Annotated in this window: 51 protein-coding genes and 2 pseudogenes (1 of these 53 only partly in view); 27 read left to right on the plus strand and 26 right to left on the minus strand. The window is 68.0% G+C overall.

All coding sequences use genetic code 11. The features are described 5' to 3' along the window. From ACFVTE_RS23305 to ACFVTE_RS23320, 4 genes and pseudogenes are all read right to left on the minus strand, one after another. Positions 1 to 188: pseudogene (locus ACFVTE_RS23305) on the minus strand (L-asparagine permease); the annotation flags it as partial. A 45-nt stretch (positions 189 to 233) separates the two neighbouring features. Beyond that, entirely contained in the window at positions 234 to 1664 is a 1431-nt protein-coding gene (locus tag ACFVTE_RS23310) for an aspartate ammonia-lyase (protein WP_387104863.1), read from the minus strand. A gap of 12 nt (positions 1665 to 1676) precedes the next feature. After that, complete coding sequence (locus tag ACFVTE_RS23315; RefSeq protein ID WP_387104864.1) at positions 1677 to 2735, minus strand: asparaginase; 1059 nt, start codon at positions 2733 to 2735, stop codon at positions 1677 to 1679. Between the two features lie 73 nt (positions 2736 to 2808). Further along, positions 2809 to 3537 (minus strand): FadR/GntR family transcriptional regulator, encoded by a 729-nt coding sequence (locus ACFVTE_RS23320; RefSeq protein WP_387104866.1) that lies wholly within the window; start codon positions 3535 to 3537, stop codon positions 2809 to 2811. Between the two features lie 287 nt (positions 3538 to 3824). Here ACFVTE_RS23320 and ACFVTE_RS23325 point away from each other — a divergent pair, with 287 nt between their 5' ends. The 7 genes from ACFVTE_RS23325 to ACFVTE_RS23355 all read left to right on the plus strand — a co-directional run bounded on the left by ACFVTE_RS23325 (position 3825) and on the right by ACFVTE_RS23355 (position 12579). Then, complete coding sequence (locus tag ACFVTE_RS23325; RefSeq protein ID WP_387104867.1) at positions 3825 to 5984, plus strand: Ig-like domain-containing protein; 2160 nt, start codon at positions 3825 to 3827, stop codon at positions 5982 to 5984. Positions 5985 to 6059: 75 nt separating this feature from the next. Further along, positions 6060 to 7151: a hypothetical protein gene (locus ACFVTE_RS23330; protein ID WP_387104868.1), complete on the plus strand. Its 1092-nt coding sequence runs from the start codon at positions 6060 to 6062 to the stop codon at positions 7149 to 7151. Positions 7152 to 7161: 10 nt separating this feature from the next. Next, positions 7162 to 7974 (plus strand): glycosyltransferase family 2 protein, encoded by an 813-nt coding sequence (locus tag ACFVTE_RS23335; protein WP_387104869.1) that lies wholly within the window; start codon positions 7162 to 7164, stop codon positions 7972 to 7974. Continuing rightward, positions 7971 to 9254 (plus strand): polysaccharide biosynthesis protein, encoded by a 1284-nt coding sequence (locus ACFVTE_RS23340; RefSeq protein ID WP_387104871.1) that lies wholly within the window; start codon positions 7971 to 7973, stop codon positions 9252 to 9254. Before ACFVTE_RS23335 ends, ACFVTE_RS23340 begins: the two co-directional genes overlap by 4 nt. Then, positions 9251 to 10888 carry a hypothetical protein gene (locus ACFVTE_RS23345; protein WP_387104872.1) on the plus strand — a complete coding sequence of 546 codons (1638 nt, stop codon included), beginning with the start codon at positions 9251 to 9253 and terminating at the stop codon, positions 10886 to 10888. Before ACFVTE_RS23340 ends, ACFVTE_RS23345 begins: the two co-directional genes overlap by 4 nt. Positions 10889 to 11017: 129 nt before the next feature. After that, positions 11018 to 11308 carry a type II toxin-antitoxin system Y4mF family antitoxin gene (locus ACFVTE_RS23350; RefSeq protein ID WP_387104873.1) on the plus strand — a complete coding sequence of 97 codons (291 nt, stop codon included), beginning with the start codon at positions 11018 to 11020 and terminating at the stop codon, positions 11306 to 11308. Beyond that, on the plus strand, positions 11305 to 12579 hold the full coding sequence (locus tag ACFVTE_RS23355) for a type II toxin-antitoxin system HipA family toxin (RefSeq protein WP_387104876.1): 1275 nt from the start codon (positions 11305 to 11307) through the stop codon (positions 12577 to 12579). Before ACFVTE_RS23350 ends, ACFVTE_RS23355 begins: the two co-directional genes overlap by 4 nt. Here ACFVTE_RS23355 and ACFVTE_RS23360 read toward each other — a convergent pair. The 3 genes from ACFVTE_RS23360 to ACFVTE_RS23370 form a co-directional block, all read right to left on the minus strand. Then, positions 12539 to 13564 (minus strand): hypothetical protein, encoded by a 1026-nt coding sequence (locus ACFVTE_RS23360; protein ID WP_387104878.1) that lies wholly within the window; start codon positions 13562 to 13564, stop codon positions 12539 to 12541. The two genes, ACFVTE_RS23355 and ACFVTE_RS23360, sit on opposite strands and share 41 nt — an antisense overlap. Positions 13565 to 13576: 12 nt before the next feature. Continuing rightward, positions 13577 to 14194 carry a uracil-DNA glycosylase gene (locus ACFVTE_RS23365; protein WP_387104881.1) on the minus strand — a complete coding sequence of 206 codons (618 nt, stop codon included), beginning with the start codon at positions 14192 to 14194 and terminating at the stop codon, positions 13577 to 13579. 107 nt (positions 14195 to 14301) lie between these two features. After that, entirely contained in the window at positions 14302 to 15846 is a 1545-nt protein-coding gene (locus tag ACFVTE_RS23370; protein WP_387104883.1) for an amidohydrolase, read from the minus strand. Positions 15847 to 16111: 265 nt separating this feature from the next. Between ACFVTE_RS23370 and ACFVTE_RS23375 the strand changes: the two genes are divergently transcribed. Genes ACFVTE_RS23375 through ACFVTE_RS23385 form a run of 3 tightly spaced genes read left to right on the plus strand, consistent with a single transcriptional unit; the run spans position 16112 to position 19124 of the window. Beyond that, entirely contained in the window at positions 16112 to 16753 is a 642-nt protein-coding gene (locus tag ACFVTE_RS23375; RefSeq protein WP_387104885.1) for a hypothetical protein, read from the plus strand. Beyond that, a complete protein-coding gene (locus ACFVTE_RS23380; protein ID WP_387104887.1) occupies positions 16750 to 18474 on the plus strand; it encodes a DUF4389 domain-containing protein in 1725 nt (574 codons plus the stop codon). Before ACFVTE_RS23375 ends, ACFVTE_RS23380 begins: the two co-directional genes overlap by 4 nt. After that, positions 18471 to 19124, plus strand: a complete 654-nt coding sequence (locus ACFVTE_RS23385; protein WP_387104889.1) for a dihydrofolate reductase family protein — start codon at positions 18471 to 18473, stop codon at positions 19122 to 19124. The genes ACFVTE_RS23380 and ACFVTE_RS23385 overlap by 4 nt, the downstream gene beginning before the upstream one ends. A gap of 5 nt (positions 19125 to 19129) precedes the next feature. Here ACFVTE_RS23385 and ACFVTE_RS23390 read toward each other — a convergent pair whose 3' ends face one another. From ACFVTE_RS23390 to ACFVTE_RS23415, 6 genes are all read right to left on the minus strand, one after another. Beyond that, positions 19130 to 19513, minus strand: a complete 384-nt coding sequence (locus ACFVTE_RS23390; protein WP_387104891.1) for an RNA-binding S4 domain-containing protein — start codon at positions 19511 to 19513, stop codon at positions 19130 to 19132. 34 nt (positions 19514 to 19547) lie between these two features. Beyond that, a complete protein-coding gene (locus ACFVTE_RS23395; protein ID WP_387104893.1) occupies positions 19548 to 20438 on the minus strand; it encodes a glycosyltransferase family 2 protein in 891 nt (296 codons plus the stop codon). A gap of 90 nt (positions 20439 to 20528) precedes the next feature. Continuing rightward, a complete protein-coding gene (locus tag ACFVTE_RS23400; RefSeq protein WP_387104896.1) occupies positions 20529 to 21182 on the minus strand; it encodes a GntR family transcriptional regulator in 654 nt (217 codons plus the stop codon). Positions 21183 to 21316: 134 nt separating this feature from the next. Next, entirely contained in the window at positions 21317 to 22330 is a 1014-nt protein-coding gene (locus ACFVTE_RS23405; protein WP_387104898.1) for a transketolase family protein, read from the minus strand. Further along, positions 22327 to 23193, minus strand: coding sequence for a transketolase (locus ACFVTE_RS23410; protein WP_387104899.1), 867 nt, complete (start codon positions 23191 to 23193; stop codon positions 22327 to 22329). The genes ACFVTE_RS23405 and ACFVTE_RS23410 overlap by 4 nt, the downstream gene beginning before the upstream one ends. Before the next feature lie 65 nt (positions 23194 to 23258). Beyond that, on the minus strand, positions 23259 to 24596 hold the full coding sequence (locus ACFVTE_RS23415) for an MFS transporter (protein WP_387104901.1): 1338 nt from the start codon (positions 24594 to 24596) through the stop codon (positions 23259 to 23261). A 190-nt stretch (positions 24597 to 24786) separates the two neighbouring features. Here ACFVTE_RS23415 and ACFVTE_RS23420 point away from each other — a divergent pair, with 190 nt between their 5' ends. From ACFVTE_RS23420 to ACFVTE_RS23435, 4 genes and pseudogenes are all read left to right on the plus strand, one after another. Continuing rightward, positions 24787 to 25611, plus strand: coding sequence for a sugar phosphate isomerase/epimerase family protein (locus ACFVTE_RS23420; RefSeq protein ID WP_387104969.1), 825 nt, complete (start codon positions 24787 to 24789; stop codon positions 25609 to 25611). A 31-nt stretch (positions 25612 to 25642) separates the two neighbouring features. Continuing rightward, positions 25643 to 26416, plus strand: coding sequence for an SDR family NAD(P)-dependent oxidoreductase (locus ACFVTE_RS23425; protein WP_387104904.1), 774 nt, complete (start codon positions 25643 to 25645; stop codon positions 26414 to 26416). A 61-nt stretch (positions 26417 to 26477) separates the two neighbouring features. Next, entirely contained in the window at positions 26478 to 28259 is a 1782-nt protein-coding gene (locus tag ACFVTE_RS23430; RefSeq protein ID WP_387104907.1) for a dihydroxyacetone kinase family protein, read from the plus strand. Positions 28260 to 28350: 91 nt separating this feature from the next. After that, positions 28351 to 28446 (plus strand): annotated as a pseudogene (locus ACFVTE_RS23435) (D-erythrulose-4-phosphate isomerase 1); the annotation flags it as partial. A gap of 14 nt (positions 28447 to 28460) precedes the next feature. Here the strand turns inward: ACFVTE_RS23435 and ACFVTE_RS23440 are convergent. From ACFVTE_RS23440 to ACFVTE_RS23455, 4 genes are all read right to left on the minus strand, one after another. Beyond that, positions 28461 to 29585, minus strand: coding sequence for a sulfite oxidase (locus ACFVTE_RS23440; RefSeq protein ID WP_387104908.1), 1125 nt, complete (start codon positions 29583 to 29585; stop codon positions 28461 to 28463). A gap of 124 nt (positions 29586 to 29709) precedes the next feature. Next, positions 29710 to 30561 (minus strand): SDR family oxidoreductase, encoded by an 852-nt coding sequence (locus tag ACFVTE_RS23445; protein ID WP_387104910.1) that lies wholly within the window; start codon positions 30559 to 30561, stop codon positions 29710 to 29712. Between the two features lie 8 nt (positions 30562 to 30569). Continuing rightward, positions 30570 to 31574, minus strand: a complete 1005-nt coding sequence (locus tag ACFVTE_RS23450; RefSeq protein WP_387104912.1) for an aldo/keto reductase family protein — start codon at positions 31572 to 31574, stop codon at positions 30570 to 30572. A gap of 74 nt (positions 31575 to 31648) precedes the next feature. Continuing rightward, positions 31649 to 32467: a hypothetical protein gene (locus ACFVTE_RS23455; RefSeq protein ID WP_387104915.1), complete on the minus strand. Its 819-nt coding sequence runs from the start codon at positions 32465 to 32467 to the stop codon at positions 31649 to 31651. Positions 32468 to 32688: 221 nt separating this feature from the next. Here ACFVTE_RS23455 and ACFVTE_RS23460 point away from each other — a divergent pair, with 221 nt between their 5' ends. Then, complete coding sequence (locus tag ACFVTE_RS23460) at positions 32689 to 33093, plus strand: YchJ family protein (RefSeq protein WP_387104918.1); 405 nt, start codon at positions 32689 to 32691, stop codon at positions 33091 to 33093. Between the two features lie 15 nt (positions 33094 to 33108). Here ACFVTE_RS23460 and ACFVTE_RS23465 read toward each other — a convergent pair whose 3' ends face one another. From ACFVTE_RS23465 to ACFVTE_RS23475, 3 genes are all read right to left on the minus strand, one after another. Beyond that, positions 33109 to 34032, minus strand: a complete 924-nt coding sequence (locus ACFVTE_RS23465; protein WP_387104920.1) for a YrzE family protein — start codon at positions 34030 to 34032, stop codon at positions 33109 to 33111. A gap of 184 nt (positions 34033 to 34216) precedes the next feature. Then, positions 34217 to 36301 carry an acyl-CoA dehydrogenase family protein gene (locus tag ACFVTE_RS23470; RefSeq protein WP_387104923.1) on the minus strand — a complete coding sequence of 695 codons (2085 nt, stop codon included), beginning with the start codon at positions 36299 to 36301 and terminating at the stop codon, positions 34217 to 34219. 64 nt (positions 36302 to 36365) lie between these two features. Beyond that, on the minus strand, positions 36366 to 36668 hold the full coding sequence (locus ACFVTE_RS23475; protein WP_387104925.1) for a hypothetical protein: 303 nt from the start codon (positions 36666 to 36668) through the stop codon (positions 36366 to 36368). A gap of 324 nt (positions 36669 to 36992) precedes the next feature. Between ACFVTE_RS23475 and ACFVTE_RS23480 the strand changes: the two genes are divergently transcribed. From ACFVTE_RS23480 to ACFVTE_RS23495, 4 genes are all read left to right on the plus strand, one after another. Further along, positions 36993 to 38441 carry a DUF3375 family protein gene (locus ACFVTE_RS23480; protein ID WP_387104928.1) on the plus strand — a complete coding sequence of 483 codons (1449 nt, stop codon included), beginning with the start codon at positions 36993 to 36995 and terminating at the stop codon, positions 38439 to 38441. 2 nt (positions 38442 to 38443) lie between these two features. Then, positions 38444 to 39331 carry a DUF4194 domain-containing protein gene (locus ACFVTE_RS23485; protein WP_387104930.1) on the plus strand — a complete coding sequence of 296 codons (888 nt, stop codon included), beginning with the start codon at positions 38444 to 38446 and terminating at the stop codon, positions 39329 to 39331. Then, positions 39328 to 42780: an ATP-binding protein gene (locus ACFVTE_RS23490; RefSeq protein ID WP_387104932.1), complete on the plus strand. Its 3453-nt coding sequence runs from the start codon at positions 39328 to 39330 to the stop codon at positions 42778 to 42780. The genes ACFVTE_RS23485 and ACFVTE_RS23490 overlap by 4 nt, the downstream gene beginning before the upstream one ends. 110 nt (positions 42781 to 42890) lie before the next feature. After that, positions 42891 to 43715: a hypothetical protein gene (locus tag ACFVTE_RS23495; protein WP_387104933.1), complete on the plus strand. Its 825-nt coding sequence runs from the start codon at positions 42891 to 42893 to the stop codon at positions 43713 to 43715. Between the two features lie 204 nt (positions 43716 to 43919). Here the strand turns inward: ACFVTE_RS23495 and ACFVTE_RS23500 are convergent, their stop codons facing one another. Both ACFVTE_RS23500 and ACFVTE_RS23505 read right to left on the minus strand, forming a co-directional pair. After that, positions 43920 to 44468, minus strand: coding sequence for a TetR family transcriptional regulator (locus ACFVTE_RS23500; protein WP_387104935.1), 549 nt, complete (start codon positions 44466 to 44468; stop codon positions 43920 to 43922). Continuing rightward, entirely contained in the window at positions 44465 to 46426 is a 1962-nt protein-coding gene (locus ACFVTE_RS23505; RefSeq protein WP_387104937.1) for an MFS transporter, read from the minus strand. Before ACFVTE_RS23505 ends, ACFVTE_RS23500 begins: the two co-directional genes overlap by 4 nt. A gap of 210 nt (positions 46427 to 46636) precedes the next feature. Between ACFVTE_RS23505 and ACFVTE_RS23510 the strand changes: the two genes are divergently transcribed. From ACFVTE_RS23510 to ACFVTE_RS23535, 6 genes are all read left to right on the plus strand, one after another. Next, positions 46637 to 47758 carry an iron-siderophore ABC transporter substrate-binding protein gene (locus tag ACFVTE_RS23510; protein WP_387104940.1) on the plus strand — a complete coding sequence of 374 codons (1122 nt, stop codon included), beginning with the start codon at positions 46637 to 46639 and terminating at the stop codon, positions 47756 to 47758. A gap of 9 nt (positions 47759 to 47767) precedes the next feature. After that, the gene (locus ACFVTE_RS23515; protein WP_387104943.1) at positions 47768 to 48874 is read left to right on the plus strand and encodes a FecCD family ABC transporter permease; all 1107 of its coding nucleotides are present in this window, start codon (positions 47768 to 47770) and stop codon (positions 48872 to 48874) included. A gap of 62 nt (positions 48875 to 48936) precedes the next feature. Continuing rightward, positions 48937 to 50055 (plus strand): FecCD family ABC transporter permease, encoded by a 1119-nt coding sequence (locus ACFVTE_RS23520; RefSeq protein WP_387104970.1) that lies wholly within the window; start codon positions 48937 to 48939, stop codon positions 50053 to 50055. Beyond that, complete coding sequence (locus ACFVTE_RS23525; protein WP_387104945.1) at positions 50055 to 50882, plus strand: ABC transporter ATP-binding protein; 828 nt, start codon at positions 50055 to 50057, stop codon at positions 50880 to 50882. The genes ACFVTE_RS23520 and ACFVTE_RS23525 overlap by 1 nt, the downstream gene beginning before the upstream one ends. Then, the gene (locus ACFVTE_RS23530; protein ID WP_387104947.1) at positions 50879 to 51952 is read left to right on the plus strand and encodes a siderophore-interacting protein; all 1074 of its coding nucleotides are present in this window, start codon (positions 50879 to 50881) and stop codon (positions 51950 to 51952) included. Before ACFVTE_RS23525 ends, ACFVTE_RS23530 begins: the two co-directional genes overlap by 4 nt. A gap of 264 nt (positions 51953 to 52216) precedes the next feature. Next, positions 52217 to 53047, plus strand: coding sequence for an SGNH/GDSL hydrolase family protein (locus ACFVTE_RS23535; protein WP_387104949.1), 831 nt, complete (start codon positions 52217 to 52219; stop codon positions 53045 to 53047). Here the strand turns inward: ACFVTE_RS23535 and ACFVTE_RS23540 are convergent. After that, positions 53044 to 53328, minus strand: a complete 285-nt coding sequence (locus tag ACFVTE_RS23540; RefSeq protein WP_387104950.1) for a YciI family protein — start codon at positions 53326 to 53328, stop codon at positions 53044 to 53046. The two genes, ACFVTE_RS23535 and ACFVTE_RS23540, sit on opposite strands and share 4 nt — an antisense overlap. 97 nt (positions 53329 to 53425) lie before the next feature. On the opposite strand from ACFVTE_RS23540, the gene ACFVTE_RS23545 reads away from it, so the two are divergent. Both ACFVTE_RS23545 and ACFVTE_RS23550 read left to right on the plus strand, forming a co-directional pair. Next, positions 53426 to 53911, plus strand: coding sequence for a MarR family winged helix-turn-helix transcriptional regulator (locus tag ACFVTE_RS23545; protein ID WP_387104952.1), 486 nt, complete (start codon positions 53426 to 53428; stop codon positions 53909 to 53911). A 64-nt stretch (positions 53912 to 53975) separates the two neighbouring features. Next, positions 53976 to 54737, plus strand: coding sequence for an SGNH/GDSL hydrolase family protein (locus ACFVTE_RS23550; protein ID WP_387104954.1), 762 nt, complete (start codon positions 53976 to 53978; stop codon positions 54735 to 54737). Here ACFVTE_RS23550 and ACFVTE_RS23555 read toward each other — a convergent pair whose 3' ends face one another. The 3 genes in view from ACFVTE_RS23555 to ACFVTE_RS23565 are tightly spaced (each overlapping or abutting the next) and all read right to left on the minus strand, a layout consistent with a single transcriptional unit that may run on beyond the window. Further along, on the minus strand, positions 54738 to 55568 hold the full coding sequence (locus ACFVTE_RS23555) for an FAD:protein FMN transferase (RefSeq protein WP_387104957.1): 831 nt from the start codon (positions 55566 to 55568) through the stop codon (positions 54738 to 54740). It abuts the gene before it with no gap. Beyond that, the gene (locus ACFVTE_RS23560; RefSeq protein ID WP_387104959.1) at positions 55552 to 56043 is read right to left on the minus strand and encodes an FMN-binding protein; all 492 of its coding nucleotides are present in this window, start codon (positions 56041 to 56043) and stop codon (positions 55552 to 55554) included. The genes ACFVTE_RS23555 and ACFVTE_RS23560 overlap by 17 nt, the downstream gene beginning before the upstream one ends. Further along, positions 56040 to 56718, minus strand: partial view of a ferric reductase-like transmembrane domain-containing protein gene (locus tag ACFVTE_RS23565; RefSeq protein WP_387104962.1) — the final stretch only. 788 nt of this gene lie beyond the right edge of the window; the window shows 679 of its 1467 coding nt (coding positions 789–1467); its start codon lies beyond the right edge, outside the window — the gene reads right to left on this strand; its stop codon occupies positions 56040 to 56042. Before ACFVTE_RS23565 ends, ACFVTE_RS23560 begins: the two co-directional genes overlap by 4 nt.

Here is a 56718-nt window from a genome sequence, read left to right on the forward strand (position 1 = left end):
GCGCCGAGGAACAGCCCGGTGCCGATCGCGCCGCCGATGGCGATCATCTGGATCTGCCGCGGCTTCAGGCTCTTGTGGTAGCCCTTGTCCTCGGCGTGGAGAAGGTTTTCGGTGGCATGCGCCTGGGCCGGGACCGTATGGTCGGTGACCGCCGCGTTCGAGGCGGTGCCCTGTGGGGAGTTGGACATCGGGGATCCTTTGGTTTCCGGTTGGGGTCGGACGGAGATAGGACGTTACTTGCTGAGGTTGGCCAGGCGCTCGGGGCTGAGGAGCTCCTGCAGCTGGGTTTCGGTGAGCAGGCCGTGTTCCAGGACCAGTTCCGCCACGCCGCGGCCGGTGGCCAGGGCTTCCTGTGCGATTGCAGTGGCGGTGGCGTAGCCGAGGTGCGGGTTGAGGGCGGTGACCAGGCCGATGGACTGCTCCACGGTGAGGCGCAGCCGTTCGGTGTTGGCGGTGATGCCGCGGACGCAGCGGGCCGTGAGGGTGCGGCAGGCCGCTTCGAGGTGCGAGATGCTCTTGTGCAGGCTGTGCACGATGACCGGTTCGAAGGCGTTGAGCTGGAGCTGCCCGGCTTCGGCGGCCATGGTGATGGTGACGTCGTTGCCGATGACCTCGTAGGCCACCTGGCTGACCACTTCCGGGATCACCGGGTTGATCTTGCCGGGCATGATGGAGGATCCGGACTGGACGGCGGGAAGGTTGATCTCGCCGAGGCCGGCACGCGGTCCGGAGGAGAGCAGGCGGAGGTCGTTGCAGATCTTGGACAGCTTGACGGCCACCCGCTTGAGCACGCCGGACAGGTGGACGAAGGCGCCCACGTCCTGGGTGGCCTCGATGAGGTCGACGGCGGTGACCAGGGGCAGCCCGGTGATCTCGGCCAGGTGCCGGCAGGCGGCCTCGGCGTAGCCGGCGGGGGCGTTCAGGCCGGTGCCGATCGCGGTGGCGCCGAGGTTGATCTCGTGGATGAGCAGGTCCGCCTCGGCCAGCCGCTGCCGGTCCTCGCCGATGGTGACGGCGTAGGTGCCGAACTCCTGGCCCAGGGTCATGGGAACGGCGTCCTGGAGCTGGGTGCGGCCCATCTTCACCACGGTGCGGAACTCCAGTGCCTTCGCCGCGAACGCCTCTTCAAGTTCCGCCAGTGCAGAGAGCAGTTCACGGGCGGCGAAGATGGTGCCGAGCTTCACCGCTGTGGGGTAGACGTCGTTGGTGGACTGGCTGAGATTCACGTGGTCGTTGGGGTGCAGCCGGGCGTAGTCGCCCTTGGGGTGGCCGAGGATTTCCAGGGCCCGGTTGGCGATGACCTCGTTCGCGTTCATGTTCGACGACGTTCCGGCGCCGCCCTGGATCACGTCGACGACGAACTGCTCGCTGAGTTCGCCGTTCATCACGTCGGCGCAGGCCTGTTCGATGGCGTCGGCGCGTTCGGCGTCCAGCAGGCCGAGTTCCAGGTTGGTGCGGGCCGCCGCGAGCTTCACGGCGGCGAGGCCGCGGACCAGGTGCATGTTGCTGGAGAGCGGCTGGCCGGTGATGGGGAAGTTTTCCACGGCGCGGAGCGTATGGACTCCCCAGTAGGCGCCGGCGGGGATGTCGCGGTCGCCAAGCAGATCATGCTCGGACCGGACAGCCAGCGTTTGGGCGTCCGGCAGGGTTTGGGTTTCGGTCATGTGGTGCAGTCCTTAAAGAACGTCGTCGGTCGGGGACAGGGTGGAAAAGTCTGCGGCCTGCAGCAGGCCCACTTGGCGGCCTCCGCCAAGGACCGCACCGGTGGCGATGCCGGCAAGGACGGAGGTGTCGACGCCGAGAACTTCCAGCGCGCGGACGGTGACGGGCATCCTGGCCCGGTCACCGCCGTCGGAAATCTTGACGGCGACGGCGCGTCCGTCCGGCAGCCCAACCAGCTGGATGCCTTCGAAGCCGTCCTTCGCGAGGGCGCCGGGCAGGAGCCGCATGAGGTCCGTGACATCGCGGCCCTCGCCGGCCACCATGTCCGGGTGGCGGCGCATGGAATGTGCGACGGCGGCTTCCGGGCTTTCGGGGGCGGACGCACCGTCGGCCAGTTCGGCCGAGGCGAGGCGGCCGAAGGTGCGTGCCATGCCGGCAAGGGTGAGGGCGAACAGCGGGGTGCCGCAGCCGTCGGTGCTGATGCCGGAGGGTTCTTCGCCGGTCAGGTCGGTGACGGTCTCGGCCACGAGCTTCTGCAGCGGGTGGGACGGGTCCAGGTAGCCCTGCACCGGCCAGCCGTTGATGACACAGGTGGCGGCCATGGCGGCGTGCTTGCCGGAGCAGTTCTGGGCCAGCTGCGTGGGACGGCCGCCGTCGCGCAGGTATTCCTCGCGCTCGGGGACGCCGTAGGGAAGGTCGGAGCTGTTTTCGAGGGCCGCGGGCGTGAGTCCGTGCAGTTCCAGGATGCGGACGGCGCCCTCGAGGTGCCGGGCTGCGCCGGAGTGGCTCGCGGCGGTGAGGGCCAGGAGGTCGGCGGGCAGGTCCAGCCCGGCGCGGACCATGGCCACGGACTGCAGCGGCTTGAGGGAGGACCGGGGGTAGAACGTGGCCTGGGGTTCGCCGGCGGAGAGCAGGGTGCGGCCGCCGGGAGCGGTGGCGATCAGGGAGCCGTAGTGGACGCTTTCCACCAGGCCGTCACGGGTCTGGAAGGCGAGGGGCTCGTGGCGCGGCAGGATCGCTGCGGCGGGTGGCGCGGAAGGGTAATGGCTTGCCGGCATGGCGGGGGAAGGCATGGTGTCCTCTGGGTTGCGTGTTGACTTGAGTTGGGTGCGGCTGGTTGGTTCCGGGTGACCGGATACCGGTCCGCTACGTGTTGAGGATGGAGTCGAGGGCTTCCCCGACGGCGCGCAGGTGTTCGCCCATGGCCGCGCTGGCGTCCGCTGCGGAGCGGGCTTCGATGGCGTCGAGGATGAGGCGGTGTTCGACATCGGAGGCGTGCTGGCGGTCGGCCACCATGTTGAGCGTTTCGGACTGGTGGGCAAGGGCGTCCCGGATGTCAGCCACCACGCTTTCGAACACCTTGTTGCCGCTGGCGCGGGCGATGGCTGCATGGAAGCTGGAATCCAGGGCGACCCAGGCTTCGGGATCGGTTTCCGCGGCCATGGAGGCCATCATGCCGCGGAGGATTTCCAGGTCCTCGGGGGTACGGCGCTCGGCGGCCAGCCCGGCGGCGGGGACTTCAATATGCGGGCGGGCCTCGGTGAGGTCCCGGGCGGAGAACTGGCCCAGGACGAGGTCGTTGGCCACCTGGTCGGCGACGACGAACGTGCCGCGGCCGGTCTTGGTCACCGTCAGGCCCAGTGCGGTGCAGGAGCGCAGGGCCTCCCGGATGACGGAGCGGCTGACGCCGTACTGCGAAGCCAGGGCGGCTTCCGAGCTGAGCTTGGCGCCGACGGCAAGGGCCCCGCTTTGAATATCACCCCGGATAGCGTTGAATACAGCTTCGGCCGCGCTCAGGCGCGCCAGCGGCGAGGTGCTTGCGCCGCTCTGTTGGTCACCGAGCTGTCCGGCTGTCCGGCTGTCTGACAGGTTCACGATTAAGAATATGGCACGGGTCACAGGCAGGTGTCAACCGGAGTGCACTCGCTCCCAGCCTCGGCCGTTTTCGCGCGGAAGGCTTTCGCGGGCCCAAGCCAACAAAAGAGGGGGTGAGGGCGGCCCCTCCCAAGCTTTTTACAAGTTGTCCAGTTGAATATGTTGCGAGGGGGAGTGCAGGCAAGTTGCCAGTAACGCAGCAGCAGGCGCTTCGAACTTCTCGTATCCGGCCGGGAAGGTTGCTCGGGATTGGCATAGGCAAACAACTTCATTGAGTGGTGAGGCTAGTGACCATCCCTGTGCATGCCGACGTTCAAGCTCGGAGCAAACCCCGGAATCCGTGGCTCCATGTACTGCTGGCAGCGCTGCTGCTTGCGACGGGTGTTCTGGTGGTGCCGGTCACGGCGTCGGCTGCTGTTGGTGATGTCGGCGTTGAGGGTCTGTCGCATTCGGGGACGGGGACGCCGACGGGCACGAAGCGGCAGACGAACGCGCTGTGGTTCAACGACGGGCTCTGGTGGGGGAATCTGTGGGATACCGCAAGCCAGGATTTTCATATTTTCCGGTTCAATTCGGCTACGAGCTCGTGGGTCAACACGGGTGTGGCGACGGAGACGCAGTCGAGCACTCATCATGACGTGCTGTGGGACGGGTCGACGTTGTTTGTGGCGAGCTACCGGTTCGTAAATGACGGTCTGCCTGCTGAAGCGAACTTCCCGTCCATGATGCGGCGCTATAGCTACAACTCAAGCACGAAGACTTACTCGCAGCTGAGTTCCACAAGGATCCACAACAACAAAGTTGAGACCATGTCCATCGACAAGGATTCGACTGGTCGGGTGTGGGCCACTTGGCAGCAGGGGAACCGGATCTTTCTGAACGTCACTGGCACGGATGGCGCAACGTGGGGGACGCCCTTCGCGCATCCTTCGTCGTTGGGCACTGTGTCTGTGGACGACAATTCAGCTCTGATCGCGTTCGGACCCGGCAAGATGGGGCTGATGTGGAGCCGGCAGGTCGGCGACGCCACCGACGGCATGTACTGGAGCTCCCACGTCGATGGGGCCTCGAGCACAACCTGGACCACTCCTCTCGCGGCCGTATCGGGGCAGCGCAGCGGTGATGACCATATGAACCTGAAGTGGCTGGACTCCTCGAGCGGTCAGGTTTTCGCCGCGATCAAGTCGTCATTCACCTCGGCGTCCCAGCCGCTGATCCAGCTGTTGGCATTCAATGGCACGGCATGGTCGGCGCACACGATCGCCACTGTGGCGGAGTGCCCGAACCGAGTGGTCGTCATGATCGATGAGAGCGCGCAGAGGCTGCGCACCTTTGCCACCTATCCGAAGCCGAGCGGCACGACGAACGCCGGCGTCTGCACCAGCTCGGGTGGTGCGATTTACGAGAAGTCCGCGCCCCTGAGCGACATCAGCTTCAGCACAGCGAAGACGGCCCGCATCGTGGATGCCGACCAGTACGTCCACAATGTGACGTCGACGAAGCAGAACCTCAACAGCGCTGCGCGGGGCACAGCCAACAGCGGGCTCCTCCTGCTCGCCGATGTGAACGCCACGAGCCGGTACTGGCACTTTTACGACCCAAGCGGCGGCGGTAGCGACACGACGGCCCCGACGGTGACGGGTACGTCCCCGGTTGCCGGTGCGACTGGTGCAGCGGTGACGGCGAATGTGACGGGATCTTTCTCGGAAGCGATGAACGCATCGACGGTCACGTCGGGCACATTCACGTTGCGGGATGGAGCGACGACGGTCCCGGCCGCTGTGACGTACAGCAGCACGAACAGGGTTGCGACGCTGGATCCGGGTGCGTCCCTGGCGGCGGGCAGGACGTACACGGCGACGATCAGAGGCGGCTCGGGCGGGGTGAAGGATCTTGCCGGTAACGCGTTGGCGACGGACAGGACCTGGACCTTCACCACTGCCGCCGCGGGCGGCGGCACGTCGGAGACCGTTACACTTACGGCCACCGCTGACAGCTATGTATCGAGCGGGGCCACGGGGACGAACTTCGGCGCGGGTACCACGCTGGTCGCGGACAACAGCCCGGTGGAGACCACGTACTTGAAGTTCGACCTGTCGGCATATGCGGGCAGAACGCTGCAGAGCGCCACGCTGCAGCTGCGCAGCGCCGGGAATGCGTCGACGGGAAGGCAGGCCGTCAAGCTGGTCGCCAGTGACAGCTGGACCGAGGGCGGCATCACCTACAGCACCCGTCCGGCTCTCGGCGCCACCGCCATCGGCACGCTCGGCCCGACAGCGACCAACACCACCTACAGCATTTCCCTGACTGTCAGCGGCCTGGCCGGTGAGCTTGGCCAACAGCTCTCGCTGGGAGTGGACTCCAGCAGCGCAGACGGCTTAGACCTGAACTCCAGGGAGGGCGGCAGCACCGGCGCACCCAAGCTGGTGCTCACGATGAGCCAGTAGGCGGACACCGTCGACCTGGTCGGCGCCGTACACACCAGCAACACCTTCACCGACACCATGAGACAGGGGACGATCATGCGCACCTCGCAAAGCAAGGCACTGCATTTCGACATACACCGCCGCGTCACGATCCGCGTCGACGCAAATGCGCCGGCGGCGGCCCAGCTCCGGAGCATGTTGGCGTGTTTCGCCAGCGACACCGAGCAACCGGCCGACATCGTCGTCAACGACAGGCCGGAGCCGATGCCGGATGCGGGTTTGGTCGAGCACGAGCTCGCGTACACGGACAACAGCGTGCGGTTCCAAGACGACCGGGTCCAGGTCGTGAGGGACGGAGAGCAGTGGCGCATTCATGGGCCGGGTGAGCTGTTGACCTCCGTGGTTCCTGTTCTCGACGCCGCCATGGTGGGCCGGGGAGCTGCCATGATCCACGCGGCAACGATGGCATACCGGGGTCACGCGATCGCGCTTCCCGCCGCCGGCGGGACCGGTAAGACGAGCACCGTCGCCAAGCTGATGCGGCGCGAAGGGTGGTCGTTCATGGGCGACGACTGGGCCTTTCTTGCCGAGGACGCCACGCTCCTGGGCTACGCGAAGCCGATGTTCATCAAGCCGCACCACCGCACCATCTACCCGCACCTGTTCGAGGGTGTCCGGAAACCCCTCGTCCCCTCGCGGCTCTCGGGGAGCGTCGGCCGTCTCACCACGGTGGTGCACCCCTACGTGATCCGTTATCCGCGCCTCGCGGACTTCTCCCGGCGATGGTCGCCGGAGCACCGCATGGTCGAGCCCGGGACGGCGTTCCCCGGGCGGGAGCTGACCACCTCGGCCCCGCTCGCGGCCGCCGTCTACGTCGAGCGCTTCGAGGGAACCCGGACCAGGCTCGTCGAGCGGACGAGCGAGTGGATGGTCGACCGCATGCTCGGAAACTTCCACATCGAGATGGCGGGTTTCTCGCAGCGGGTCGTGACCGGCTTGGCGGCCACGACCGTCGTCCCGTGGCGCGAGCACTTCGCGGCGAAGGGACTCGTGCTGAGCAAGGCACTGGACGGACGGCCCTGCCACCTGCTCCAGGTGCCCTCCGCATACACGGCGGACGAGGCGTCGGACGACATCGTCCGGTATCTCGAGCAGTTGCTGCCGTCGGTCCTCGACGAGCTGGCCTGAGGGGGACACCGTGGGTCGCAGCCCTGCTGAGGTCACCGCGGTCGTTCCGGCCCGCAACGCGGAGCACCTGCTCCCGCGCTGTCTGGAGGCCCTGCGTCAGCCCGGTGTCGCCGAGATCATTGTGGTGGACGGATGCTCCACCGACCGCACCGTCCCCATCGCCCTCGCGGCAGGTGCCCGCGTGGTCAGTGACGACGGACGCGGCCTGCCATGGGCCCGGACGCTCGGCGTGCGGAGCAGCAACACCCGTTGGGTCCTGCTCGTCGACGCCGACGTCGTGTTCGGGCCCACGGGGGTCGCCGACCTGCTCACAGAGCTGGTGGAGGGCGGCTACGACGCCCTCCAGGCCGGCCTGGAGAGTGTCGCTGGACCGGGCTTCTGGGGGCAGGCGCTGGCAAATCACCATCGCACCGGTCGCAGCCGCCACTGGTTCGGGCTCGTGGCGACCATCGTCGACCGGGACCTGATGCTGGGCGTGGGCTTCGACGACTCTTTCAAGTCCGGTGAGGACATCGAGCTGCGCTGGCGGATGCGGGACTCCGGGCTGCGAACGGCGGTGTCACGCCGGGTCCTGGTCGAACACCGTTTCGCCGCAGACGACTTCGACTTTGCGCTCGACCAGTTCCTCATGGACGGAACGGGACTGGGACGGATGATCCGCAAGCATGGCTGGCGCGGTGCGAGGCTGGCGCTGCTGCCTGCCGCCGCGGCACTCCGGGGCAGCGCCTTGAGCCTGGCTTCAGGCCAGCCCCGGTGGGTGCGATATTACGCAGCCTTCTGCTGGTGGAACTACGTGGGCGTGGCAAGGGGTCTCACGTCGTGAAGGCCAAGCGGGGGACAGCCGTCCCGGACGCCCCGGCCGTCCGGCACTCCGCCCTGCGCAGCTCGCTCGGACTCGTCGTAGCCAAGGCTGCGCAGACGGGCGCGGGTTTCGCCTTCTGGATTGTGGCCGCGCGCGCGACGTCCGACCGTGAGGTCGGGCTCACCACGGCCGCGGTCTCGGCGGTCATGATCTGCACGCAGCTCGCGGTACTGGGGGCCGGCTCGGCCGTGATCGTCTCGGTGGGGCGGGGGGAGCCGCCCGCGCGGGTGCTGGACGCGGCGTTTGGCATCGTTGGGGTCGCCGGCACCGGCCTGGCCCTCGGCTACCTCGTGCTTCAGTCGGCCATAGCGCCGGACACGGCCTCGGCATCTGTTCTTTTCTGGGCCACGTTCCTCGTGGCTGCCGTCACCGGCACCCTGGTCATCGTGCTGGACCAGGCGCTCGTGGCGTTGGGGCGCGGTGCCAGCGCGACCCTGAGGTACGCGCTGGGCGGCGGGGTCGCACTCGGGGCTGCAGCGCTTGTGGCCTGGCGCGCGCACGGCGCGCCCGCCGACGTACTGATGGCCTGCTGGACTCTCGGGACGACCGTAGCGTGTGTCGTTGGTGCGGTCCAGCTGCGACGACTGGTCGGCTACCGGCCGCGGCCGTCCTTGCGACGGGCGCGCGGCGGTCCGCTGCTGGCGCTGGGCATTCCGCACCAGCTCCTTACTCTCACCGAGCGCGCCCCCGGGCTGGTGCTGCCCCTCCTGCTCGCGCACATGGTGGCGCCGGAGGCCGCAGCCTACTGGTATCCCGCATGGATGATGGCCTGGGCCGCCTACACCGCCCCGGTGCTGATGGGCATCGTCCAGTTCTCCGAGGGTGTCCGCGACGCGGACCGCCTCGTGTCGACCACCTGGGCGAGTCTCCGTTGGTCGATCGCCCTGGGAGGCCTGGCCGCCGCCATACTCGTCCTCCTCGCCCACCCGCTGCTCAGCCTGTTGGGGGAACGGTACGCCGACTCGTCCGCCGGTGCTCTGCGGTGGTTGGCGGCCGGACTGGTGCCCTACGCGGTGCTGCAGGCCTACAACGCCGCATGCCGGGCCCGCGGTCGCTACGCGGAGGCGATCGTGATGGGTGTGACGCTCGGAGTCGCCCTCTGCGCCGCAGCACTGTCGGCTGCTGACAGGGGCGCCAGCGCCATGGCCCTTGCGTGGCTCGTAGTGCTCTCCATCGGGGCCGCGGCGGCCGGCTTCAGGCTGGTCACCATCCTCCGGCGCGTCACCCAGGACGCACGATGACCGGCATTCCATGTGCGACCGGCAGCACCGAGGGGCGCTGGAAGACCCTTGACGTGTGGGGCACGCTGGCGGGCGTCGTTTGCCTGGCGCTCGCCGCGGGGGCTGCGTCCTCGGTGCCCGTGAACAGCGGGCTGGGGCCCTTCGCCATGCTGCCCTATTCGTTCTGCGCGGGCGTCCTCATTTTGAACATCGCATTCCTCGTGGCGCTCGAGGCGGATGCCGCCGGCCCGGCGCGCCGCAGGCTAATGATGTGGGCAGCCGTCGTGCTCGTGGTCGTGCTCTTCGGGGCTGCAGCCTTCGTAACGGACGTGCCGCCAGGTGAGGCCGCGTTCCGTCAGCTCGGCGTTGCTGACACGTTTGCGCGTACCCAGTCAGTCGAGCCAAACATCGGCGCGTACCTCAACTGGCCTGGACTCTTCACCCCTCATCGCGCTCACGGCTCGATGCGCCCGGCCAGGCACCGGGTAGCCCACGTGCCGCCGGTCTCTCTGCTGAATGTGGGGCTGCTAAGCCCCGGCGGTCCTGTGGACGCTGTGCTTGCCCCTCTTCCTTCCACGAACACCGGGACTGCCAGCGCGAGCACAGGCCAGGCGGCGCGCTGGTGGCTCCTCAGCGACGTCCACCTGGGCATGTCCGACGACGACCCCCGGCGCCCCGGCAGGGCGCTGTCCGATTTCCTGCGCCGCGAGGTGCTCGCAGCCCCCGGCCCGCAGCAGCATGTCGCCTTCGTCGGTGACACGTTCGAGCTGGTCGGGTTCACCGAGGACGAGAGCCTCGCCCGGCTCGAGGCAATCCTCGCCCGCCACCCGGAGGCGTTCTCTGCGCTGGAGGCGTGTGCGGTGCGCGGTGTGCAGCTGCACTTCGTGTGCGGCAACCACGACGTGGAACTGGCCCGGCCCTCCGTTGCCGCCCGCCTGTCCGCTCTGCTGTCACCCGTCGAGCCGGACCGGGTCCGGGTGTACCCGTGGTTCCTGCACGTGCCCGGAGTCCTCGTGGCGGAGCACGGGCACCAGCACCACGCGCTGCACCGGATGCCCGAACTGCTCCGCGCGGCGGACAGCGGCACCGATGGGCTGGACCTGCCACCGCTCGCCGCCTGGAACGCCGACCCGTCGAGATCGCGACTCAGCCGTGCCGGGGCCGTTGTCCGGGCCTGCCTGGCGTCCGAGCGGGCGGAACGCCGCGTCCGGACACTCGCGTACGAACAGCTGTTGCAGGCCGAGTCACTTCGGCTCGCGCTCGATTGGGCGGCCGTCCGGGACCTGGCGTGCCTGTCCAGGTTCCGGACGTTGTCGGCGCTTCCAGTCGCCGCGACCCGCATGGTTCTCGCGGCCGCAGGGCGCAGAGCCGCCGGCGAGAGGACTCCTGCTGCAGCAGGCCGGGTCGCGAGGACCCTCGAGTCGCATGGCGCCGGCGTGGCCTGGTACGTATCGGGCCACACCCACCGGGCCCTCGAGTCGGCGCTCGGGGTGTGCCCCACCCGGTACGTTAACACCGGAACATGGAGTTCGGACGTCCGCGGTCAGGGACCTGACCAGTCGGACCGAGGGACGTTTCCCTACGCAATGGTCGAGGTCGGCTGCGACGGCACCACGAGCGGCGGCCTGCGGTACTGGGGTTCGGCCGGTGCCTGAGCCGTAACGGCGCAAGCACACCGAAACCGGTACGAGCGTTCCGATACCATCCTGCTCATTCTGGAAAATGAGGGAGTACGATGTGGATGGAACCGAAAACGGCACGATCGTACCGGCACGGGAGCGGATGTGGCCCAAGATTTTGCAGTGGAGCTTGCGGCGGCCGTCCGCGCCCGCCGTGACGCCCTTCGGCTGAGCCAGCAGGACCTCGCGGACATGGCCGGGGTCTCTGAACGCTTGGTCCGGTTCGTGGAGCAGGGAAAACCGACCCTCCGGCTGGACACCCTTCTGGCTGTGCTGGAGACGCTTGGCCTGGAGCTAAATCTTGGAATCCGGGCCCGGAACGCTGCCCAGACATTGGTGACCCAGCCGCCGTCGGCCATCCCCGGCCAGGAACCCGAGCCGGAGCGCCGCCCGTGAGGCACCGCGTCGCTGACATCTATAAGCGGGGTGTGCTGGCAGCCCGGCTGGAACGGCACGACGGAGGCACCAGGTTCAGCTACCTGCCCGCCTACCTGGCGGGCGGCCGCCCCGCCGTCGCGAGTTCGCTGCCGCTCACCGCGGAACCGGTGCTCTCCGGGGCAGGCGCGGCCCCGCCGTACTTTACCGGGCTGCTCCCGGAGGGCCGGCGGTTGAATGCGCTGCGCCGGTCCATCAAGACCAGCGCCGACGACGACCTCTCGCTGCTCATCGCCGCGGGCGGCAATCCGGTGGGCGATGTGCAGATCGTGGGCCACGGGGAGCCGCTTGACCCGGAGGAGCACGCCGTCGAGGTGGACCCGCGCAGGCCCGTGGACTTCGACGAGTTGCTGGGGGACTCGGGCCTGATCGATCCGGTGGCGCTCGCCGGAGTGCAGGACAAGCTGTCCGCCGGGATGATTTCCATGCCCGTCGCCAGCGCGGGGCGCCGCTTCATCCTCAAGCTCAACGCCCCCGAATTTCCGCACGTGGTGGAGAACGAGTTCATCATGTTCCGCTATGCGGCGAAGCTGCGGATTCCGCTCAGCCGGGTGCAGCTCATGCGCGATGTCGCCGGCCGGCCGGGGCTGCTGGTGGAGAGGTTCGACCGCGTGCCGCTGGAAGGTGGGCCAGGCAGTGCGGGTGAGCGGGACACAGTGCAGCGCCTCGCCGTCGAGGACGGTGCCCAGGTGCTGAAGCTGTACCCGGCGGACAAGTACAACGTGGGGTTCGGGACGGTGTGCCATGCGCTCGCCGAATATTGCGCGGCGCCGCTGCCGGCGCTGCGGAACCTGGCGATCCAGGCGGCCTTCGCGCTGCTCAGCGGCAACGGCGACCTGCACGCGAAGAACGTGTCCATGGTGCAGCAGCCGCACGGGGAGTGGTCCATAGCGCCCGTCTATGACATCCCGTCCACAGTGGTCTACGGGGACAAGACGCTCGCCCTCACGCTCGGCGGAAAGCGCAGCGGCATCTCCCGCAAGCACTTCCTGGCCTGGGCCACAGGCCTCGGGCTGCCCGAGCGCACCGCCGCACAGGCGGTGGATCTGGCGCTGAAGGCCGCGGGCCCGCTGCTCGCGGACCTGGAAGCGGGGACGGCCTTTGCGGCCACGGCTGTCGTTTCACCGGCCACCGCTTCTGCGGACGACGGCGGTGCCTCGCCTTTTCCGGACATGGTCACCAGGGCATGGGTCAAGGAGCTGAAGCACCGCCGGCGGCTGCTGGAGGGGTAAAACCGTCGTACCAGTTCAGCACGCGCAGTGCGCGAAGCGTGTTCCAGCGGCTGGGGTGTCCATCGCCGTCCTCCATGGCGAAGTGGATGCGGCCGGGGTGGGTGTTCTCGAGCAGCCAGGTTCCGTCGGGCTGCCGTTTTGAGCGGAGCAGACCGATGGCCTCGGCGAGGCGGGTATCGGGCGGTCCGCCCGCGTCTGGAAAGTACGTGTCATGGAGGGAGGCGTCCTGGAAGTACGCGTCGCGGAAGTAGTCGAGGCCGCGGAGCGCGTCATAAAACCAGCGGGTCGGATAGGAGAACTGCAGCCAGTCCGGGTCCACCAGCTCTCCAGTGCTCTTGCGCCGGAGCAGCGCACGTTCCAGCAGATACTCCTCGCCCCGCTTCCGCGCAGCAACGGACTCCGGAGTGCCGCCGGTGGCCCGCTCGTGTTCCAGCAGCCCTTCCAGCACGTTGATGGTGGTCGCGAACGACGAGCGCACCGACCCCCGCTCTGCCTCGCAGTTCCAGCCGCCGTCGTCCAGCTGCTCTCCGAGGAGCCGCTGGACGATCCCGTCGACGTCCTCACCGAAGTAGGCTCCGAGGGCCACGGCCTTGCCATTGATGCAGGGCTCCACCTCACCGTCGAAGAACCGCTGGCCGCCTTCCTCCCAGCGGCTGTTCTCCCGGACTTTCACCACCGAGGCGCGGGCTTCTTCGCTGCCGGGGTCGAGCCCGAGATCGCGCAGGAGCAGCAGGCTGTAGGCGGTGGCAGTCCACGGCTGGCCCGGCTCCGAACCGTCATACGGGACCGGGAAGAAGGTACCGCCGTCCCACTGGCCGTCGGCGCCCTGCAGGGCGAGCAGGCGCGCGCCCCAGCCCTCGGTGGCTACGCGGGCACGTTCGGAGCGCACGTCTTCGGCCGGAGCCTCCGTCAGGTCGCGCAGGACCTGCCACCGGATCGCGGGATCCGAATCGAGCAACCAGTCGAGCACGCGCTTACCGGGCAAGGAATCCGGAACCTAAAGGTGCTGGATGCCCGCGCGCTGCATGGCGTCCTTGTAGACCTCCACGCTCTTGGTCAGGAGCTCTTCCTGCTTGGCCTCGGAAACAGCAAAGGCCCGCCCGCCGAGCGCGCTGGCCTTATATATTTTGATGCCGTTGTTCTTAAGCGAGGAATGGTACGTCTTCTCGAAAAGGGTCAGGAAGCTGGCGGCGTCGGTCCCGTGGGCGATGATGGCCGAGACGCGCCTGTTGATCTTCATGAACTGCCGGAAGGGCCGCAGGCCGTCCGTCTTTTCCTGGACGCTGAGGGCCGAGGGCATGTCCGGGTCGCGCACCCAGGGGTAGGCGTTCCACGGCATGACGTAGCGCGGGTCCAGTTCGGCGAGCTCGTAGATCTGGGTGGCGCGCCGGGCGGCCTCGTCGTCGTTGAAATGCGATACGAAGCCGGACTCGGTTCCCTTGCCCGGGCTGACCTGGAGGCTGACAATCCGGCATTCGTCCTCGTCATGGACGGGGTCGATATAAGGAACGGTCGATCCCGGCTTCTTCTCCATGAGTTCATCGCACAGTTGCGTCACTGCTGCGATGTTCGGTTCCTGTAGCAGGGCTTTCTTTTCGTCCCAGTCAATCGTCACGATTTCTCCCTTAGCTGCATGGCGTCCAAGAATGAGGCGTCTTAGGCCACTCTACGCTTTTGACGGTAAGGGTGTGTGGGGGAGTTTGTGCCGACCGAACAGGACTCCTAAACCCCGGCGCCCCGGAACGTGAACCGGCCCGCCACGAGCGTTGCGGCGACGGGCATTCCGGCAAACACGGCATCGGGGGCGGTCAGGGGATCCGCATCGAGCACTGCGATATCCGCCACATCCCCGGCCCGGATCCGGCCGCGTCCCCGCGTCGAGGCGAGCAGCGCCTCCTCCCGGGTCAGGGCCTGCTCCGGGTGCCATGGGCCGCGGCCGTCGTTCCGCCCCCGGGCCGTCGCCGCGGACATTGCCAGCCAGGGATCCAGCGGCGCCACCGGTGCATCGGAACCCAGTGCCAGCCGTGCACCGCCGTCCAGCAGTGAGCGCAGCGGGAAGGCGCGGTCGGTGCGGCCGGCCCAGTTCGCCTCAGCGGCGTCGCGGTCGTCGAGCGCGTGGGCTGGCTGGACACTGGCCGTCAGGCCAAGGTCGCCGAACCGGGCGAAGTCCTCCTGCCGCACGAACTGGGCGTGCTCGATCCGGCCGCCGGTCCCGGCTTCGGCGAAAGCATCCAGTGCCACCTGATTGGCGCCGTCTCCAATGGCGTGGACCGCCGGCACAAAGCCCTTCTCCCGTGCACTGCCGAGCAGGGCAACCAGCTCGGCCTCGCTCACGGTCAGGATGCCGTGCCCGCCGTGCGGATAGGGGTCAACGCAGAACGCGGTACGCGTGTTGAGGGAGCCGTCGATGAGCACCTTCAGCGGGCCCACCCGCAAAAGTCCCGCCCCGCCGTCGACCGTTTGCCCAGTCCGCATCCCCTCCGCGGCCGCCCGCTCCAGGTCCTCCGGATATACACCCGCGTCCACTCGCAGAACGTTGAACCCGCCGGCGATCCGGCGCAGCCAGACGTCGCGGTTCCACGTCATCTCAAGGTCTACCACTCCCACAACGCCGCGGGCCGCGGCTTCCCGGCCGGCCGTGTTCACCCAACCGTCCACGACGGCGTCGGGGAGCTTTCCGAGTTCGCGCGTGACGGCGAACGCCGGCTCCTCGCGGAGCAGGCCGTCTGCCGGTAGCTCGACTCCGTAGCGCCGAGCGGCCGCTGAATTCATCCAGACACAGTGCAGGTCGTGGCTGATCAGGGCCGTGGGCACCCCGCGGGTGGCGTCGTCGAGCATTTCCGCGCTGGGGGCGTCGTTCCACACGGCGTCCCGGAACCCCGCGCCCACCACCGCCATGGTCGGTTCCGGTCGGGGGTCTGCCGCAATCCGCTTCCGGACAAGTTCGACGGCGGCACTCGCCGAAGCGGCGCCGGACAGGTCGATCCGGTTGGCGGCCAGCGCCCACTGCGTCATGTGGACGTGCTCGTCCCACAGGCCCGGAATGACGAAACGACCCTCAAGATCCAGCACCTGGGCGTCCGCTGCCATGGAATCTTCGGGGCGTTCCCCGGCGGGGGTGATCGCGTAGACGTGGCCGTTGCGGATATGGACGTCGGAGGAGCCTGTGTCGCCGGGCAGCCGCACGGCGGCCAGCACCATGTCCGCGGGGACCGGATTTTGGGCTGCTGGATGGTCCTGGCTTTGATAGTGGCAGCTGGAAGGCATAGGAACAGGCTAGGCAGGTAATCGGCCACCGCCAATCCGCCCCGCCCCGTTCCGGCGCACCTTCCGCCAGTCCGCGCCGGCAGTCCTTGTCGTCGGGATGCGCAGGACGCCTCTTCCCAGCGCTGGCCGGAGGGTGCATTCTGGACGTGACACGGTTCCGACGATGAAGTCGGGGAGGCGTTCGGCGCATGAACATTAATATCCGGTCCCGTCATATGTTCCGGCCGAGTCGACGTGGGCAGCGGCTGCCCGGGGGGACGTGAGCGTGGACATCACCGCCAGCCATCACCGCCTCAAGGTCGTGGTCCACATTGACGCGAACATGGAGCGCGCCTGCATCGAGGTCCGCGGAACCCTGACGCCGGCAAACATCCGGGCGCTATACGTTGTTGCGCGGCGCGCCAGGACTCTGCTGCCAGGCAAGGAAATCATTCTGGACCTGTCGATGGCCCGTGCCGCCATTGACACCATCACCGCGCTGCATGATCCCGCCCAGCTCATCCAGCTCAGTGGCGAGGGCACGTCCGAGAAGCCTTGCCGGCTGAGCATCCTGGACCCCCGGCCTGGCATTCACCAGCACCCGTCCTTCACTCACGGCCGCGGTGACCCCAAACACGGTGACCCCAAACACGCCGACCATAAACACCCCGACCATAAACACGTTGAGCACAAGCATCCTGACGGCAAGCACAGCGACAAGACCTCGAGAACCCGGGAAACCCAGGAACGCAGCGGCGCACAACCCGGCGGCAAGTCACGCACCGCCCGATCAGGTGAAGTCCAATCACGCACCGCCCAGCCACGCACCGCCCAGCCACGCACCGCCCAGCCACGCACCGCCCAGCCAGGCGATGCCGAACCGCGGGTGGCAGCCCGCCGCAGGGCTCGAGATAAGGAACCGGCATGAAACCTGGCCGCATGGTGATGCTCGTCCTCGGCACAATCGCCGCCCTCCTCGGACTGGGGCTGCTGGCGGGCGCAGCCGGGGTGGGCTGGCTCAACTTCCAGCAGCGCGACGAAGGCTACTTCACCACCCAGTCGCACAGGTTCGACGCAGCATCCTCCGCCATCACGTCTGCAGGGTTGGACGTCATGGTCAGCGGCAGGCTGCCGGACGTCATTCCGTCGGACGCGGCGGGCAGCGTCCTGCTCCGCGGATCGGCAGCCAGCCCTGGCAAGGGGATTTTCATCGGCGTCGCACCGCAGCAGGACGCGGCGCGCTATCTCGACGGGGTCAAGCGCTCGGAAATCCGGGAACTGAATCTGCGGCCCTTCAGGGTGGACTACATCGAAGTGCCCGGTACCCGGACCCCGGCCCGCCCCGGAGCCCAGAACTTCTGGGTCGCATCCGCCGAAGGCACCGGTACGCCGGAACTCAAATGGAACATCGTCCCCGGCAGCTGGACCGTGGTGGTGATGAACGCCGATTCCACTGCCCCGGTGTCCGTGGATCTGCAGGCCGGCGTCCGCTCCGATCTGCTTTGGCCGCTGTTCCTGTGGCTGCTTATTGCCGGGATCGTGCTGCTGGTCATCGGAGTTCCGCTGATCGTCGCGGGTGCCATGGGCCTGGGGCGGCACGGGCCGCCGCCGCACGTTCCCCCGTCCCATTACCCGCCGGGCCAGTACCAACCCGGCCACTATCCGCCCGGTCCTCCGCTCGCAGGTCATGCTCCACCAACGGAAACCCCTACGGCGGGACCTCCCGCCGCTGCCGGCGCCGCCGGTCCCGTCGCCAGCTCTGCCGTGCCCGGGGAGCGTCCGGGCGTCCCGCCCGGCAGCGCAGGTTCTCCGGGTGCTTACCCGGCTGCCGGCTACCCGGCCCCGGGCTATCCGGCGCCCGGCTATCCCGCCCCGGGCGGCGGGGCAGGCGCACCGCCGCCGCCCGCCGTCGTCGACCAATTTGAGAACCCGCGGTACCCGGCCCGCCTGACCGGACACGTGGACCCCGCGCTGTCCCGGTGGATGTGGCTGGTCAAATGGTTCCTGGCCATCCCGCACCTGATCGTCCTGTTCTTCCTCTGGTTCGCACTGATCGTGACCAGCATCGTGGCGTGGTTCGCGATCCTGTTCACCGCCCGCTACCCCCACTCGCTGTTCAACTTCAACGTGGGCGTGCTGCGCTGGAGCTGGCGGGTGTCCTTCTACGCCTTCACGGCGATCGGCACTGACCGCTATCCGCCTTTTACCCTGGCGCGCACCGACTATCCGGCCGACTTTGAGGTGGACTATCCGGAGCATCTGTCGCGCGGCCTGGTGCTGGTGAAGTCCTGGCTGCTCGCCATCCCGCACCTGGTGATTGTGGGCGTGCTCGTGGGGTCCTCCCGCACCTGGGTGGCTTCCTCCGACGACGACTTTGCCGGGGGCGCCGGCGGCTACACGGCAGGCAGCGGGGTTTCCCTGCTCACGCTCCTGGCCTTCATCGCCGGCGTCATCCTCCTGTTCACGGGCAGGTACCTCCGGAGCCTGTTCGACCTGCTCATCGGCCTCAACCGCTGGGTCTACCGCGTCACAGCCTACGTTGCGCTGATGCGGGACGAGTACCCGCCGTTCCGGCTCGACATGGGCCCCGTCGATCCCGCCGAAGCTCCGGCCGTCAGTCCACAAACCATTCCACCAAGAGGGCCATGATGAAACTCACCGTTCACACCTTCGTGAGCCTTGACGGCGTCATGCAGGGCCCGGGCGGGCGGGACGAGGACACCAGCGGCGGCTTCGGGTTCGGCGGCTGGGTGGTGCCGCTCTTTGACGAGGACATGGGCAGAATCGTGAACGGGTGGTTCGCCGAAGCCGACGCCATCCTCCTGGGCCGCACCACCTACCAGATGTTCCAGCCCTACTGGGAACAGGTCACGGACCCCGACGACGCGGTGGCCAAGGCGCTCAACAGCCTGCCCAAGTACGTGGTGTCGTCAACGCTTACCGGGGCCACCTGGCACAACACCACCATCCTCCCGGCGAATTTCCTGGAGGCCGTGGACGACCTCAAATCGGGCCCGGGCCGGGAACTCCAGGTCCACGGCAGCCACCGGCTGGTCCGTGCCCTGCACGACGCCGGCCTGCTGGACGAGTACCGGCTGATCATCTTCCCGGTGGTCCTCGGCCAGGGCAAGCGGCTTTTCGAACCCGGCGTCACGCCGTCGGCCTTCACCCTGGCGGGCAGCAAGGCGACCTCCTCAGGGGCTGTCCACCTGACCCTGCTGCCGGCCGCCTTCGGTGCCGCTGACCTGGAGGTGGGGGAGTTCGAGGTGGTGGAAGGCCGCGAGCAGGTCAAGGACTGAAGCCGTCAGGCCTGCCCGCGCAGGCGCTCCATTTCGCGGCGGTCCTTTTTGGTGGGCCGGCCGGTTCCGCGGTCCCGCTGCGGCAGCCCGAGTGCCGGGGCCGCGGGCCGGGGAGGCGTGTGGTCGGTGAAACAGTGCGACGCTGCCTCCGCACCCACGCGCTTGGCGATGAGCCCGCGCACTTCAAGGATCCGCTCGTAGCCGGGCTGGCGGACGCGCACGGTGTCGCCGGGCACCAGTGACTGCGAGGCCTTGGCCGGGTTCCCGTTGATGCGGACATGCCCGGCGCGGCAGGCGGCGGTGGCGGCTGACCGTGTTTTGTAGGCGCGGATGGCCCACAGCCAGGCGTCGACGCGGACGGTGCTGGGGGCTGACGGAAGGCTGCTCATGGTTGCAGCCGAGTATAGCCGGGCGGCTGTGGAGCTAGACGTCGGCGGATGCGGAATTTGCCGCAGGGCCGTCCGCCAGTACGATCTCGAAAGCCTCCACACGGCGGTCTGTGACCGTGGTGGGGGATTCCAGATGTACGGCACCTGTAGGCAGGATGCCGGCGCCACCAAATTTTTCCATCACCCTCCACTGGGCCACCACGTCCTCGCCGCTGTGTTCGAGCGGCAGCTGGGTCCAGAATTGGAAGCCGCCGACGTCTTCCAGCGCCTGGCGTCGGAACATGGTGCACCCGCCCAGCCAGGCCACCTTGTACGGTATCCACTGTCCGGATTTGAGCCCCAGCTCTGCGCTCAGATGGCTCAGGTTTGCGGCGCTGTGTAACGGCCAGCGCTCAAAACCCTCCTCCCCCGGACGGATGCGCTCCGGGGTTACGGGTCCCCGCCAGGGAGCAAAGGTGCCTGTCTGCTCGGGGCGGCGGTCATTCAAAAAGGAAAGGCCCTGAGGGGCCATGCCCACAAAGCCGCAGCCCAGGGTGTCGAGGGCATGACTCATCCGTGCCAGGGCACCCGGCTCCAGCCAGATGTCGTCATCGAGGAACAGCACTTTCTCCGCCCGCGCCTGTTCGAACGCAAAGTGGCGGTGTTCGGCAAGGCCCCGGCGGGGGAGGTGGCGGTGCAGCTCGACGGCCGTGCCCTGTGCACCGAGGACCCGGAGCAGGCTGGCAGCCGGCGGTTGCTCCCATGCCGGCGGCCCGTCCGACTGGTCACTGATCACAAGTCGAAAGGCAGGGCTGTCCTGGGCTGCGAGCCCCGCAAGCGTGACGGCAAGTTCGGCCGGACGGTTACAGGTGGGGATGAGGACGTCCAGCGCGGCGTCCTCGATTGGTTGGCCTGAAGCCCAGTTGGCAGATGTATGGCGAGTCATGATCTTCGCCCTTCCGAGACGATACGGCCGTTCGGTGCACTGGTTCAGGTACCCCGGGTTCCCGGTCGCTAAACGCGTCGCAGCCTGAACCTACGCGACGAGGACGGCCGCGGCGGAGTCCATGTGCTCGCGGATGGTGTTGCGGGCCAGTGTGGCGTCGCCGGTTTCGATGGCGGCGACGATGTCGTTGTGCCGGTCCACACTCATGTTCCGGACGCCCTTCTCGAGCCCGGCGAACATGATGGACATCCGGATGGACCCTTCCAGGGATTCCCACGAGTGCAGCAGGGTCTCGTTGCCGGTGAGGCGGCACATGGTGCGGTGGAAGTCGAGGTCGGATTCCACCCGCTCCTCCATGGTGCCGTGGGTGGCAGCCTCCATGGCCTGGATAGCGGTGCGGAGCGAGCCGATGACGTGCTGGCGGTCCGGAAGTTCGCAGAGCGTGCGGGCGGCGAGGGATTCCAGGGCGGCACGGACGGAGTAGATGTCGCGGATTTCCTTGGCATCCAGGTGGCGGACCGAGAGCCTGCCGCGGGCGCCCGCGGACACGAGGCCTTCCTGCTGGAGCTGCCGCAGGGCCTCGCGGAGTGTGCCGCGGCTGATCTGCAGCATCTCGGAGAGCTCGGTTTCCACCAGGTGGCGGCCGGGTTCGAGCGCTCCGCTGGTGATGGCGGTGCGCAAGGCGGCTAGCGCCTGCTCGCGGAGGCTTTTCTTTTCCAGTCCCAGAAGGGCTGCTGTGGCCATCGGATTCTCCCCAGGGTCAGAGGTCAACTGTCTACAGTTGCCGTGTTAACAATGATGCCACGGCAGGAGCGCTGGCCAGCTGTTGTGCCTGCGTTCCTGCCGTGGCTGCGTTCTTTCGGGGCCGAAACCCGGTCTTAGCCCAGTTCGGCGAGTACCTTCGCCACGATGCGCTGGACCGACAGGCCATAGCGTTCGTGCAGCGTCGGCAGGGCCCCGGCATCGAGGAACTCGTCGGGCAGCGCCACCGGCACCACCCGCTTGCCCAGGCCTGCGGTCACGACGGCGGATGCAACGGTTTCGAACAGGCCTCCCACCACGGAGTGGTTCTCCAGGGTGACCGCGAGGCGGTCGGTGTTGATCTCGGCCAGGACGGTTTCGGCGTCGAACGGCTTGATGGTGGGGGTGTGCACGACGGCGACATCCACGTTGTGTTCCGCCAGCGCCTTGGCTGCCTGGAGGGCGCGCATGGTCATCAGGCCGCTGGAGACGAAGACGACGTCGTTGCCCCCGCGCAGGACCTTGGCCTTGCCGAGCTCGAAGGTGTAGTCGTACTCGTCCAGGACCGTGGGCACGTTGCCGCGGAGCAGCCGGAGGTAGGTGGGTCCTGCGCTGGCGGCCAGCTGCGGGACGGCCTGCTCGATGTCGATCGAGTCGCAGGGGTCCACGATGGTCAGGTTGGGCATGCCGCGGAAAATTGCCATGTCCTCGGTGGCCTGGTGGCTGGGGCCGTAGCCGGTGGTGAGCCCGGGGAGGCCGCCCACGATGTTGACGTTCAGGTTGGGTTCGGCCGCGTCCAGGCACAGGAAGTCGTAGGCGCGGCGGGCGGCGAACACCGAGTACGTGGAGGCGAACGGCACCAGGCCGGTTTCGGCGAGGCCGGCTGCGGCGCCGAAGAGGAGCTGCTCGGCCATGCCCATCTGGAAGAAGCGCTCGGGGAAGGCCTGGGCGAAGATGTGCATGTCCGTGTACTTGCCCAGGTCCGCGGTGAGGCCGACGATCCTGTCGTTCTCCTGCGCGGCCTTGACCAGGGCGTGCCCGAACGGTGCGGAGGCGGTTTTCTGGCCAGGATCGGCGAAGGACGCGATCATGGCCGAGGTCTTGAGCTTGGGCTTGGCGGGCGCGGCGGCCGCCGTCGTTGTGGTGCTCATGCTGAAGCCTTTCCTTCGTAGCCGGCGGTCAGCTGCTCGCGGCAGGTCTGCCATTCGTGTTCTTCGATGCGCATGAAGTGCGCCTTTTCACGTTCCTCCAGCAGCGGCACGCCGCGGCCCACCTTGGTGTCGCAGAGGATCACCGACGGCCGTCCGCTGGTGGCGGCCTGCGCTGCCGCGCTGTCGAACGCGGCCAGCAGCGCGGCGACATCGTTGCCGTCCACCCGCTGGGTGTACCAGCCGGCGGCTTCCCACTTTTCGGTGATGGGTTCGGTGCGGAGCACGGTGTCGGTTTTGCCGTCGGCCTGCAGGGCGTTGATGTCCACCATGGCGGTCAGGTTGCCGAGCTGGTGGTGGTGGGCGCCCATGGCGGCTTCCCAGGTGGAACCTTCGTCCAGTTCGCCGTCGGAGAGGAAGTTGTAGATCCTGGCGTCCGAGGCCTGGTAGCGCAGGCCCAGGGCCATGCCGACGGCGATGGTCAGTCCGTGGCCCAGGGAACCGCCGGAGATTTCCATGCCCGGGGTGTAGGTGGACATGCCGGACATGGGGAGCCGGGAGTCGTCGGAACCGTAGGTTTCGAGTTCCTCGACCGGGACGATGCCGGCCTCGGCGAGGGCCGCGTAGTGGCCGATGGCGTAGTGGCCGGTGGAGAGCAGGAAGCGGTCGCGTCCCTCCCAGTGCGGGTCCTCGGCGCGGAACCGGAGCTGGTCGGCGTAGACAACGGCGAGCATGTCCGCCGCGCCGAGCGCCTGGCCCACGTAGCCCTGGCCCTGGACCTCGCCCATGTTCAGGGCGTGGTGCCGGATCCGGTAGGCGGCGGCGCTGACCCGGTCGAGTCGTTCGGCTGCAGTTTCCTGGGTCATTGGTTCCTTCTCTGGGAGTGCTTGGGTGCGCAGTTCCTGCGGGATGGCTTCGTTGACGGCGGTCATCAGGCGTTCACCGACTGGGGGGTGCTTTTGGTGATCTCATCAGCCAGCTCGCGCTCGCGCTTGCCCCAGGTTTCCCGGGTGGAGATGGCTGCCCAGAGGCCGATCAGGGCGTAGGTGCCGAACAGCAGGGCCGGGCCGATCCAGCCGAAGCTGACGAACAGCAGGGTGGTGATGAAGGGGGTGAAGCCGGAGACCATGGCGGAGATCTGGTAGGCCAGCGAGGCGCCGGAAGCACGGGTCTTGGCCTGGAAGAGCTCGGGGAACCATGCGCCCTGGGCGCCGGCGAGGGAGTTCTGGCAGACCGCGTAGGAGATCACGATCGTGGCGATGATGAAGACGAACATGCCGGTGTTGACCAGCAGGAACATCGGAATGGCAAATAGCACGGCGAACGCGGTGGACCAGATGTACAGCGGGCGGCGGCCGATCTTGTCGGTGAGGGCTCCCCAGGCCTGGGTGGCGAAAATGCCGATGGCGGACGCGATGCAGAGGGCAATCAGGGTCTGGGACTTGTCGGCCAGGTGCTGGCTGTTGATGTAGGAAATCATGTAGGTGATGGACACGGCGTAGCCGGCGGTCTCGGCGATGCGGAGGCCGATGCCCTTCACGATGTTGCGCCAGTCGGTCTTGATGACCTCCACGATGGGGGACTTGACGATGTCGCCGTGGTCCTTGACCTCGTCAAAGACGGGGGACTCGGGAACCTTGGAGCGGATGATCAGGCCGACAACCACCAGCACAATGCTGGCCAGGAACGGGATGCGCCAGGCGAGTTCGCCGCCCAGCTGGACGCTGAACAGGAAGGTGAGGTTGGCCAGCAACAGGCCTACCGGGAAGCCGGCCTGGACAATGCCGGTGTACTTGCCCTTGGTCTTCCAGGGTGCGTGCTCGTAGCTCATGAGGATCGCTCCGCCCCATTCCGCGCCGAAGGCCAGGCCCTGGACGATGCGGACGAACACGAGCAACGCCGGGGCGAGCAGTCCAACTGCGGCGTAGGTGGGGAGCAGGCCGATGGCGAAGGTGGCCAGGCCCATCAGGATGAGGGAGGCCACCAGAACGGGCTTGCGGCCCACCTTGTCGCCGAGGTGGCCGCCGATGATGCCGCCCAGCGGACGTGCCGCGAAGCCGACGCCGAGGGTGGCAAAGGAGGCCAGCGTCCCGGTGACGGGATCGCTTCCCGGGAAAAAGGCGGTTCCGAAGTACAGGGCGGCAGCGGTACCGAAGCCGATGAAGTCGTAGGTCTCGATCACGGCGCCGACGCCCGAGCCAATGGCAACACGCTTGGCGTCCTTGGTTCCGTGGACCGGACCGCGCATGGTCAGAGCATCTTTGCTCATGGTGGTTCCCTTTCGAAGAGCGGCTGAAGAAGCTCCAGCGCTGTCGACTGTTAACAAGATGCGTCCAGTGTGACCCACGTCATGGCTGACTGTCAACAGTCGCCGTCAGGAGTTGACTGTTAACAGTCGACGCGGTTAGTGTGGTGTCCATCACTACAGCCTGCCGGGCACAACCAGAGGATCAATGACGATGTTCCATTCCCGACTCGGGTGCTCATCAATCAGCTTCCGCCACCAGGATCTGCCAACAGCCCTGCGAACCATCGCAGGGCTGGGTTTCGCCGAGATCGACCTTGGCGCACTCCCCGGCGTCTGCGACCACGTTCCGTATGAACTCGACGCGGACGCCGTCGCCGCCGTGGCCAGCGATGTGGCCGCTTCCGGTCTCCGGGTGCGCTCCGTCAACGGGGATATCGGCGACCTTAATGCAGTGCTCGACGCCGGCCGGCAGGCTGGGCGGGACAGGCACCTTGATGCCCTGCTCACCCTTACCGCCAAGACCGGAGCCAAGGCTCTGGTCCTGCCCTGCGGTGCGCTGAGCCACGAGCCGGTCCGCAGCCTCGAGGAGGACCTGGACACCGTCGCATCGCAGCTCATCCGGGCGGCGGAGCGCGCCGCCGGGTTCGGCGTCGAACTCTGGACCGAATCGCTTCACTTCCTGCGGTTCTGCTGGAACCTGGAACGCGCCGAACTGCTGGCACAGCGGTTGGCGGGCTCCGGCGTCGGAATTGTCATGGACTTCAGCCACATCGTCGCCGCCGGCGAGGACCCGCTGGAGTACCTGGCCCGCCACGAAGGCCTGATAGCGCACGTGCACCTGCGCGATGCCGTGCCCGGGAACATCAACCTCAGCATCGGCAACGGCCAGGCGGATTTCGCGGCCGGGCTGCGCGGGCTGGCCAAACAGGGCTACACCGGGCACTTCAGCCTGGAACTGGAGACCCGCGACATCACCCACGACGAACGCCCGGCGGCCGCCGCCAAGGCAGCCAGCTTCATCACCGACCTCATCTGATCAACCCCAATAAACCCACTTAGGAGCCATCATGACCGCCATCCAGCGCACCGCCGTCCTCACCGGAGCCACCTCGGAACGGGGCATCGGCATCACCACCGCCCGCCGCTACGCCAGCCAGGGCTGGGGCGTGGTGATCCTTGACCTCGACGGCGAGAAGTCCGCGAAGGTCGCCACCGAAATCGGCAACGAATTCAATGTCCCGGCGTTCGGCTACGAGATCGACGTTGCCAACGAGGAGTCCGTCAACGCCGCGTACAAGGCAGTGTCGGCCGAGGTCAGGAACGGCTCCCTTCCCGCCGTCGGTGCCCTGGCCAACATAGCCGGCATCACCTCGCCGGTGCCCTTCCTGGAAACCACCCTCGACCTCTGGAACAAGGTCATGGCCGTGAACTCCACCGGCACCTACCTCGTCACGAAGGCCTTCCTGCCGGACATGATCGACAACGGCTGGGGCCGCATCGTCAACATGTCCTCCGTTTCCGCGCAGCGCGGCGGCGGCGTCTTCGGCAAGGTCCCCTACTCCGCTGCCAAGGCCGCCATCCTGGGCTTTACCAAGGCCCTGGCCCGCGAACTCGGCGACTCCGGCGTGACCGTCAACGCCATCACCCCGGGCGCCGTGGACACCAACATCCGCGTCGGCAGCACCGATGAGCAGGAAGCGGCCATTAACGCCGGCATCCCGCTTGGCCGCAACGCCACCACCGAAGAAGTTGCCGCCGTCATCACCTTCCTGTCCTCCGAGGAATCCGCCTACCTGACCGGCACCACGATCGACATCAACGGCGGAAGCCACATGCACTAGGGCGCCCCACAGCGCCGAACACCCCGCCCAGCAAACCCCGCCGCCGCAGAAAGAGCCAGCCATGACCAGAATCTTCAACAATCCAGCGGAATTCGCCGAGGAAGCGCTTGCCGGCTTCTGCGATCTTCACTCCGGACTGGTCCGCCAGGTTCCCGGCGGTGCCGTGCGCCGCCACCGCCCTGCGGCACCGAAGGTGGCGGTCCTCGCAGGCGGCGGCTCGGGCCACTACCCGGCCTTCGCAGGGCTCATCGGTCCCGGCTTTGCCGACGGCGCGGTGGTGGGAAACATCTTCACGTCACCCTCCGCCCAGCAGGCCTACGCCGTGGCCAAGGCAGCGGACAGCGGCGCCGGTGTGGTGTTCACGTACGGCAACTACGCCGGCGACGTGATGAACTTCGGCATGGCCAGCGAGCGGCTTGCCGCCGAGGGCATCGCCGTCGAAAACGTCCTGGTGACGGACGACGTCGCCAGCGCCCCGCCGTCGGAAGCGTCCAAGCGGCGCGGCATCGCCGGGGACTTCACGGTCTTCAAGGTCATGGGGGCCGCCGCCGAAGCCGGCGCGGACCTGGCCGAAGTTGTCCGACTGGGCCGCAAGGCCAACAGCCTCACCAGGACCATCGGCAGCGCGTTTGCCGGCTGCACCTTCCCGGGTGCCGACGCGCCGCTGTTCTCGCTGGGCGAGGGGCAGATGGGGCTGGGCCTCGGGATTCACGGCGAGCCCGGCCTCTTCGACACCGGCCTGCCGCCGGCCGCGGACCTGGGCCGCGAACTGGTGACCCGTGTGCTGGCCGAAACGCCGGACGGGGCGGGCCAGCGCATTGCGGTCATCCTCAACGGCCTGGGCTCCACCAAGCACGAGGAGCTGTTCGTTCTGTGGGGGACCGTGGCGCCGCTGCTCCGCGACGCCGGCTACACCCTGGTGCTGCCGGAGGTGGGCGAGCTGGTCACCAGCCTCGACATGGCCGGGGTGTCCCTCACCGTCACGTGGCTGGACGATGAACTGGAGCCGCTCTGGGCGGCGCCGGCGGAAACCCCGGCGTACCGCCGCGGCAACACTGCGGCGCAGGCCGGCAGCGACCTCGTCGCCGAGGCGTCCGACGGCGACAGCACCGCAGTTGAGTTCACCGCCACCGCTTCCTCCCGTGAGTACGCGACCGCGTGCGTCGCCGGCCTGGAAGCGGCTCGCGATCTTCTGCACACGGAAGAGCCGCGGCTGGGCGACACGGATGCCCTTGCCGGCGACGGCGACCACGGCCGCGGCATGGTCAGGGGCGTTGATGCAGCCGTGGCCGCCGCAGCCGACGCCCTCGCCCAGGGCGCCGGCGCGGGCGACGTTCTGGCCGCCGCCGGGGATGCCTGGGCGGACCGGGCCGGAGGAACATCGGGCGTCCTCTGGGGAGCGGGCCTGCGGGCCCTCGGCGAGTCGCTCGGAAACAGCCAGGCGCCGGAACCGGCGGATCTCTCGGCCGCCGTGACGGCGTTCGCCAGCCGCATCACGGACCTCGGCAAGGCCGATGTGGGGGATAAAACCATGGTGGACGCGCTCCTGCCGTTCGCCGAGACCCTGGCCCGCCTCACGGAGGAAGGTGCAGCGGCCGGGGAGGCCTGGCAGGAAGCCGCCGCCGCTGCAATGTCCGCCGCTGCAGCCACCGCCGCGCTCCGCCCCCTCAAGGGCCGCGCCCGGCCGCTCGCGGAAAAGAGCCTGGGCACGGCCGATCCGGGTGCCACATCGCTCGCCATGATCTTCACCGTGCTTGGCATCCACCTGGCCGGTCACGCCGTCCCTCCCGCCGCACTGGCCGCCGCAGGACAGGCCCGTGCCGAAGCGGTGGCCACGGTGTGACCGCCGCAGCAGCTGCTCCCGCGCTGCGGATCATCGTGGGCGCCGACGAGGCCGGTGTCGACTACAAGAACCGCGTCCTGGAGGACCTCCGCGCAGGCTCGCGCGGGAATGGGTGGGCTATACCTTCGACCCGGAGTCGGCGTCGGCAGGCAAGCTGAACGTGCTCAGCGACTACGAAGAGTGCTGAGGTACCGCTGACAGCTAATCGACGATGACCCGCACCCGCTGCACCGTGTTGTTGCCCATGCCCTGGTAGTTCCAGTGCTGCTCCAGCGGCTGCACGGCGCCGGTCGCGTCGGTGGCCCGGCACGCCAGTTCGTGGTGGCCGGGGTCCGCCACCCAGGGCAGGCTCCAGCCGCGCCACGCGAAGGCGCCGGACGGCTTGTCCAGCTGCGCCGGAACCCACTTGCCGTCGATGCCGACCTCCACCTTCGTCACGGGGCCCTCACCGGACCACGCCCGGCCCTGCAGCATGACGGGCCCGCGGGGCAGGTACCGGCGGCGGGTGAAAAAGTCCGGGATACCCGGCGGAACCATCAGGGACCGCACCCTGATCCGCGAAACCGGGGTGCCGGCGTCGTCCGCGTTGTGCTGGTAGCGGTAGGCAACCGACTGCTGGAAGCCCTGGAACGGCGTCGCGACCACCTGGATTGACTGCAGCCACTTCACGCTTGCCATGCCGTACCAGCCGGGGACCACCAGGCGCAGCGGATAGCCGTGCTGCGGCGGCAGTTCGCTGCCGTTCATCTTGTAGGCAAGGACGACGTCGGCCCTTGAGGCTTCCGCAATCGGCAGGCTCCGGGCGTACTGCTGCCGGATGCCGCCCTGGATCCCGGCATCAAGGCCGGTGAACACCACCTCGACGGCCTCGGGCTCGACGCCGGCCTGGGCCAGCAGGTACGCCAGCGGAACGCCGGTCCATACTGCCGTCCCCACACCCTCAGTAGTCCAGGGCTGGCTGAGCGGCCGCGGCCGGAGCAGCGACCGCCCGTTGCCGGCACATTCCATGGTCACCTGGACGCTGATGGCCGGATCCCGCTTCAGCGCCGCGAGGCTCAGTTCCACGGCCCGCTCCACGGCGCCGCCAATCCGCAGGTGCCAGGCACCGCTGACCTGCGGAATGTCGAAGTGCGTCAGCACGTAATGCAGCCCGGGCGGAGTCACGTCCTCGCGCAGCGCCTCGAGCGGCATCGAGTGGTTCCGCACGGCGAGCTGCAGCTCTTCCCTCGTGAGGGGGCCGTGCGTGGGTTCACCGGAATGTGCTGTGAGACCGGTGTGGGGTGCGGGGCGGGCGGACGGTCGGCGTCGGTAGATCAGCTTGGACATGGCCTGGCGATTCTGCTCGGTGCTTCGGTTTCTGTGCCGCCGCGGTGCAGCGGCTGATAGGCGTGCTCCTCCTCACAGGTTTACGCCGCGCGCATATGGCCGTCAACCGCCCGGCACCGGGCCCCTACAGCTGCGGCAGCTTCACAAGTTCCTCGAGTGCCATCGGGTCCTGGCCGGTGAGGCCGTGCACGTCCGACGTCGCCCCGGCCAGTTCGCCGGCGGCGATCGCCGTGTAGGTGCTGACCCAGGCCTCGACCTGCCACGCGGGTGCGCCGTAGGAAGCGCGGGAGGCAAACGCCTCCTCCACGGTTTCGTGGTGGTACGTGATGGTCCTGCCCGTGGCGCGTGTGAGCACCTCGGCCGCGTGCGCCAGCGAAATGTCCTCCGGTCCGGTCAGGTCGTAGGTTGCCCCGGCATGGACGGCGGGATCACGAAGCACGGCCACCGCAGAGCGGGCAATGTCCTCCCGCGCGACGGCGGCCATCACGCCGTCGCCGGCCGGACCCCGGATGACACCGTCCTCTCCGGCCAGCATGGGAAGGAAATCCAGGTAGAAGTTGTCCCGCAGGAACGTGAAGCCCATGCCGGACGCCCTGATCCGCTCTTCAGTGGCGTAGTGGTCGCGGCCCAGGGTGAAGGTGCAGTCCGGCGCCGCACCGAAGAAGGACGTGTACACAATGTGCTGCACGCCGGCCTCCGCGGCGGCGTCCACGAAGGCGTAATGCTGCTGCAGCCTGTTCTCCGCCTCCGCCGCAGACACCATGAACAGGACCTTGACCCCTTCCAGGGCCTGGCGGGACAGCACGGGGTCGCCGTAGCTCACCAGTGCCGCCGGGGCGTCCAACAGGCGCGGCGCCCGCCGCGGGTCCCGCACCAGCAGGCGCTGGGAAAACCCGGCGTCGGACAGCTGGCGGGCCACCATCCCGCCCAGGACCCCGGTTGAACCGGTGACCGCAAGGTCTGGAAGATCCGTCACGGCTGCTCCTAGGCCTCGCGGGATGCGGGGGACTTCGTCTGGGCCGGGTCCCGCTCGGCGAGCGAGCCGACGGCGGCGTCGATCTTCTTCAGGACGTCCGGGTCAAGGCGCACACCGGCGGCCGCGGCGCTGTCGGCCACCTGTTCCGGCCGGGAGGCGCCCACGATGGCCGAAGCGACGTTCGGGTTCTGCAGCACCCAGGCCACCGCCAGCTGGGGCATGGTCAGCCCGGCTTCGTCGGCGACCGGGCGCAGCTCCTGCACGGCGGCCAGGACATCGTCCCGCATCCAGCGCTCGATCATCTTCGCGCCGCCCTTGTCGTCGGTGGCGCGGCTGCCCTCCGGCAGCGGCTGGCCCGGCAGGTACTTGCCGCTCAGCACGCCCTGCGCCATGGGGGACCAGACGATCTGGGAGACGCCCAGCTCCTCCGACGCCGGAACCACTTCCTCCTCGATGACCCGCCACAGCATGGAGTACTGCGGCTGGTTGGAGATCAGCTGGAAACCCAGTTCCTTGGCCAGGGCGTGGCCGTTGCGGAGCTGCTCGGCAGTCCACTCGCTGACCCCGATGTACAGGGCCTTGCCCTGCCGGACGACGTCCGCGAACGCCTGCACCGTCTCCTCGAGCGGCGTTTCAAAGTCGTAGCGGTGCGCCTGGTACAGGTCCACGTAGTCCGTCTGCAGCCGGCTGAGGGACCCGTCGATGGATTCCATGATGTGTTTGCGGGACAGCCCGACGTCGTTCTTGCCCTTGGGGCCGGTGGGACCGAAGACCTTCGTGAAGATCTCGATGGACTGCCGGCGTTCGCCCTTGAGTGCTTCGCCCAGGACGCTTTCCGCCGCGGTGTTGGCGTAGACGTCCGCCGTGTCGAATGTGCTGATGCCGGCGTCCAGGGCCGCCCGCACGCACTGGGTGGCGACGTCGTTTTCCACCTGGGACCCGTGCGTGAGCCAGTTGCCGAACGTGATTTCCGAAATCTTGAAGCCGCTGTTTCCGAGGTATCTGAATTCCATGGGCTTCACGCTAGCGGAGATGGTTGCTCAGGGTAAGGGCGGCATCAGGCGCCACGTGCCTGGAACCAGTGCGCTCAGGCGCGCGTACGGGCGTCCGGGTGCTGCGCAAGCGACGTCATGGAACCGGTGTCCAGGACGGTGACATGTCCGGCAACGGCAGGTTTCCGCGCAGGACGTGGCGGCTGGGCGGACAACGCTAAAGCGGACCGGACCGTTTCGCCTTTGCTGGCGGCCCCCTTGCCGGAGGCGCTGGTGCTGGGAGTGCCCGCGCTGGAGGAGCCCGCGCTGGACGGTTCGGCCGGCGCGGTGTCGTTGCGCAGGGCCGACTCCACGAGCGGCGCAACCTCGGTCACGCTGGCCGCGGCAACGTCGGGCGGCGGCAGGTCCCGGACGGTGACCCTGACTTCCGGTGCTGCGGCCCGGGCTCGCGCCACAGCACGGGCATCGGCGGCAGCCACGGCGTCGGCCCAGTCCTTGGCGAGGACGGGCGGTACCGGCCGGGCGGCCGTGACCAGCGGATGATGCACGACGGCGTTGCGGAGCGCGTCCTGGAGGCCGGCGCGGGTCCGCAGCCTCTTCCAGTCGATCGGTGCACGGGGTTCGCGGACCGGCCGGGGCGCCTTGGCGGCCTTTTTCGCCTTGGATTTTGCCGGCACCACATCTGCGTCCGCGGGAAGCGGGCTTCCATCGGCAGCGAGCCGCACGATCTCGATGGTCTCGTTCTTGGGGAGGCGGCCGAACAGTGCCATCACGATCAGCGCCACGAGGCGTCCCAGCCCCGCGATCACCAGCGTGAGCATGACGCTGATGCACAGGCCGATGAACATCAGGAAGGCAACACCCAAAGTGCCAAAAAAGGTCAGGTTCAGTGCAATCGTTGTCGGATCTTCCACTTCACCCTCCTTGCCATCGGCGCCCGGCCCGTCACCCAGCGATCGAGCCCGGTGGTCACGCCGGAAAAACAGCCCCTAACCACCATACGGACTAATTACTGCCGGCATGCCCTCATGACAAGTGCCGGCAACTGTTGTTTCAAAGCTGTTATAGGACCCGGCTTTTTTCACGGCGCCGATAGGCTGGTCGTGCAAGCGGCCACCACGTTCCAAAGGATGCCATGACCGAGCCAAAACCCCTTTCCGGCAACTGCCCGTGCCTGTCCGGGGAGCAGTACGCGGACTGCTGCGGCCGGTTCCATAGCGGAACGGCCGAGGCAGCCACCGCAGAACAGCTGATGCGCTCCCGCTACTCCGCCTTCGTCCTGCTGGATGCCGGATACCTCCTCAAAACGTGGCATTCCAGCACCCGGCCCGCGGAGCTGGAGTTCGATCCCGGCCTGGAATGGCGGCGGCTGGACATTGTCTCCGCCGGGCGCGGCGGCCCGCTCGACACCGAAGGCGTCGTGGAGTTCAAGGCGCACTTCCGCCAGGACGGCGAGCGAGGCGTCCACCACGAAACCAGCCGCTTCCTCAGGGAGGATCGGCGCTGGTTCTACGTGGACGCCGTCGCGCTTTACCGGTAGCGGCAGGTTCCTGGTTCAGTGCTCCTCATAGTCCGCCGTGGGGGTGAATCCGGCGCGGTCCACCTTGCGGTGGAAGTGCATGCCGGCCATGCCGCCAAGGACTGCACCGACCAGCGCCACCAGGGCGACCACTACGGCGGCAATGATGCCCGTGGTGGTGACCTGGCCTTCGTTGACCGGAATCCGCGGGAAGCTGTTCAGCTGCGCCAAGATGTTGAATTGCTCGCCGGCGATCATGCCGAGTACAGCCACGAGCACAGCGGCGATCAGGGCCCAGATCCAGACCATGAACCCCTGCTTCGCGCCATTGAACCGGGCCATCCTGCCGGCGACGTAGCCGCCGCTGTAATAGGAAGCGAAGAGGATGACCAGCAGGATGATGATGCCGGCGATCCCAACAGTCTGGTTAGAGGCGGCGCGGCCCACGGCGGCGTTCACGTCGGTGTTGGTGGCAAGTCCCACGGCAGTCCCGGCCGCAGCGACCAGGGCGGTCAGCAGCACAGCCATGCCCGTGGCGGCCAGCCAGCCAAAGAACGCCGAGCCGATCTTGATGCCGCCGAACGCCTCCCTTTCGCGGGCCGCGGCCATCTCCCGGGTGGCGAAGGCCGGATCGTCGGGCCGTGGCGTGTCCGGGCGGCCGTCAGGTTCATTGTCGGGTGTGTAGTCGCGCTCGGCGTACGGCGCGTCTGCGTCCGCGGTGTGGAGGGCCCGGGTGTGCGTGTCCGTCGAAGCGCCCGTGCCGGTGAGGCCGGAGCGGTCCGAGCGCCGGGTCTGGGTGGCATCGTAGACAGGAGTGGCTTCCGTAGGGGCGTCTGCCGCGCTGTGCTCCGGTCGACGGAGATCCGGCCGATTGAGATCGGGCCTGCTGGTTTCGGACGGAACTGATTCAGAGGAATTGCGCCGGGGGCGTCTGTCCCCGGAGCCGGTTGGGCTGCTCATCAGCGACTCGCTTTCATTGAACGGACCCGGACTCAGGGGCCTAAGCCGGGCAACGCAATGCCGAGGCCAAGGCACTGGCCTCAATTTCTAGCTAACTCCGTTCAATGGGCATTAGCAAGGATGCTTAGTATTTTGGTGTGGCGCGTCTTCCCTTGTCAGAGGCAGTCTGGGAGGTCAAAGAGGATCAGCGGTAGGCGCGGTGCAGGTTCTCCTTGTTCGACTCGCGGGCGGATGCATCGGCGATCCACGGGCCGGTCCCCTCGGACTGGTCCAGCACGCCGGCCTCAAGCCATGTGTAGTCGCCGGCGAGCACTTTGCGCGCGATGTCCCGGTCGCCGTCGTCGGTGTTGCGCCACAGCTGGTCGAAGTATTCGTCCACCCGGACGCGCGCCTGCTCGCAGAAGGCGTCCGCCAGTTCAAAGGCGGTGGCGCCCCGTTCGGGTGCGGTTCGCAGCAGCATCTCGGCGCGGGAGCAGCTGGCCGCCATGGCGAACAGCTCGGCCCCAATGTCCACGATCCGGCCCAGGAATGCCTGCTTGTGCTCAAGGCGGGCCTGCCAGCGGCCCATGCCGTAGAAGGTCTGGCGGGCGAGCCGGCGCGAGGACCGCTCCACGAAGCGGAGGTGCTTGGCCAGCCGGCCGAAATCACTGTAGGAGCGCGGATCCATGCCGGCGCCCGCCACCAGCTTGGGCAGCCACTTTGCGTAGAAACCGGAAGCGCCGACGGCGGCCCGCGCCTTGTCCGAAAGGCTCGCCTCCGCGGAGGCCAGGTCCCCGGCGGCGGCGAGGTGCGCATCCACGGCCTCGCGGGCGATCAGCAAACGCATGATCTCGGACGAACCCTCGAAGATGCGGTTGATCCGCAGGTCACGCAGCTGCTGCTCGGCGGGGACGGCCCGCTCGCCGCGGGCCTCGAGGGACTCGGCTGTCTCGAAGCCGCGGCCGCCGCGGATCTGCACGAGTTCGTCCGCGATCCGGTAGCTGATCTCGGTGGACCACAGTTTGGCCAGTGCCGCCTCAATGCGGACGTCCTTCTGCCCGGCGTCGGCCATCTCCGCGGACAGCTCGAACACGGCGTCAAGGGCGAACGCCGTGGCGGCGATGAACGCGATTTTCTTGCCCACTGCCTCGTGTTTGCCCACCGGTCGGCCCCACTGGGTGCGGGCATTGGACCACTCCCGGGCGATCTTGAGGCTCCAGCGGCCCGTCGCCACGCACAGCGCGGGCAGCGACAGCCGGCCGGTGTTCAGCGTGGTGAGCGCAATCTTCAGGCCCTGGCCTTCGCGGCCCAGCCGGTTGGCGGCCGGCACCCGGACCTGGTGGAACCGGGTCACGCCGTTCTCGATGCCGCGCAGGCCCATGAAGGTGTTGCGGTTCTCCACCGTGATTCCCGGCGAGTCCATCTCCACGACGAACGCTGTAATGCCGCCCTTGTGGACGGCGCCGTCCGCGTCGGTGTGCTGCGGCACCACGGCCATCACCACCACGAGCTCGGCGATCACGCCGTTGGTGGTCCAAAGTTTGACGCCGTCCAGAACGTACGATTCGCCGTCGGCAGTGGGAACGGCGGTGCTTCCCATCCGGGCGGGGTCGCTGCCGACGTCGGGCTCGGTCAGCAGGAATGCGGTGACCGACCCCTCCGCGCAGCGCGGCAGGTACCTGCGTTTCTGCTCGGGGGTGCCGAACACTTTGACCGGTTCCGGCACGCCGATGGACTGGTGGGCGGAAAGCAGGGCGCCCAGGCTCGGGTGCACGGATCCCAGCAGGGCCAGCGCCCGGCCGTAGTACACCAGGGACAGCCCAAGGCCGCCGTACTCCTGCGGGATCTTCATGCCGAACACGCCGAGCCCGGCCAGGCCGCGCAGGTACTCGTCGGGAATTTTGGCGTCGCGTTCGATCGTCCGTCCGGACATGGTGCGGCAGAACTCCGTCAGCCGCGCCATGAAGGCCTCGCCGCGTTCCACGTCATCGGGTTTGGCGGCGGGCCAGGGATGGAAGAGGCCCAGATCAAAGCTGCCGAGATACAGGCCCTTGGCAAAGCTGGGCCTGGCCCACTCGGTTTCGCGTGCTGCCTCGGCGATGGCGCGGGCGTCCTCGGCAGACGCGCCCGCGCCGATCTTCTCGGGAGCAACAGGTGTTTCGGACGCTGGGCTGTCCACAGGCGGAACGGCGCCTATGCCGTCGGCAGCCGTGGCGGTAGCTGTTGTGTCTGTTGACGTGCTGTCAGGTGCCGGGCGTTCTTTCGCCTGGCTGTCAGTGGCGGAGCTCACGGGGCATCTCCTCTAACCGGATGACCGGCTCAAAGCCCTGGGTCCGCCGCGGGTGGAGAACCCTTCAGCTGTCCCTCAATGCTACCCGCGGGTAGGTTCCGGTGCTAGGGGAAGGCTGCCCCTGAAACTCCGCGGGAAACTCGACTGCAGAGGCGTGGTGCACCAGCCTGTCCCAGGCGTGGTTGATCGCGTGGACCGTCCTGAGCAGCGCCGCGGCAACGACCAGCCAGGCCAGCCTTCCCACGCCCACCAGGACCAGCGCGGCAAAGGCCGCCACTGCCACGAACAGGACAAGGGCCAAGGCGAACACCAACGTACCGATGAACACCAGGGTGCCTGTCTCCACTGCACTCAAGTCGAACTGCATGCTTCCCCCTGCGCCGTTGCTGCGGATGGATCAGTAGCTCGAGACTAGGGCCAGGAGTGAAGCTTCCTCCAGCCTCTCGGCCATGCTGTGGCCGCCTTGATACGGGATCGAGACAATACTCTCCCGTAGGTCACGGAGTGATTGCGGAAACCTCATGTGTCACACCCGTAACGTTTCGTGTCAGGCAACCCGTGCCGGCTGCGGTCCGCTCCGGTCTCACGCGGGACCGCCGCGCGGCCGAGCAGCGGCTCTGCGTTAACCTTGTAGTTGCCAGTTTTTGGGTTTCCGCCGCCCAGACCATCCCCAGTTGCTGAAGGAGAGTGTGTGCCCCGGTCCGCCACGTCTTCCGCTGACGCGATCAGCGCCAGGCTCAGGGACCTTGAGCTCCTCACCAAAGGACCGGCGTGGGCCCTCACCCGTTCCGCGCCGTGGGTGATCGCGGTCCTGCAGGCATCCTTCACCCGCACCCGGCCACAGCTTCCGCTGGAGGAATTCCACGCCGACGTCGACTCCTTCCTTGAGCAGCTGCGCCGCCAGGATCCGGCGCTGGGCGGCCATGCCAACGGGAAATCCTTCGGCGACGAGTGGACCCGCAAGCAGTTCCTGACGCGCCGGAACCAGTCGGGGCAGATCGTGTACGAGGTCACCGAGCCCGCTGCCCGCGTGCTGGCCTTCCTGGACAGCCTCTCCAGCGAACGGTCCACGCTCAACGGTTCCCGGCTGGGTACCCTCCTGGGCGACGTGGAGAAGCTCGCCAACGAGACCAACCCGGACCAGAGCGCCCGGCTGGAAGCGCTGGAGGAGGAGATCGGGGAACGGCAGCAGCTGATCGAGGACATCAGCTCCGGCGACTTCGACGGGCTCCTCGACGACGACCAGGCGGTGGAAGCGGCCGGCAACATCCTGGACCTGGCAGCCAGCCTGCCCGCGGATTACAAGAAGATGCGTGACCGGATCGAGGAGCTCGTGGGCGAGCTCCGGAACCAGATCATCGAGGAATCACTGACCAAGGGCGCCACTATGGCCCAGGTTCTTGAGGCGGACAAGCGTCTGCGCCAGAGCCCGGAGGGCAGGACCTTCCGTTCCTTCACGGCTTTCCTCGAGGACCCGCAGCAGCAGCTCCGCTTCCGCTCCGCCATCGGCGAAGTGCTCAGCCGCCAGTTCGCGGACGACCTGTCGCCGGAAGACCGCGAAACCCTGAAAAACCTGGTGGCGGAACTCCGGCAGCAGCACAGCCAGATCCAGCGCATCTACGGCAAGCTCAGCGAGAGCCTCAACACCTACGTCCAAAGTGATGACTTCCGCCAGTCGGTGCGGCTCCGCAAGGTGCTGCGCGAGGCGGAGCAGGCCATCCGGTCCATGCCCTACGAGCGTGAACGGCCGGGCCTGGTCCGCGGTCCGGTGCTGTTCAACGCCGGGTTCGAATCCCTTGCCATGGTCAAGCTCTTCGATCCGGACGAGTTTGCTGCCCCGCCCAAGCTCGCGGACCCCATCGCGTTCAGCGACTCGGACCGGGTCCGCTCGCCACGGACCGCCAAGGCCAGGGCGGAGTCGATCCGCGCCGCGGCAGCCGGGGCGTCCACCCTCGCCGAGGCGTGGGAGCAGCTTCCGCCGGAGGAGCAGCACATCAACTCCATCCGTGCGCTCCTCTCGCACGCACTCCACAACGGCGCCGGCTTTGACCAGCTGGCGTGGGAGGCACTCGACTTCGAACAGATAGACGGCACCACCCGCAAGGCGTACCTGCCGGTGGTAACGCTCAAGAAGGATTAGCGATGACTGAAGAGATTACGACGGCGGACTCCGCGACGCCGCCGGTTGCGCCTGCCGAAACCCCGGCGGCCGAGCGCGCCGAAACCAGCTCGATCAGCGGCGGCGTCACCCCCCGCGAAACGTTTGTGGACGGCGCCGCACTCTTTCCGGGCGATACCGGTGTGCTTCCGATGAAGGTCCGCCAGGCCCTGGTGAAGCTGCTGAAGGGCCCGTATGTCGACGGCGGCCGCGACGAGAAACTCTGGACAACGCTGCTGGACAACCAGCTCATCCTGCGCAGCCGTCTCTCCGAGCTGTTCCTCACCCTGCAGCTGGACCACGAGCGCAAGATCGCGGTGCTGCGTCCCGTCGACCCCGAGGCGATCGGCGGCAGCGCCCGCTCCAGCATCCTGCGCCAGCAGCGCGCCCTCAGCCGGGTGGAAACGATTGTGCTGCTGCGCCTCCGGCTCCTGCTGGACCGCCACGTCACGGCGCAGACCGACCCCACCATCACGAAGGAAGAAATCGCGGAACTCGTGGCCCACTACCAGCCCGCCGGCCAGCAGGATGCCCTGCGCGACTCGGACGTAGTAAACCGCGCGATCACCAAACTCCTCGCCCGCCAGCTCCTGCTCACCACCGGCCTGGACGACGTCTACACCATCTCCAACGCCCTCCCCCTGGCCCTCCCGTTCGACAACATCGGCGACATCCCCGCCCAAATCGAGGCTCTAATAGCCGCCACCGCAGACCCGTCAGGTACAGAACCCCTGATAGAACTCGACGCCGACACTGCGGAAGATAACGACGACGACTCAGGGGACAGCGGCGACACCCAAGGTGAGGGACCCGCAGAGGCGTCGGCTGCGGAGTCAAAGGCAACCACGGCCAAGGAAGAGAGCGCCAAGTGAGTATTGCGAGCATGCTTCCGCTGGGCGAGGTCGTTAACCCGGGCCAGATGCGCCTGGCCCTGGTGCAGGTGGTCAACTGGGGCACGTTCCACGGGGCGCACACGATGCACGTGGACCGCAACGGCACGCTGCTGACCGGCAACTCGGGCGTGGGCAAGTCGACGCTGTTCGACGCCATGCTGCGGGTGTTCGATGCCCGGCCGCGCTCCAACGAGGCCGCCGCACAGCGCTCGGGCGCCGTGGAGGACAAGCGGACCACGTTCACATACATGCGCGGCAAGGTGGGGGACAAGGCCGTCGGGGAGGGTTCGGCCAGTGCGTTCCAGCGTCCCGGTGCCACCTGGTCCGCCGTCGCCCTGACGTTCGACAACGCGGCCGGCACCAAGGTGACGGTGTCGGCACTGTTTGACCTGCCCAAGAACGGCACGGAGTCGAGCGTCGGCCGGTACTACCTGATCGACAACAGGCCGCTGGACCTCACCGCCATCGAGGACATCGCGGAGAAGCGCTTCACCCGGGCCGCGCTGGAGAACATCTTCCCGGACGCCCAGGTCTTTGACGTGCACAAGGCGTTCGCGGAGCGGTTCCGCCGGCTCCTCGGCATCAACTCGGACCAGGCGCTGCCCCTGCTCCGCGTCATCCAGGCCGGAAAGGGCCTCGGCGGCAGCGTGAATACCTTTTTCCGCGACCAGGTGCTGGACGCCCCGGCCACCCTGGCCGCGGCGGACGACGTCGTCGAGGAATTCAGCAACCTCATGTCCATCCGGCAGCGCCTGGAGGACGTCCGGCAGCAGCGCGACCAGCTGGCCCCAGTCCCGGGGCTGAACCGGGAGTACGCCCAGTCGCTGCTGGACGCGAACCGGCTCCGCGAGCTCGCAGGCGAGGAGTTCGAGGCCTACCGGCAGCAGCTTGCGGTGTCCGTGCACGAGAAAACGCTGGCCCGCTTCAAGGCGCTGGCCCAGGCGAAGGCCAAGGAGCTCGCAGCGGAACGCGGCGTGCGGGACGGCCTGGCCAAGGAGCTCCGGCAGCTTGAGGCGGAGTACAACAACCAGGGCGGCAACGCCATCTCCTCGATCGAGCAGTCCCTCGAGAACGCCCGGGTGGGACTGAAGCTCCGCCAGCAGGTGGAGGAGGCAGCCCGGCAGGCGCTGACGGATGCCGGCCTGGACCTGGAATGGACGGCCGAAGGCTGGGAGCAGGCCCACGAACAGGCGGCCACCCGCTCGGCCGAGCTGAAGGACGACTCCGCGGCCCTCCAGGAGCTCCGCTTCGAGGCCTTCGACGCCCACGCCACGAAGAAGCGCGAGCTTGCCGCGGCCGAGCAGGAACTGGTGTCGCTGAAAACGCGCAAGTCCCTGCTGCCGCCGTCGAGCATTGAAAACCGGGCTGCCATTGCGGCCGCCACCGGCATCCCCGAAGAGCAGATGCCGTTCGGCGGCGAGCTGATCGACCTCGCCGAAGGACAGGAGCAGTGGCGCCCCGCCGCGGAACGTGCGCTGCGGAACCTGGCCACCACGCTCCTGGTCCCGGGCGAGCATTTCGCCGCCGTCACCCGCTACCTCAACGACCACACGGTCCGGGGCGCTCTGCGCGCGGTGGACGTGTCCAAGCCGCTCCCCGGAGCGGCGCTCGCGGTAGAGGACGTGGCCGACGGCGACCTGCTGACCAAGCTGGACATCCTCACCACCGGGACAAACGGCGGAGCCGGCATGTGGATCCGTGAGCGGATCGCCCTCGACTTCGCGTATCCGTGCGTGGAAAACCCCGACGAACTGGCGGGGCTGGACAAGGGCCTTAGCCTTGGCGGCGTGGTCAAGCGCAACCGGCACACCGTGGAGAAGGATGACCGGTTCACCAGCCGGCAGGATTACGTCCTCGGGTTCGACAACGCCTCCAAGCTGGCGCTCGTGGCCGGGCAGGCGGAAGACCTGCGCCAGGAACTGGCCAAGGCGGCCCAGCTGGCACAAAGCCGCGAGGAATCGCACCAGGGCATGTCACGGCAGCTCGAGGCCCTGCGCCGGGTGGCCAAGGACCACCGGCCGTGGGAACAGGTCTCGGCAGCGGTCGCCGCGGACGAGCTCGGCCGGATTGAACAGCGGCTCAAGGATGCCCTCGCAGCCCAGGCTGACCTCGAACCGCTGCGTGCCAACATCGAGGCGGCGCGCCAGAAGCACCAGTCCAGCACCGAAGCCGCCGCGGTGCTGCAGAGTGAATACAAGGCGCTGGACCAGCAGCTCACCGCCTCCGATTCACTGCTGGAAGCCGCACGTATCCGCCTGAAGCAGGCGCCGCCGTCGGACTCCACCGCCATGGCGCTGGCGCCGTACTTCGCCGAATTCGGCGACGTCACGGAAATGCACGAGCTGGACAACCTCGCCGGCCGGGTGCGGACCCAGCTGCTCGGCGACCTGCACGCTGCAGAGTCCCGCGCCCAGGGCACGTCTGAGCGGCTCACACGGATCTTCGAAGGCTTCGTCCGCGACTGGGGCACCGCCATTTCGGCCGACCATGGCACGTCCATCGGCGCCGTCGGCGAGTTCGAGGCCCGGTACCACGCCATCATCAACGACGGCCTGCCCGCGCAGGAGGCCGAATTCCGGCAGTTCTTCAACCAGCGCACGCACGAGTCGTTCAGCACCCTGCTCCACCTGCTGGATGAGGAGCGCCGTTCCATCACCAGCAGGATCCTGCCGCTGAACGGGATCCTGTCCGAGGTGAATTTCCACGAGGGCAGCTACCTGGAACTCGATATCAAGCAGACCCTCCCGGCCACGGCCAAGCAGTTCAAGGACGCCATCCAGAACGCGCTGAAGACGCGGCACACCCGGCACGGCAAGGCGGACACTGCCCACGCCGGCCAGAACGACGACACCGAACTGACCGCCCGCTACAAGTCCCTGGAGACGCTGGTGAAGCGGCTGGGGTCGCAGACTCCCGAGGACCGGCGCTGGCGGGCGGAGGTCCTGGACGTGCGCGGCCACCTGTTCATCCAGTGCAAGGAGCACCGCGAGGTGGACGCCCCGGGGAAGAAGGGCGGCAAGCGCACGGAAGTGTTCATGCACGCCGACACCGGCTCCATGTCCGGCGGTGAACGCCAGCGGTTCACCGCGTTCATCATGGCCGCGGCGCTGAGCTACCAGCTGGGCATCGCCGAGCAGGGCTTCACCACGTACGGCACGGTGATGATGGATGAGGCGTTCGTGCTGGCTTCCGAGGAATTCGCCGGCGCGGGCATCAAGGCGCTGCACGAATTCGGCTTCCAGCTGCTCCTGGCGGCACCCGAGAACGTCATCGACCTGTCCCGGCACCTGGGCTCAGTCACCGAGATCCTGCGGGACAGGCGGACCAACCGCTCCGGCGTGCTTACTGCCCCCGTTATCACCCCGACACCGGGGTCGGAAGGGCAGTGGCGGTCGGAGGCCAATCCCGTGGATATCGTCCTGCGGTAGTCCGTAACGCTTCGGCAGGGTTTATAACAAATCGATGGACTTATTGAGCCGGCCCTAGTGAAGTGCCGTTTTGGCGTGCCACTGTTGGAACTCCACCCAGTCTTCGCCAAATGCTCCACAGGGTCATGGACACTCCCAGCGGCGGGCAGAGCAGCCCCTGCGAGCTTGACGGCGTCATTATGAAAGGCACCACCATGCGTCCTGCGTTCCGCGCCCCCGTCGTCTCTGCCGTTGCTGCTGCCGCCGCCCTTTCCCTGGCGGGCTGCGGGGCCATGGTCTCGGCGGCTCCGTCGTCGTCCTCCCCGGCGGCTTCCGCGACTGCAACAGCTTCAGCCAGCCCTTCGGCCTCCGCGAGCCCTTCGGCCTCTTCAGCGGGCGGTGCCGGGGGTGTGGCCTCGCCGGGGACCACACCGTCGTCCGCTCCGGCCCCTGCCGAGCTGAAGGCGTACACGTTCCCGAACGGGCACGTCTCCTTCAAATACCCGGCCGACTGGAAGGTTGAGCTCTTCACCGGTGGCGGCTCGCCGTCGGAGTCGGCTACCGCAACGGTCATCGACGCCAGTGGCACCGAACAGGCCACCGTGTACTCCGGCAAGATTGCCGACGGCGTCTCCCACCCCGTGGACCGCACCGTCTTCGAGTCCGCACCGGTCCCGGGACTCGCGGCGCAGCCCGCGCCGGCAGCCCACTACGCGTTCTACGTGGACCGGATGGACAGCAACGCCACCTACCGCATGCACCTGACGGCGGGCGCTCCCAAGCCGGGACAGGGGGCCGCGCTCGACGGCATCATCCGCGCCGGGGACGGCGTTATCCTCGCGGACGTGAAGTTCATCGAGAAGCCCTTCGCCAACGACGCCGCGGCCAAGTCCTGGCTGACAGGCACCGAGGGGCAGGCGCTCAAGGCCCTGCTGCTAAGCGTCACGTACAAGTAGGCTCCGGACGCTTCCTCAGTTTTGGTCGGCGCTGGCCGGACGCTTCCTCAGTTTTGGTCGGCTCTGGCCGGACGCTTCCTCAGTTCCTGCAGCAAATCCGGCAACGCTCTTGCTTTCCCCTAAAGCAGGAGCGTTTCGGTTTATGCGACCAAAGCTGAGGAAGCGTCTGTGATTAAGTGACGAAAGCTGAGGGAGCGCCGGGAGCTAGGCGTGTGCGGCCGTGCAGGCGTCGATCTGGGCCTGGACGATCCCGCCGTAGTACGCCACCAGCTCGTCAAAGTCCCAGCCGTCGAAGAGGCCCAAAGTCCGCACGGTTTCACCGAACCCGGTCATCAGCGCGGTGACCGTGGACGCATAGCGGCGGTCCGGCGTCGCATCCCCGATCAGCTTTGCGATGCTGCCGAGGTACCGTTCACGCAGTTCGTTCCGTGCCGCCTCCGGATCCGGGGCATCGTGGACGTTGATCGGAATGATCGCCCACGGCTCCTGCATGCCGCGTTCGCGGCGCATCAGCACGCGGAAGACGAGGGCGCCGCCGAGCTCGGACGCCGGAACGGACAGTTCGGTGAGCAGGGACTCGTCCGGCTGTACCGCGGCGAACAGCTTGGCTTTGGAGATGAACAGTTTCATCACCAGGGCCGCCGAAACCCCGGCCTCCGCGGCGATGTCGCGCACCGTCACTGCGCGGTAGCCGCGTTCGCCGAACAGCCGCCCCGCCGCAGTGAGGATGGACTCCTGGCTGGGGCTGCTCATGCCCGCACCGGCTCCCCGCCACTCCGTTTTGCGAAGTGTTCGGCTGTAAGGTCCACGGTCATGGACCGGTTGTCGACGGCGAGCTTCCGCGCCACGGCTTGATGAGTCACGGGATGAAGCATAGTCACTATGTAGCGTCCGGCGGCGGGCAGCGGAATTGTGTACACGCCGTCGTCGTCCGTCCTGGCGGTGTACACATGCTCACCGGTGGCGTGCAGCAGCGTCACCACGCCGCCGGCCACAGGCTCGCCGCCGACGGCCGCCCGGCCGCTGATTTCCAGCCGCTCCTGCAGGAGGAAGTTCTGCTTCAGCGTGCGGCCGTCGAAGTCGAAGACCTCCGCCATCGGCGCCCAGCCGGCCGCGTTGGCCACCACGAGGTACTTCCCGGCTCCCGGCAGCGCCACCGAATAGTTGCCCTCCGTGTCCACCCGGCTCCAGTCCACCGGCTCGCCTTCCGTCTGAAGGACGGTGACGACGGCGGGAGTGAGCGCGCGGTGGTCGGGTGCCAGGACGCGCCCCTGCACCACGAGCTCCGCTGCCGCCGGCGCCGAAGGGCGGTGCGTGGTGACGCGGGGAATGAAGATGGCGGCGAGGACAGAGGCGGCGGACGCCAGGGCCGCCATCCAGAACACATCCCTGAACGCATCGAACGACGGCAGCCGGGCGGCGCCGAGCGGGATGGTGACCGAGGTGAGCACGGCGGCGACGGCGGCGCTGGAGGTGGAAGTGCCGATGGAGCGGACCAGGCTGTTGAGGCCATTGGCGGAGGCGGTTTCCGTGATCGGGACTGCCCCCATGATGAGCGTTGGCATGGCGGCATAGGCAATGGCCGTGCCCACGCTCACCACCGTGGAGCCAATGATCACCGAGGTGATGGAGCCGTAGAAGAACACCCGCCCCACGTAGCCGACGATCATCACGCCCGCGCCGGCCATCAGGGCGGACCTGCCGCCGAAGCGCCGGATGATGCCGCCGGACACGGGGGCGAACACCACCATGGCCAGCCCTGACGGCACCATGCAGAGGCCGGCCGTGATGACATTCAGTTCAAAGCCATAACCTGTGGCCCCGGGGAGCTGAAGCTGCTGGGTGGTGAGGAGCATGTTGGCGAACATCGCGAACCCGATCAGCAGCGACGCGAGGTTGGTCATCAGGACAGGCCGCCGCGCCGTGGTGCGAAGATCCACCATGGGCTGGCCCACCCTGAGCTCGTAGGGAATCCAGACGGCCAGCAGCAGCGCCGCCGCGAGGAACAGCAGGAGCACAGGCTCCGAACCCCAGCCCCAGGCGCCGCCCTTGGAAATGGCCAGCAGCAGCGGGCCCAGCGCGCCGGAGAGCACCAGCGCGCCGGCGTAGTCGAAGCGGCCGGGTGTGCGCACCTTGGATTCGGGAACCACAAGCACGACGGCGAGCAGCAGCAGCGTGCCGGCGGCCGCGGAAACCCAGAAGATGGACGTCCAGCCCAGGCTTTCATACAGGAGACCGGCGAGCGGAAGGCCCATGGCACTGCCGATGCCCAGCGTGGCGCTCATGAGTGCCACCGCGGACCCCATCTTTTCCTGGGGCAGCTCATCGCGCATGATGCTGATGCCCACCGGGATCAGCGATGCGGAGAACCCCTGGAGCGCCCGCCCGACGATCAGCCACAGGAAGGTCCCGCCCAGGGCCGCCATGACCGAACCGGCCACCATGATGGCCAGGCAGATGACCATCATCTTCCGCTTGCCGTACATGTCGGCACTGCGGGACACGATCGGGGTGGCGACGGCGCTGGCGAGGAGCGTGGCGGTCACCAGCCAGGACGCGTCGTCGGGGGTGACCGAGAGGATCCGCGGAAAATCGGGAAGCAACGGCACCACGAGGGTCTGCATGAGTGCCACGAGCGTGCCGCTGAGCGCCAGGACCGTGGTGATGGCGGACGGGCTGCGGGTTGGCTTCGGGGCAGGGGATGCTGTCATGTGCGGCAGGCCTTTGCGGGGGAGTCGTTGCGCGGCGTCGGGGTGAACGGGCGTTTACTTCTTCGAGTGAACCATTGTTCACCCAGGGCTGGCAAGGCGCCGGGGCGTTAGCCTGGCCACTCCGCGGAATTAGGTGACGCAAACCTTTCGTAATGTATTGAAGGATAGGCTAGCCTTACTTAGGTTCGCTTCATTCACCTAAGGAGTTCCGTGACTTCCCCCCTCTTCCCCGGCCGCCAGGCCGTACCCGGCTTTGCTGCCGCCGGCACCACGCGCCGCTCCCTGCTCAAGACCGCCGGCAAGGCCACCGCCGTCCTCGCCGCCGCGGCACTTTCCCTGACCGCCTGCTCCACCGGCCCGGCCTCCACAGCTTCGGAAGCCAGCGCCGCATCATCTGCCAGCGCACAGTTCCCGGTGACCATCAAGAACGTCTTCGGCGAAACCACCATCAAGGAACAGCCCAAGCGCGTTGTCACCATCTCGTGGGTCAATGACGACATTGCCCTCGCGCTCGGGGTGGTTCCCGTCGGCGTCCCGAAGAACGAGTGGGGCAACAACAGCAAGGGCTCCACCCCGTGGAAGGACGCCGCCCTCGAGAAGCTGGGTGCCTCCTTCGGCAGCGACAAGGCCCCGGTCCAGTTCTCCGAGGCCGACGGCATCAACTTCACCGAGATCGCCAAGCTCAACCCGGACGTCATCCTGGCCGCCTACTCCGGCCTCGAAGCCGCCGACTACAAGAAGCTCAACGAAATCGCGCCCGTCGTGGCCCAGCCTGAGCTCGCGTACGGCACTCCATGGCAGGAAGCCACCACCCTGATCGGCAAGGCTCTCGGCAAGACCGCCGAAGCGGAGAAGCTCGTTACCGACACCGAGGCCACGATCAAGGCCGAGGCCGCCAAATACCCACAGATCACGGGCAAGAGCTTCATCTACGGCAACCTGGAGCCGGCCAAGGGCGACGGCGTGAATGTCTACCTCGCCGCCGACAACCGCCCGCGCTTCCTGACCGAGATCGGCATGAAGCCGGCCGCCATTGTGGAGGAGAAGTCCAAGGGCTCGAAGGAGTTCTTCACCGCATGGTCCGCCGAGAAGGCCAATGAGCTGGACTCCGACGTCTTCGTGACCTGGGTTCCGGATGCCAAGACCAAGGACCAGATCGTCAAGGATCCTCTGCTAAGCCAGATCCCGGCCGTCAAGAAGGGCGCCCTGGTTGCCGACTCGGACAACTCCCTGACACTGGCGATCTCGGCGTCGTCCCCGCTGAGCCTGCCGTGGGCCCTGGACAAGTTCCTGCCGCAGCTCGCAGCCGGCGCTGACGCAGCCGCCAAGTAATTACCGGCCATGACACCAAGCACGACGACGGCCTCCTCCGGGGAGCGCGAACGTAGAGTTGAGGCCCCAAAAAGTGCCGAAACAGGGCCCCAACTGTACGTTCGCGCGGGGACCCGTGGAGGAAAAGGCCAGCAGCCCGCCTGGCTGCTGGCCGCCGCCGTCGTGCTCGCTGTCGTCTGCTGCGCCTCACTGGCCGTGGGCGCCCGGGGCCTGCCGCTGGAAACGGTGTGGCAGGCCCTGACCCAGTTCAACCCGGCCGACGGCGACCACGCCGTGGTGCACGCCCGGATCCCGAGGACCGTCCTGGGCCTGCTCGCTGGTGCTGCGCTGGGCCTGGCCGGTGCCGCCATGCAGGGCGTGGCGCGCAACCCGCTGGCGGACCCGGGCATCATCGGCGTCAACGCCGGCGCCGCCCTGGCCGTGGTCACCGGAATCTACGTCTTCGGCATCTCCTCGCTGACCGGCTACATCTGGTTCGCGTTCATCGGCGCGGCGGCTGCCGCCGTCGTCGTCTACCTCATTGCCTCCATGGGCCGGGACGGCGCGACGCCGGTCAAGCTCGCCCTGGCGGGCGCCGCTCTGAGCGCGGGGCTGTTCTCCCTGATGAACGTCATCCTGGTCTCCAGCCAGGACACCCTGGACCGCTTCCGCTTCTGGCAGGTGGGCGGCATTGCCGGGCGCGACTGGTCCGTGGTGCTGCCCGGCCTGCCGTTCCTGGCCGTGGGGGCATTGATCGTCCTCCTGGCCGGACGCGTCCTCAACAGCCTGGCGCTCGGCGACGACGTGGCCCGCGGCCTGGGCCAGAACGTCGGCCTCGCGCGGGCGGTCACCGCGCTGGGCATCGTCCTGCTGTGCGGGTCGGCAACGGCGCTCGCCGGCCCCATTGGGTTCGTGGGCCTCGTTGTCCCGCACGCCGTCCGCTTCCTGACCGGCCCCGACTACCGCTGGATCCTGCCGTTCTCCGCCCTGCTCGCACCCGCGCTGCTGCTCGTGTCCGACGTCGTGGGCCGTGTCATCCTGCTTCCCGGCGAGGTCCCGGCCGGCATCATGACCGCCCTGATCGGCGCGCCGGTCTTCGTCTGGCTGGTCCGCCGCGGCAAGGGGGCGGGGCTGTGACTCCGAACCCCACGCCCGCGACCACAGACGGGCGCGAACGTACACTTGTGGCCCCAATCCCCATGCGCGAACGTGCAGATAATGCCCTCAAGACCCCGGAAACAGGGCATTACCTGCCCGTTCGCGCTTCGAACCGCACCCTGCTGAGCCACACCCTGCTGGACCGGACAGCGGTACTGGCTGCCGGCGTCGTGCTTCTTCTGGCCGCCGGCATCCTGCTGGGCAGCTACACCGTCACCATCCCCGACTTCTTCAGGATCCTCACCGCCCACCTCACCGGCGGCGAGAAGATCCCCGGCGCCAGCTTCATCGTGATGGAGGCCAAGCTGCCGCGGGCTGTCATCGGCACGCTGATCGGCCTGGCCTTCGGGCTCTCCGGCGCGCTGTTCCAGACCATGCTCCGCAACCCGCTCGCCAGCCCGGACGTGATCGGCATCAGCTACGGCGCCAGCGCGGCAGCGGTCCTGGCCATCGTGGTGTTCGGCGCGTCCGGTGCCGCGGTGTCCGGCGCTGCCCTCGGCGGTGCGATGGCGGTGGCCGCGCTGATCTACGGCATCTCCCGCACCGGCTCCCTGGGCCTCGGCGGCGGCAGCCGCGGGAGCGCCGCCGGCAGCCGCCTGATCCTGGCCGGCGTCGGCATCGCCGCCGCGCTGCACGCCATGGTCAGCTTCCTCATGACCCGGGCCGATATCCGCACCGCCGCGGAGGCGCTGATCTGGATCAACGGTTCACTCAACTCCGCCAGCTGGGACCGTGCGGGGGTCCTGGCCCTGACGCTGATGGTCCTGGTACCGGTGGCCGCCCTGCTGGCCGGGCCGCTGCGCATCCTCGAACTGGGGGACGACGCTGCCGCGGGACTCGGCATCCGCGTGGGTGCCACACGGCTGGGCCTGGTGCTCACCGCCGTCGCACTGGCCGCGGTGGCGACGGCGGCTGCCGGCCCGGTAGCTTTCGTCGCCTTCCTGGCCGGCCCCATCGCCCGCCGCTTCACCGGCAAAGCCAGCCTCCCGGCGTCGGCACTGGTGGGCGCCCTGGTCGTCCTGGCGGCGGATTACTTCGCCGCCAATATTGCCCCGCTGCTGCTGGACGGCACCGTCCTGCCGGTCGGCGTCGTCACCGGCGCATTGGGTGCCCCCTTCCTGCTGTGGCTCCTGGTCACGTCCAACCGAAAGGATGCCTGATGGCTGTTCTGCAAGCCCGGGACCTCACGCTGCAGTACGATCAGCGCCGGGTCGTGGAAAACCTCACGGCGGAGATCCCCGAGGGCAGGGTGACCATGATCGTGGGCGCCAACGCCTGCGGAAAATCCACGCTGCTGCGCGGCCTGTCCCGGCTCCTGAAGCCCGCCGGCGGCACCGTCACCCTCGACGGCAAGGACATCCACTCCCGCCCGGCGCGCGAGCTGGCCCGCACCCTCGGCCTGCTGCCGCAGCACCCGACGGCGCCTGACGGCATCACCGTCCGTGACCTGGTGGGCCGCGGGCGGTACCCGCACCAGGGCTTCTTCCGCAGCTGGTCGGAGAAGGACGACGCCGCGGTGCAGCGTGCGCTGGAAGCGACCGAAACGCTGGAGCTCGCCGGGCGGAACGTCGACGAACTCTCCGGCGGGCAGCGCCAGCGGGTGTGGATCGCCATGGCGCTAGCGCAGGAGACGGACGTGCTGCTGCTCGACGAGCCCACCACCTACCTGGACCTGGCGCACCAGGTTGAGGTGCTGGACCTGGTCACCGACCTCAACCGGCAGCGCGGCACCACGGTGGCGATCGTGCTGCACGACCTCAACCTTGCCGCCCGGTACGCGGACCATGTCATCGCCCTCAAGGCCGGGCAGATCGTGGCCGAGGGCGCATCGTCCAGCGTGATTACCGAGGAGCTGGTCCGGAACGTCTTCGGGCTGGAATCCCGGGTGGTGCCGGATCCGGTGTCCGGCACGCCGCTGATCATTCCGCTCGGCAGGCACCACGCCGACCCAAAAGTTCCCACAACGACCCTGGAGATGGCCTCATGAGCGCAGTACAGAACACTTCCGCCCGCACCTCCGTCGCCGACCGTTCCGGCCTCGCCACCGAGCCGATGACGCTGGCGTTTGATGTCACGGTATCGGCAGTGCAGGAGCTCAGCCCGAACTTCCGGCGCGTGACGTTCGGCGGCTACTCGCTGCTCGACTTCGGCGTCCACGGCGACAGCCTGGACCTGCGCATCAAGCTCATGATCCCGTCGCTGGCGCCGGACGGCAGCCGGCTTCCGCTGCCGAAGTTCCGGATGGAGGAGAGCGGGTGGTACCAGGAGTGGCTGGCCATGGATCCGGCCACCCGGGGCTCCATGCGCACCTACACCGTCCGGCAGGCCCGGCTGGACGCCGTGTACCCCGAGATTGACGTCGACTTCGTCATGCATTTCGACGCCGACGGCAACGGCGGTCCCGCGGCGAACTGGGCGCTGACGGCCACGCCGGGCGACGCCCTCACCCTGATCGGGCCGAACAACCGCGCGGCGCACTGCGTCACTGCGGAAACGTATTCGGGGATCGAATGGCGGCCGGGCCTGGCCGGGCGGGTGCTCCTCGCCGGCGACGAGACTGCGGTCCCCGCGATCAGCGCCATCCTCGAAAGCCTGCCCGGCTACATGACCGGGCATGCATTCCTGGAAGTTCCGGAGGCCGGCGACTTCCTGGACCTGGAGACGGCGGCCGACGTCGAAGTCACCTGGCTGGCCCGCGGTGCCTCGATCGGCAGGTCCCGGCCGCACGGCGAGCTCCTGCAGGAGGCGGTGCGGGCTGCGGTTCCCGTGCCGGGCTGGGTGGGCATCAAGTCCGCCGACGCCGCCGGCCCGGAGCCCGACGACGTGAACGTGGACCAGGAAATCCTCTGGGAAACCCCGGCCCGCCTCGATGCCACCGCGGTAAGCGCCACCAAGAACCCTGACAAGCCCGCGGGCGCCCTGCCCTTTTACGCATGGATCGCCGGGGAGGCGGGTGTCATCAAGGACATGCGGCGCTACCTGGTCCGCGACGTCGGCATCGACCGCAAGCAGGTGGCGTTCATGGGGTACTGGCGTCAGGGCAAAGCCGAACTCTAACCCTTGTTGTGTCGGGCTGGGTCCGCCTCCACCGCTGACTTGCCGTCGCTTAGCGGTTGGGCCCTTCCCAAACTTCGCAGGCGCAGTTCAGGGCCCTCGGGCCCGCCCTTCCTCCCGACGCTTCATTTGGCCGCGGGCGGCCTCGCTCAGCTTTGGTCGGCGATGCGATTCGTCGCAAGCCAGCGGTTGCGGCTCGGCGGGCCGCTCACCTGGGGTTAATCCGTTCTTTCCCTACTGGCCTTTTGGGTTGGCTAGTTTGTCCGGGTGGGTGTTTCTCCATTGCTTCCGGACCGGGGCAGGCGGCGGGTTTTCGTTGCCCTCGGGGATTCGTTCACTGAAGGCGTGGGCGACCGGAGCTCCCGGATGCCGAACGGCGTGCGCGGCTGGGCGGACCGCGTGGCGGAGAAGCTGGCCAAGGCAGAACCAGGCTGGCACTACGCCAACCTGGCCATCAGGAGCAAGCGGCTGCGCCACATCGTGGATGAGCAGCTGGAGCAGGCCCTGGCCATGGAGCCCACGCTGATCACCCTCTATGCCGGCGGCAACGACATCCTGGACTTCGGTACCGACATGGACCAGCTCCTGGCCCAATATGAGGAACTGGTGGCCCGGCTGGCGGCCACCGGTGCCACCCTGGTGCTGTTCACCGGGTTCGACGTCAAGGTGTCCGCGGTGCTCGAACCCCTCAAGAAGCGGAACACCCTGTACAACCGGCGGGTCCGTGAGATAGCGGCCAAGTACGGGGCCGTGCTCGTGGACTACTGGTGTTTCGAGGCTTTCCATGACCGCAGGATGTGGGACACCGACCGGCTGCATATGTCCAAGGCCGGGCATAAATACCTCGCCGCCCAGGTCCTGGACCATCTGGGCGTGCCGCACAAGATCAGCCTCAAGGAGTGGGAACCGCCGGCCCGGATGACGCTCCGGGACTGGGAACGGCGGCAGCGGCGCTGGGTGAATGACTGGGTGCTGCCGCTGTTTGGCCGGAAGCTCCGCGGGGTCACACTGGGCGACGACCTTAGCCCCCGCTGGCCGCAACCGGTGAAGGTCCCGCGAAAAGGCGGCCTGAAAAAGCTGATGGAGCCGCGCGACTAGTCCAGCAGGTTCTCGAACCCCGGTGCTGTGCGGTTAGCGGCGAATTCCATGACATCGAAGTCGGCAACGCCGTGCACGTTGAACGGGTCATTGGCCAAGGACTCTTCGAGCGTCGGACGGTCGGCCCTGGAGAGCAGCACGCCGCCCGTGCGCGGAACCTTGCGGCCGGCGGCGATGAAGACGCCCTCGTCAAAGGCATCCTGCAGCCAGTCCACGTGGGCATCGAGGTGCTGGTCCACGATCTCTTGGGCAACTTTGTAGGTCAGGGAAACTACGTACATGACCGCCAGCCTACCGCCAGGGCCCCGGTCCCCGGCGACTCGCCGCCGCCGGGACCAACCTTGAACCGTCAAGCGTCAGTTCTCCTAGGATGGAGTAATGACCGAACCGCGCTGGCTCAACGCCAATGAACGCCGGGCCTGGCTTGCCCTGCTGAGCATCAACACCATGCTGCCCGCATCGCTGGACACCCAGCTGCATGCCGCAGGCAAGGTATCGCTGTTCGATTACAACGTGCTGGCGATGCTCTCCGAGGCCGAAGGGCGCTTCCTGCCCATGAGCGAGCTGGCGGCCAGGACCAGCGCCTCGCTCTCACGGCTGTCCCATGTGGTCACCAAGCTCCAGAACCGCGGCTGGGTGGAACGCCGGCCGCATCCCGGCGATGCCCGCGTCACCACCGCACACCTCACCGAGGAGGGCATGTCCACCATCGTGGAATTGGCCCCGGGCCACGTGGAATCGGTGCGCTCGCTGTTCCTCGACGCCCTGACAGAGCGTGACGTGGCGGACCTGGCCCGCATCGGCGAAAAGATTGTGGCCCGCCTGGACACTAACCACTGGATCCTCCGCGAGCCGCAGCAGTAGCAGCCCGCTGCCGCCGCCGGAGCATTCTTGGTTGCTCCCGGCAACGGGTGGCAGACTTGCTCCCATGGATTTCACGGCCCGCTACGTAGCCCTCGGAGATTCCTTCACGGAAGGCGTTGGCGACGACGACCCGACACGGCCCAACGGGGTCCGCGGCTGGGCCGACAGGGTGGCGGAGCAGCTGGCCTTGGCTGACCCCGGCTTCGGCTACGCCAACCTCGCCATCCGCGGCCGCAAGCTGCGGCAGATCCTGGCCGAGCAGGTGGACGCCGCCATCGCGCTCAGGCCCACCCTGGTGACCCTCTACGCCGGCGCCAACGACATTCTCAGGCCCAAAATCGACATCGACGACCTGCTCGTGGATTACGAAAAAGCCGTGGGGAAGCTCGCCGCCACCGGTGCCACCGTGGTGCTGTTTACGGGCTTCGACGCGCGGGGCTCGAAGGTTTTCGGCACCATGCGGGGGCGTACGGCCATCTACAACGAACTCGTGCGCGGCATCGCAGGGGACCACGGCGCCCTGCTGGTGGATTACTGGCGCTTCAACGAATACTACGACTGGGGCATGTGGGCGAAGGACCGGATGCACATGTCCGCCGCAGGCCACGCCAACATGGCCAAGCGCGTCCTGACGGTCCTCGAACACGAGCACTCCATCGAGGTTCCACCCATGACCCCGGTCCCGGAACTCAGCAAGGCCGAGGCGCTGCGCGCGAACGCCCGCTGGGTCCGGGAATTCGCCGCGCCGTGGGTGGTCCGGCGGGTCACCGGTAAGTCCTCCGGTGACAACCTCCAGCCCAGGTACGCCCAGCTCACCCGGCTCTAACTACCGCCGGAACCCGCCCGTCGCCAGCAGATCGCCATTTGCGCGGACGGCCAGCGCCTCGATGTCCCACATGGCGGTGGCCCGGTTGAGCATCGGGACCCCGCCGGCCACGATCGCGGTTGCGAGCACATCGGCGGTGACCACGTCCCCTGCGGCGACGGAGACCTGCCGGAATTCCGCAGGCCCCGCCGTAACGCTCCAGATGTGGTCCCCGCGTTCAGCGGAACCGGAGGTGGCCAGCGCCACCCGGCTCCCGCCGTCGTCCGTCTTTTCACCCAACAAACCGCCGCCCAGCGGAAATCCCGCCAGCAGGGTCCGCCGGTCCCACGGATCAACGATCCCCGCGCGCCAGGGCGTAGCGGTGCCGGGGCTGGGGGAGCCGCTGACCAGCACGTCACCGCCGGCATTCAGGCACCAGTTGGCCATGCCGAGCGCCAACAGAGACATGCCGGCTTCCCGGATGGCGTGCCCCTTGACGATTCCGCTGAGATCCAGCGCCCCGTCCGGACGTTCCGGCGTGAACGCGCCCTCGGTGAGGAGCCTCCACTCGGCCGCCTCCTCGTACCGCGCCCGCATTTCGTCCGAGGCCTCCGCCAGCGCGAGTTCACCGCGCACCAGCCGGCTCGCCTCCGAATCGTTGCGGTAGAGGCTGAAGATGCTGTCCAGTTCCGTGAACAGGCGTTCGACGACGGCGGTGGCCGCTTCCAGCTCATCCGCCGCAGCCTGGGGTGCTTTGTGCGAGTCCGTTGGGACCGTCAGGCTGATGACAGTCCCCATGCAGGTGAAGGTCCGGGCCCGGAGACGGTGTGCGGTCTCAGAGGTTTGCTGCATCGAGGGCCGCCTGGAGGGAGGTGAGGTAGGCGTCGCTGGTCACGGTGGCCCCGCCCACGGTCTGCACGTCGGCGGACTGCGCCTGGAGCACTTCGTCCCGAAGAATCGGTGCGGCGTAGTTGCTGATCTGCACGGACCGGCCCTCGGCGTCGGTGAGTTTCACGGCCGTGACGTCGGTGATCTGCCCGGACTTGACGGTGATCTGGACCTGCACGCTGCCGAAGCGGGTCTGGACCACATCGCCGTCGTACGTTCCTCCGGCCTTGGCCGCCACACCGGCCGCTGCCGCCGCACCCGCCGCTGCCGCCGCTCCCGCACCGCTGCTGTCCGTGGTTCCCGTCCCCGAAACCTGGTTTCCCGTTGCTGCGGCCGCGACCGCGCTGCGTGTATCGGCCACATGGACACCTGATTGCCAGCCGACCAGGAGGATGCCGGCCGAAGCCAAGGCGGCTGAAACTGCTGCTCTGATTCTCACCAGTCGAACCTTTCGTGATGGAGCTGATCTTCGTTGACGCCAGCGGCTCGGGCGGCGTTCAGGACGTTGCCCGCCCACCGTGAGGGCCCGCATACATAGACGTCGGCGGAGGCGATTTCCGGAACGTAGTCCGCCAGCGCGTACCCGGCGCGGTGTTCGGCGGCTGGAAGCCAGCTGCCAGGTGAGCCGGGGTCCCGTCCGCCGGTGAGGTGGAACAGGGTGGCGCCGCGCTGCCGGCAGAGTTCGAGGATTTCCTCGCCCAGGTAGAGCTCCTGGCTGCTGTGCCCGCGGAGCAGGACCGTTGCCTGGCCGGGGGCGAAGGGGGTGGTCTCCAGGAGGGCCCGCAACGGAGTAATCCCGATGCCGGCCCCGATCATCACCACGCGGTCCTTGCTGCGTGCTGCGGAGCTGAAGAGTCCGTAGGGCCCTTCGACGGCGACCTTCGTTCCGCGTCTGAGCTTCAGCAATTGCGCCGAGCCCCGGCCGAGATCACGGACCGTGATCCGCAGCCGCCCGTGCCCGCCAGGTCCGGTCCGCACCGGCTCCGCAGACAGGCTGAACGGATGTGGATGCCACCAGAGACCCGGGGCGAGGAAGCGCCAGATGAAGAACCGCCCGCCGTTGCCGGCCAGCAAACCGAGCTGCAGGCCGCTCATTTCGATGTTGACCACCCCG

The sequence above is a fragment of the Arthrobacter sp. NPDC058097 genome (assembly GCF_042884885.1).
GTDB lineage: Bacteria > Actinomycetota > Actinomycetes > Actinomycetales > Micrococcaceae > Arthrobacter.

What these genes read in the sequence shown, in the direction of transcription:
- ACFVTE_RS23310 (WP_387104863.1), bottom strand. Translation starts at nt 1,664, where the DNA reads ATGACCGAAACCCAAACCCTGCCGGACGCCCAAACGCTGGCTGTCCGG.
- ACFVTE_RS23315 (WP_387104864.1), bottom strand. Translation starts at nt 2,735, where the DNA reads ATGCCTTCCCCCGCCATGCCGGCAAGCCATTACCCTTCCGCGCCACCC.
- ACFVTE_RS23330 (WP_387104868.1), top strand. Translation starts at nt 6,060, where the DNA reads ATGCGCACCTCGCAAAGCAAGGCACTGCATTTCGACATACACCGCCGC.
- ACFVTE_RS23345 (WP_387104872.1), top strand. Translation starts at nt 9,251, where the DNA reads ATGACCGGCATTCCATGTGCGACCGGCAGCACCGAGGGGCGCTGGAAG.
- ACFVTE_RS23370 (WP_387104883.1), bottom strand. Translation starts at nt 15,846, where the DNA reads ATGCCTTCCAGCTGCCACTATCAAAGCCAGGACCATCCAGCAGCCCAA.
- ACFVTE_RS23380 (WP_387104887.1), top strand. Translation starts at nt 16,750, where the DNA reads ATGAAACCTGGCCGCATGGTGATGCTCGTCCTCGGCACAATCGCCGCC.
- ACFVTE_RS23385 (WP_387104889.1), top strand. Translation starts at nt 18,471, where the DNA reads ATGATGAAACTCACCGTTCACACCTTCGTGAGCCTTGACGGCGTCATG.
- ACFVTE_RS23390 (WP_387104891.1), bottom strand. Translation starts at nt 19,513, where the DNA reads ATGAGCAGCCTTCCGTCAGCCCCCAGCACCGTCCGCGTCGACGCCTGG.
- ACFVTE_RS23395 (WP_387104893.1), bottom strand. Translation starts at nt 20,438, where the DNA reads ATGACTCGCCATACATCTGCCAACTGGGCTTCAGGCCAACCAATCGAG.
- ACFVTE_RS23400 (WP_387104896.1), bottom strand. Translation starts at nt 21,182, where the DNA reads ATGGCCACAGCAGCCCTTCTGGGACTGGAAAAGAAAAGCCTCCGCGAG.
- ACFVTE_RS23405 (WP_387104898.1), bottom strand. Translation starts at nt 22,330, where the DNA reads ATGAGCACCACAACGACGGCGGCCGCCGCGCCCGCCAAGCCCAAGCTC.
- ACFVTE_RS23410 (WP_387104899.1), bottom strand. Translation starts at nt 23,193, where the DNA reads ATGACCCAGGAAACTGCAGCCGAACGACTCGACCGGGTCAGCGCCGCC.
- ACFVTE_RS23415 (WP_387104901.1), bottom strand. Translation starts at nt 24,596, where the DNA reads ATGAGCAAAGATGCTCTGACCATGCGCGGTCCGGTCCACGGAACCAAG.
- ACFVTE_RS23420 (WP_387104969.1), top strand. Translation starts at nt 24,787, where the DNA reads ATGTTCCATTCCCGACTCGGGTGCTCATCAATCAGCTTCCGCCACCAG.
- ACFVTE_RS23425 (WP_387104904.1), top strand. Translation starts at nt 25,643, where the DNA reads ATGACCGCCATCCAGCGCACCGCCGTCCTCACCGGAGCCACCTCGGAA.
- ACFVTE_RS23430 (WP_387104907.1), top strand. Translation starts at nt 26,478, where the DNA reads ATGACCAGAATCTTCAACAATCCAGCGGAATTCGCCGAGGAAGCGCTT.
- ACFVTE_RS23440 (WP_387104908.1), bottom strand. Translation starts at nt 29,585, where the DNA reads ATGTCCAAGCTGATCTACCGACGCCGACCGTCCGCCCGCCCCGCACCC.
- ACFVTE_RS23450 (WP_387104912.1), bottom strand. Translation starts at nt 31,574, where the DNA reads ATGGAATTCAGATACCTCGGAAACAGCGGCTTCAAGATTTCGGAAATC.
- ACFVTE_RS23460 (WP_387104918.1), top strand. Translation starts at nt 32,689, where the DNA reads ATGACCGAGCCAAAACCCCTTTCCGGCAACTGCCCGTGCCTGTCCGGG.
- ACFVTE_RS23465 (WP_387104920.1), bottom strand. Translation starts at nt 34,032, where the DNA reads ATGAGCAGCCCAACCGGCTCCGGGGACAGACGCCCCCGGCGCAATTCC.
- ACFVTE_RS23475 (WP_387104925.1), bottom strand. Translation starts at nt 36,668, where the DNA reads ATGCAGTTCGACTTGAGTGCAGTGGAGACAGGCACCCTGGTGTTCATC.
- ACFVTE_RS23485 (WP_387104930.1), top strand. Translation starts at nt 38,444, where the DNA reads ATGACTGAAGAGATTACGACGGCGGACTCCGCGACGCCGCCGGTTGCG.
- ACFVTE_RS23495 (WP_387104933.1), top strand. Translation starts at nt 42,891, where the DNA reads ATGCTCCACAGGGTCATGGACACTCCCAGCGGCGGGCAGAGCAGCCCC.
- ACFVTE_RS23500 (WP_387104935.1), bottom strand. Translation starts at nt 44,468, where the DNA reads ATGAGCAGCCCCAGCCAGGAGTCCATCCTCACTGCGGCGGGGCGGCTG.
- ACFVTE_RS23505 (WP_387104937.1), bottom strand. Translation starts at nt 46,426, where the DNA reads ATGACAGCATCCCCTGCCCCGAAGCCAACCCGCAGCCCGTCCGCCATC.
- ACFVTE_RS23515 (WP_387104943.1), top strand. Translation starts at nt 47,768, where the DNA reads ATGACACCAAGCACGACGACGGCCTCCTCCGGGGAGCGCGAACGTAGA.
- ACFVTE_RS23520 (WP_387104970.1), top strand. Translation starts at nt 48,937, where the DNA reads ATGCGCGAACGTGCAGATAATGCCCTCAAGACCCCGGAAACAGGGCAT.
- ACFVTE_RS23525 (WP_387104945.1), top strand. Translation starts at nt 50,055, where the DNA reads ATGGCTGTTCTGCAAGCCCGGGACCTCACGCTGCAGTACGATCAGCGC.
- ACFVTE_RS23530 (WP_387104947.1), top strand. Translation starts at nt 50,879, where the DNA reads ATGAGCGCAGTACAGAACACTTCCGCCCGCACCTCCGTCGCCGACCGT.
- ACFVTE_RS23540 (WP_387104950.1), bottom strand. Translation starts at nt 53,328, where the DNA reads ATGTACGTAGTTTCCCTGACCTACAAAGTTGCCCAAGAGATCGTGGAC.
- ACFVTE_RS23545 (WP_387104952.1), top strand. Translation starts at nt 53,426, where the DNA reads ATGACCGAACCGCGCTGGCTCAACGCCAATGAACGCCGGGCCTGGCTT.
- ACFVTE_RS23550 (WP_387104954.1), top strand. Translation starts at nt 53,976, where the DNA reads ATGGATTTCACGGCCCGCTACGTAGCCCTCGGAGATTCCTTCACGGAA.
- ACFVTE_RS23555 (WP_387104957.1), bottom strand. Translation starts at nt 55,568, where the DNA reads ATGCAGCAAACCTCTGAGACCGCACACCGTCTCCGGGCCCGGACCTTC.